Genomic DNA, 57671 nt, shown 5'->3' on the forward strand with positions numbered 1-57671 from the left:
CATATTGGCGAGCTGTTGGTCATGTAACCCGAGGGTACGGTTCCAGTCCGAGCGCTTGTTAAACGCCGCCAAGCGCTGCTCGCGACTGAGTGATGCATCCATCACTTGCTGGTAATTTTCCTCGCTCAATACCTGATTGGGCACCCGCGCAGGCCAGAAGGTGGGCAGATACGGGTCATATTGCCGGTCGTAACCCGAGCGACAACTGGCGGTATCTGTCTGCCAGGGCACGGCCATCCAGCGGGTGATGGAACCCGGAAATTGGGCATAGAGCGGGCCGTTGTAAGACAGGGCTTCTGCGGAGGTCAGGGTACTGCCATAGTCTGGCTCGGGGTCTGCCTGTGGGCGATGGCGCCAGCGATAGGGTTCCTGGTACATGGTGCTGTGGCGAACAGGCCAGGTCATCTCGCAGCCGGGATGGAATGCATCCGCCAGGCAGAACTCCAGCGCGGCCTTATCCAGGCTGGCGGGCTGCTCCGGCACCGATACCTCATCCAGTGACCCCGGCGGCACATAAGCTGGATCATAGTCCGCCATAAATTGCCCACGCGCCCAGTATTCGAGTTGGGCTAGTTGGGTAGTGGTCAGAGCATTCATGGCATTGGTGACGGGCGGCATGGGGATATCCATCGCATCGCCATATACCCAGGGCCAGGGCTTCATGGAAATATCACCGCGATTCGGATTGCGGAAAGCATTAGCCACTGTGCGGCGCAACTCGGCATAGGTATCACCGGGCATCGCCAACTTTTGCAGATACCCAGGGTCAAGGAAATATTGCGGCATGCCATAGCCAAAACCCGCCGCAAAACCCGCGTTCATCCACTGCAAATCACACATGGCTTTGAGGATGGGATAAATGTCGTCCCTGAAGGATGGGCAAGTCGGGGCCGGCAACTGACCTGCCGCTACCGCGACATCCGTCATAAGCGCGTACATAGTGCGCACAGATTTTTGTTGTGGGCCGTAATTGGGAGGCGCCACAACAACCCAGGCCGGCAGCACCTCCAGTGGCTTACCCTGTAAGGTTACGCGGGCGGTAACCGGGCCATCGCCCGTGTCATCGTACCAACCATCGTTGTTGGCAAAGGTGGTGGGCGGTTTGCCATCTATCGAGGCAGATTTTCCCAAACCGCCAAATACATGCAGCCGCCCTTCCTTATCGGTGCGCAACTCCCCAGAGGAACCTCGATATCAAAAAACTGCCCGCCAGTGAAATGATAAGCCGGCCCTTGCGCCGCCGGTTTCGCAATGGTTTTTGCGCCGGGAGTAATCGATAGTTTATGGCGCTCGGTTTTGATATTGGCATTGCGCCGGGTTGATGCTGGCGCTGTCACTGCCTCGGGAATATCCAATGCCAATTCAAAGTTGTACCACGCCGCTTTGTGGTTGGCCAACTCCACCGTCCATTCAATGTGAGTGGCATCATCCATCAACAATTCACGCACCACCTTCCCCTGCGCGTTGTAGCCGTAAATACGAAACTCAGCGACCTCACGCTTTAATGCACCAATCGAATCACGATAAAAACCCGGCGGTTGTGGATAGGGGTTTGGCACTTGCGGGCCAATGTAAAAACCATCTTCCTTTTTTGAATTTCCCACACGGGCAATGCCGATAGAGGGATGGATCTTGGCATATACAATATCCTGATCGTCCGGCAATTTCTGGGGCATTATCATTCTCCTTATTTGTGTCCTATGAATAGTTTTTTATTTCGCCGTAGCAGGTTTATTCGCAAAGCCAAAAATAAAACTGTAATCCGTCGCGTAAGGTTTTCCACCCAATTGCGATTTTGCATCGCGCGCAACACTGGCGTAGGCGTGGCAAGAAAGACAATTGAATCCCTGCGCATAGGTTTCCAGCATAGTGTTCGCTACGGGCACAGTATTCAGTGATGGGGTTTCACCGCTGATGGACAAAGGCGCCAGTGGCGGATTGCCCGGTGGACTATTGTCGTTAACTGCGGCCGACGACCAGAGCACGTTAACCAACAGATAATTTGCAAAAACAGAATCAGCATTAGCGTTGGTAATCATTTGCTGCACGGCGCTATTTAATGAGGCGACATGATTGTCTGTTGTATCCTTGATAGGGAAATCGCGGCTCACCCTGATCGGATACGCGGAGCAATTTCCGCTGGTATCCAAATAATACGCAGGCGATACATTTGCTGCACAAGAAGTTTGTGTAACCGCAACGCCATTTGTCGTTTTGGGTTTACACGCTGCTGGTACTGCTTGCACTGAACAACTATTGTTGTAAAAGGTGTAATCGCCATCCACTGTGCCATCGGTTTTAATCATTGCCGTATCGGGCGCATTATCCTTATGTTCAAACGTGGCCCAAATCCATTGCGGTTGCGACGCCGTTTTATGAATGATGTGCATACCCACGAGTGCAATGGTACTGGTGTTACAAGTCAAGCTTGCAGGGTCATAAATAATCGCCGTACTGGTTTTGTATTTTTTCCATTTCGGATTTTCCGGATCGCTAACACTCAACCAAGCCGCTTTAATTTCCAAACCGCCTTGTACATCGTCATAGCCCACAGGCATCACAATATTTTTGTGCTGCTTGATGTGTGCCGCTTGCACATCGGCGTTATATAACCCGTTGGCATTGATGTAATCATATTCGCTTTTACCCACTAAAATTTCGTAGTAGACCAGGTTGCCATTGCTATCCGCCAACCAATTGGGATTATTACCAGGAAACGCCTGGGACGCCTCTTTACTCATATTAAAACTACCCGGCATCCGGCTGGCCTGCATCACGCGAAGACCCAGCTGCTGCGCCATTTTTTGACAGCTGGATGGCGCATCCGGCTGTTGCCCCAAGGTAAAGGGGGCTGCGCATTTGCGCGAAAAATACTTTTGGTATTGGCATAGGTTTCCCACACGGATGTTTGCGCTATACCCGGCTCACCAAAACTGGCGGCAGATATATTTTTGTCCGGCTCTCCGGGCTGGGATGGATCAACCTGCCAGTTCAAACCGATAAACGTTTGCCACGCAAAACAGTTAACACCATCCTGTGATGTAATAGGCGTATCACCTGGTGTGTTGTAATTGACTGCTGGCGCATTTAAACAAGGAAATTTCACAGGAGCATTACTACTTGCCATTGCCGAAGCCGGAGCGGCCACTGTTGTCGGGGAAGGTTTTATGACTGATTCCTGACACCCGGTCAGCAACACAAATAGAGCAGGTACGAGCGCTAATAATGTAGGATTCATGGCTTAATTTCCTTTTGCATTCACATACAACACACCCGGTAAAGGTACGGGCATATCACAATTTGGATTACGTAGGGTGACACCTTTTAAACCGGGGCTGACATTAGCTGCAACACTAATAGTGACAATGTAATTAAACTGACCATCACTACCAGTACTTTTTCCCGCTGGAACACCTGCCGTCGTATTGATCGCCGTAACCGTCACACTAATTCCGGTTTCGCTATTGCCCTGGTCATCCCAAAATGCAATTTCTGCATCCTTGAAATTGTCATTTGCGTAACTGGCTTGTAATGCGAGATCCGTCAGTGTTTGTCCCTGATTTATTTGAACGGGTAATTGCACAAACGGCGGATAAGGATTAACGCTTAACATCGCAAGCAAAACCGGATTGGCCAACAACATGCTTACTTGACCATTGGTATCCCCGGTTTTGTCACGCACAGGCGGCAAGAAACTTTGCGTAGGTTCACCTGTTGCCGGCGTCACTGCAGTTCCTGCAAGACAGACATGAAACGTATCTGCAATTTGTCCAGCGTAAAGAATAGGAACCGGCACCTGTGAACTACCTTGCACGGCATTACCCAGCAAAATATCGCTGACGGTGTAACCCAATGCTTCAGGCACCGCAAATTCTGCATGGAGAATTTGGTCATAGGTTGTACCTGCCTGTTCAGCCGTACGCCCGCGAATCACTTTATAAAATTGACTAGCATCCATGCCATCCGGTGTTTTGTAACTGCTGAAATCCGGCCGTTGTAAATACAAACCCACCGGATCGGTAAGCGTCACTTTGACTTTTAAATTTTTTACCAATTGATTCACTTGCAAACCAATATGCGGATCGCTATTTCGATAGGCACGACCATAAGCACCTGCGCAAACCATGCGCTGCATGTTGTATTGATCGGGTGGTAACTGACGCAAAAGTGTCGCTTGTGCAGCGAGCATAATTTCTGCACCAATAGTATTGGGCGGGCTAGTCAAATGTACCGCGCCACCATAGGTTTCTGTCGCGACAGTACCTGAATTCCATTTGTTTAAGGGATTGTATGCAGCGCGTCCTGTTGTTGGATCTATCGCAAAACCTTTACCGTCTGTCGACAGCAACATTAAATCCTCAAGTACGACATTCGGGCTGACCAATTGTTGGTAAAGCGCAAGCACTTTTTCGGGCGATACTTGCCACAGGCTGTACCAATATTCCGGGTTCTCACAGGTGAATGCGATCTTGGTAATTTTTCCTTCTGCATTACGCGTTACTGCCCACTCACAATATTCATCCAACCAACCACGCGGCCCTTGCGGATCATACTGTGCCCACTCATCAATCGGCTGCTGCCAATTTAAATTCGGGCAACGTTTGCTTGGAATAATAAAAGGCAAGCCGGTTGGAAAGGCTTTCGATTGTGGAATATTGCCAAAATCTGCCAGCGCATAAACCTGCGCATTATTCATTTGATAAGGACTTTTTTCAGCCGACGAAAAATAAATCTTTAATCGATTTGGAAAAGCAGTCCAAAAAATAGGTTCGACAGGATTAGCAGCCGTAATATCTGCATTTTTGGGGTTCACATACCAATCGCAAGGCGCCTGATAATCAACTGTCCAAGGGTTACTCACCAGAGCGGCTTGAGTATAGGCATCAATCGCCAAATCCCAAGTTTGATTGAGCTTCTGTTGCAGGGAAGGGTTATCACTGAAATCCTGAATTAACGCAGGCGTGGAGAAAGTAAAATTTGGCATATAAAATTCCTTGTACATCAGCATGCAATTGGATGGAAAAATCCGTAAATAGCAGAAGAGTCAACAACCTAATTAAAAAATTAGTTACTTCTATCCCGTGAAGTAAAGCAGCTGGATTGAACTATTCCACTAAAAAATATTACACGTGATTACATGGAAATCATTAATAAGAGGGTTTATACGCCAAAGACAATAAAAAAAACGGCAAGCTAAATAGCTGGCCGTTTTTTACTTAGTCCGGAAATTAGGGTTTTATATAGAATTTTTCTACGCTTGCACCAAGCTTCTCTATAACCCACCATTTTTACATCAATCTCACATCTCCGATTTGTAATGCTGTAGCTCTATCGATCCTTTACTGTTATACAACCGGACTTTTGTCAGGTTCTTTGGTAGAAAAGGTTCTATTTCAATATTCACTAACTCTTCAGTACCACCCAATTTATCAAATGCTGCATAGAGTTCTTTTTCATCAAAGCGCACTGTGAAAAAATATTGCTTCTCAGTTCCTTCAATGTAGCAACCAAACGAAATAAGCAATGGTAGAGGTCTCTCTTTTCTTAGAAGCTCTTTATCCAAGGGATAATCAAAACGGTAGTTTTCACCATTAAAAAATGATAGTGAGAGATAGGTAGACATTTTTTCTGCTTTAAATATAGGCGACCATTTATAGGGAGTACGGTATTTTTCCCACAAGCCGAACGGAAGGCCGTTTTTTTCAATATCAGTAAGTTTTTCTATTCCTATCATTTCAATGATGTTGCGACGAACATAATCGTCTCTGTCATTAATCTTCCGTTGTGTTATATCAAATAAATCATCCTCATAAGGTTCAGCCTGCCCAAAAAACACTTCCTGTGTTTCACGCCCTGTAAGCCAAACCGAAACAATACCACCAGGCGCAACACCTGCCATGATAGTATTAAAAGTTGGGCGGTCTTTATCTCTAGCAACTCCTTCTTTAAACAAAGCAAGTATTTTTTCGTAAGGAAGATCAAAACTACCTTGGTAAAGTTTATTTTCCGTAAAGGAAAAAAAACGAATATCCAAACGATCGGGCAAAGGTTTAAGGTCTTCACCGACAACGTGGGTTGATCTGCCTGTTCCCCAATGTGGATTGATAGCCGCTGCGGTGGGAACGTATAAACCACCTTTTTCATTATGGAAATAGAAAGTACCGCTGATAATACGCATAGGGTAATTTTTTGGGGCGCTTTCTGTCGCTAGCCAGTGAAACTTGGTTTTATTTTTGGTGAACATATTTCCGCACCCAACTAAAGAAAGAATAAATATAAAAGCCAGTTTATACACAATGACTTTAACCATCATACGCTTACCTCCAGCGTTGCCCTTTGTCATTAAAGCGGGGATGCAATCCTAATGAGTCTTTGAATGACATATGCAGATGATCGTGACGGATGCGTTTTAGCGGTGGATATTAGGGCTGACACAATATTGCGGGGTATGTCTTGTAAATAAAAAATGGCGGAACCTATGGTCCGCCATTTTTACATTCATCTTACAATTCTGATTTGTAATGCTTTAACTCTATTGATCCTTTACTGTTATACAGCCTTACTTTTGTGAGGTTCTTGGGTAGGAAGGGTTCTATTTCAATATTCACTAACTCTTCAGTGCCGCCCAATTTATCAAATGCTGCATAAAGTTCTTTTTCATCAAAGCGCACGACAAAAAAGTATTGTTTCGATGTACCCTCAATATAACAACCAAAACCGATCAACAACGGGAGAGGACGGGGTGCCTTCAACACTTCTTCGCTAAAAGGATAATCCAAGCGATAACTCTCACCATTAAAAAAACTATACTTGGTATCATTTGATAATTTCTTTTCCGTGCGCAAAACCGTTGCCCATTTATAGGGAGTACGGTATTTTTCCCACAACCCAAAGGGAACACCATTTTTTTCAATATCCGTCAGCTTTTCTATACCAATCATTTCAATTATGTTGCGGCGAACATAATCGTCCCTATCATTGATTTTCCGTTGAGTTATATCAAATAAATCATCCTCGTAAGGTTTAGCTTGTCCGAAAAAAACTTCCCGTGTTTCACGCCCTGTAAGCCAAACCGAAACAACACCTCCAGGCGCAACACCGACCATAATAGTATTAAAAGTTGGGCGGTCTTTATCTCTCGCTACCCCGTCTTTAAACAAAGAAAGTATTTTTTCATAAGGAAGATCAAAACTACCTTGGTATAGTTTATTTTCAGTGAAAGAAAAAAAACGGATGTCCAAACGATCTGGCAAAGGTTTAAAGTCTTCACCGACAACATGGGTTGATTCACCTGTGCCCCAATAATAACCAATACTGGCAGCAGTTGGCACATAAAGCCCCCCTTTTTCATTATGGTAATAAAAAGTACCGCTAATAATACGCATAGGGTAATGCCTTGGGGCGCTTTCTGTCGCCAGCCAGTGAAACTTGGTTTTGTTTTTGGTGAACATATTTCCGCACCCGACTAAAGAAAGAATAAATATAAAAGCCAGTTTGTAAACGATTAATTTAGCCATCATAAGCTTGCCTCCAGCGTTGCCCTTTGTCGTTAAAGCGGGGATGTAATCCTAATGAGTCTTTGGATGACATGTGTAAGTGGTCGTGCCGGATACGTTTTAATAAAGGATCATGAATTGGAAATGCAGACACGCTAGTGGCTTTGTATTTCGCAATGTTATTATCGAGTGTCTTCAAATCTGAAAATTCACTAATGGTTAAGTCAGCACGTGATTCGAGATCGGCTTTAATAGGTATACCTTGCTCACGCGCTGCCTTTGCCATGATTTTTAAAGGGATTTGACAGTAAGCATTACGAATACCCTTGCGGTTTGCTTTAGTGCGGGCATACACAGCTTGGTCGAACTCGTTAAATTCTTCTTCATACAGAATTTCATCATCCCTATACCAGCCTTCCGCTATTAGTGTCGCACGGTCTGCTTTTACTTTTGCAGGCGAACCACTGTAGAGATAAAAGTTTTCAGACGTATTGTCATGATAACTACCGCCCACATCCGAGTGTACACCCGGTAAAAAATACTCTTCACCCTTACCACAAGCACTTTTTATATTGGTTAAAGAAAAGTTTTTTCGATACTCCTCCGCCGCCACTAAGTGCAACACTTTTTTTGCGTGTTTTACAGCATCCAATTCCAGTTTACGCACATCGTTACTGAAGCGGATTCCGTGCGAAGATACGGTATCAAATAGACCCGTAAAGCATACCTCCACTTTTGTGGTGTCATAACCATGATCTTGCAAGCGTTTTTTTATGGGTCTTTTTTCATCTTTTAATAAACGATGGATAGCGTAACGTGCAGTTGTAGCGCCTCGGCTAAAACCAAAGACATCAATAGTTAGTAATTTAATATAGTACTCTTCGGAATTTATCTCCTCATTTCCTAGCTTGCCGTTTATAATCTTAGTAACCGCTTCTGTAATTCCTTTTTCACATTTATTTTTTACACCCGCTTCACCCATGCCTATTCCATAGCCGACAGTTTTATCGCCCGCATTATTTATTGTGCCCGCGCCTTCGGTATATATTTTCACTGTGATGTCATAGCCCTTAGCTGGCTCCTTATCCATATAACCATCAAGTGAAGCAATATTGGTAAAACCATTTTCATAGCTTTCTGCTCCCTCACCCACCCTCTCACCAAAAAGTTTGTATTTTTTTGACCGCGTAGCTTCATAAAATTCATTTTTTGAAATGCGGCTCTCAATATTGGTTTTATTATTCATGGTGCCATCGAATAACATAATGCAACGGATGGTGACGGGTTTTTTATCGTCATTGCGTTTTTCTTCTGGTTCAGTAGCCGGTGGCTGAACACCTTCGCACAGTTCTGTCACGATTTTCCCTCTGATAAATGACTAGTGAACATTTGAATTACTATACTGCTACTTTTTCTACAACCAGTGCGGCACGCATGGCAGTGTCGGACGAGCTGTATACAAGATGCTTGTAAACATTTTTATGGCTATGCAAATGTTCGGCGGCTAATGCAATTAACGTGGTTGCTGTTGCTGCGCCCAAATCACCATAACAATCGGCAGGGTGTTCAACTCTCACCGGATCAGCAAATGCCGCTTTATTACGCAAATAAGCTACGCCATATTCTTTTGTCCAATGGTTTTCACCATTCATACTCGAATAAATGCTGTGAAGTCTGTTTTCGGTGTGGAGAGCAATCGCTTTTTTAAACGCTTGGTCAAGGCCCTCACCACGGTATGTTTCTTTGCTGAATAAATGACCTGGTTCTTCAGCAATCCCCGGTTGATGCAATTTAATTATGTGACCGTTACGCACCTGCGCTAGCTCTGGATGGCGGGTGAGGAGTAAAAAACTCGCGGCTTCCCCCGGTGCAAAACTATCGGCACTACCGATTGTTAATAAACGCCCCATGTCATCAAGTAGTGTTAAGCGCGCATAATCGCTGTGTGAATCGCTACCGCCAACCAATATCCTGTCGTATTTATCGCAAAGATATTTAAACGCAAACTCTATGCATTCCATTCCCGCCGCGCGGCCTGAATGACACACTCTGGTCAGCACAGGGCTAATCCAGTGTGCGCAATTCTTTGCTAAATTACGAACCAGTAATGAGTGTTTAATTGCAGGACTGATATTTAATTCCGGCATAGCCAATACTAACGGAATTGGCTGCTCAATGGACTGATTACAACAGGTCTCTTCCAACGCCACTATAGCCATCTTGATCATGTGGTCATATTGTTCGTTGTAGGATTCACCTTCATCGATTTCTGCATCAAAATCATCAAAAATTGCCGTGGGTACTTCTGCCATTGTGATTGTGTCACCTGCGGCTGTAGTGTAACGGGATTGTTGGTAGGCACTAATCCCTGCATTAACCGCAGCTACTGTCGTCGCAACGCTGGGGCCGAGTGGTGTGATCATACCCATACCAGCAATATATAGGAGGGGAGATGACATTATTCAAAAGATCCTTTCGCAGCGTGGTTCAATAAAAAATGAGCTGGCTCTAATAACGCCAATTCGAGTGCCGCTATCTGCCGTTGGCGCTGCTGCCCATTAGCAAATACATGGCGCAAGTGCTCACTGACACTGAGATCGGTGCTGATGATTTTTCCCATGAAATAACGCTGTGCCGGAGCATAACGTTGTTGATATTTTTGCCAGATGGCAGCAATTTTATTGGCATCAGGAAATGGAAGATATTCATCGTCACTCAGTGCTATATCTTCGTTCTGAGCACCATCGTCTGGTAAGTGCGCATCCAAATCTGGTAACTCTTCCAATACTAATTTGTGTTCTTGTAAGTCGATACCCGTAATCGTCGTGAAGGCTTCGCCTGCCAAGCGCGTTACCGTAGGAATACGCATTTGCGCAATAAGCCAGTTAATGGCTTGAGGATCGCCAAGAGAAGCCGTGGCAGTAATAACCAAACGGTTATTTGCCGGATCTTTAGCGAGCAAAGTGATCCAACTACGCGCGGTTTCCAACGGTAGAATACGAAAACACAACGCCATCGCACGGATTTGATGAGGATTGGTATTCAGTGCATAGCTTTGCAGATTAACCGCAAGTGATTTTTCGCCCAGTAGTACGGCTGACCAGATTGCCCAAAACACAATATCTTTGTCCTCGGATATCATTCCCTTGCGCAGTGTGGGTAGCAAATCAAAGCGTTTTAATTCACCAATCAGCCGCAACGCTCGTGCATAGAGTAGGGGATGCGCAAGGCAATCGTCGCGCTCCAGTATATTCGTCAAAAACTCGCGAGGATCCTCGCGTCTTGCACTACAGGCAGCCAGCGCTAAATATTTATGGTTGAGATCTTTACTGGTGAGGAATTTTTTTATCCAGGAGTGCACCAACCTGCCAGGCAACCAAGCCATAGCTGCAACCAACCCACGCAGGGTGTGTTTACTACCCAAACCCGCCTCAACAACATGTTGTATATAACGCGTATCCAAACTGCGAAACGCCAATACTCCGGCGGTAAATAGATTGTCAGGTTGTTGTAGTTCCAGCGCGCGGGCGCAGAGTGCCCAGGATTCTTCCGGGGCAGTCATCAAACCATTAAGCTGTGCATCGATGCGCGCATCAAGCTCGGCAAGATCTGTGGTGTTGTAATGTGGCTGATTGACGGCGAGACTACGGAGAAGCCATAAAAAAGTGGCGTCATCGACATAGCGCTCATGAATGTGGCCATAAATACTAAAAAGGTTACGGGATGAAACTGCCTCTATAGTCATGAGTAGAGATCAACCCATGATATTTTTTTTATTGTGAAACAGCGGGTCACCTAAACGACAAACATTTTTCCCCTCAAATTTCACATCAAAGGAATACATCATAAATTCACACTCCGCTTTATTTTGGTTGCTGATAAGCCCATTAAGCGTTCCCGCCTCATCACCGGTACTGGTAGAGTAAACCGCGCCTTTCACCATAGGCATTTGACCGTCAATCACTACTGTTTTCGGCCCTTTACTGGTATCAGAAGATTTCCCAATGCTCGGATAGGGAATAGGTACGACCGCTGAGCCGACTGGTGTTTTACACACGTCGGGAAATACCGTACTCATGCCACCACTGCCTTTATGGGCAATGCCTCTGGTATTGGAAAACGTAGTTTGTGCCATAAGTTGCTCCTTGAATTCTTCAGCGAGATAAACTTATCGATATGTTCTTAATCTTTGTTAATTGTTTATCGCAAGCTAATGCTGCTCGCCACACCATGGATAGCTGGCGATGGTTGGGATCTAATAACAGTGTTTCCATATGAAAGGGGGAAGAAAAAACTTTTTCGGCAATAACAACTTTATTCGATAAATTCACATAAGGCAGCTGAAATCCTAACTCGCCTGCAGGGTGCATACCAATAATCCGCACAGGTTCGCCGCCCTGTAAATAATCAGGATAAATCAGGTCCGGTGGCGCTACATTCATAAAGCGCGGATTGTAATCGTCAGGTAAATAAGGTGCGCGATGCTGCTGCCAGTGTTTATCGTAAGTACCAGCTAAACTTGCGCGAGGCTGCCAATGTGGTGCAATAGGTGCAAAACAAGTCGGTTCAGGATTGTCGCGATAATCGCGAATTAAATAATCAGGGCACTCAAGGTTAGGAAGGGGAAAACCATTCAACTCAGATTGATGTTTATGCCCGGTAAAACCACGGCCAGCAGGATTTTTGGTTTCTGAACTGCGCAACATTTCTCCATCTATTAAATCCTGCCCACCAAAAGCACGTTCATAAACCAACGGCATTGTTACAAAAGGTTCGGGAGGGGAGATCATCTGTTCGCGATTCCAATATCTGTCGCCAAAGACACGCACCACTTTGCTCACTGAGCCCACTTGTAAACCAACATCCATTTGTCGCACTGGCCGTTGATCCGGTGCACAGGCTGAGCCGATCATAAGGATGTCCGTCGACAGTTTGCCAATGTGATAATCCGAACTGAAACGCAAGCTGGATTTGGCCGGTTCCCCCCAGTATTCATCCGCTTGATACAAAGGAATTTGCGATTGAGCTAATGTCCATTGCTCCCCAATCAAAAACGTTGCTTTCACCATGATGTAAAGCGTATCTACTGCTATTTCGTTGGGGAAAATCGTAAATCCAGCAGCAAAGGGAGTATTGTTATTAAGTTGAAGCATAGTGGAATTCACTGGAAACGAACGACTGACAAAGACCGCACGCAGCGGCCATCCCTGTTAGTTTACTTGTACTGATCCACCCAGTATTCGATTAACACCACTAGAACGGCTGAGGAGATATTTCCCGCGAATAACTACCTTACCGTTACGTGTAAGTGTAATGCTCGCTTCACCGCACTTGAGCACTACCTCTTCCTGTCCCTCAAGTACAACTCTTTTACCATCAATATGCACTGTATCAGTTTGGAGACTGGCACTCATTACATCGCGGGCTACTACGCTGGCCGTATCAAAAGCCGTTTGATCATCATGAGCACTACCAGCCGTTGACAGTTCAAGTGAATTATCCAGTATTTGTTGCAGAGGCGAGTAAAGAAAGCCAATCACAATGGGGCGCGGATCGGCTCCTTGCGTAAAAAGTAATGCAACCTGACGACCAATGTGCTGGGGTAATACCGGGATAGTAGCCAAAGCAGCAACCGGTTCACATTGTGGGAACTGTGGAAATCCAATAACAGGGCTACCATCGACATTGATTGCAGAAAGTACGCCAAGTAATACCTCACCCGGCGCTACCACTGGAACAGTAGGTTCTGACTCTGTTTGCAGCTCAATGCCTTCTGACTCTTCAAACAAGCTAACACTCATAGATCACGCTAATTATTAGTAATTTTACTGCCTTTGATAACAACATTCCCCGAGCCTTTCACATTAATATTGGCACCGGAAATAGTGATATCGCCATTACTCTTCATGACAATAGAAGCTGAACCTGCTTTTAATATAATTTGATCATCCGCCGTCAGAGTGATCGCTTTTGCTTTCAACGCATACTCTTTAGTAACATTTTCAGTGTACGTCCCCTCTACCGTTTCACGCAGGTCCTTAGTGATACCGATAGTCATATTTTTACCGATAGTCTCGGTATGGTTTTCACTAATATCAATAGTGATATTTTTACCCACACTCAGCGACATATTTTTGCCGATAGTTTCAGTGTGATCATCACCTACATCGATGGTTTTATTTTTCGCGATAGATTCAGTTTGGTTATTGCCTACCGTTTTATTGCGATCATTGCCAATGGATGAGTTTTCATCATGCTTAATGCTCTTAGTACGATCATGGTCAACCGTTAATGTCTGATCATTCTCCACCTGGGTGTCGTAGTTTTTTTCCGCATGAACATAAATTTGCTCCTCACCCTTTTTATCTTCAAAACGGAGTTCATTATAGTTTTGTGGTGTCCCGCCTTTTGTAGAGCGAGTTTTGATCCCACTTTGTGTTTTAGAAGGGTAGGTAGGCTTATTCCAGGCGTTATAGACGGAGCCAGTCACTAAGGGGCGGTCAGGGTCACCATCCAGGAAATTAACAATAACCTCATGGCCAATACGCGGAATAAATGACGAGCCCCATTGATTGCCGGCCCAGCTTTGGACAACGCGAACAAAACACGAGCTGTTCTCGTCTTTTTTGCCATCTCGGTCCCAAATAAACTGCACTTTAATTCGGCAATGTTCATCAATATAAACTTCTTCGCCTGCCGGACCTACTACCACTGCCGATTGAGGTCCTTTCATAACTGGTTTGATATGAAAGCGTTTAGGACGGAAAGGTGTTTCAGCAGGAATGCAAACAAATTGATTATTATAAGTAGCATTACCTTCATGACCGGAAAAATAGCTTTTATCGACAGCTTGGTGAGTTACTGCCGTTAAAATATAACTACCTTTTTGTGATGCGGTAGCATGCTTGGCCAGCTTAAACTTACCGCCAGCATAAAAACTGGCGCAATTGCTTCTCCCAAATACAGTATCGCGATCAGCCTCTTCCGATTCAAGGCAGATCTTTGCATGTTCTGCACCTAAGTTTGGTTCATAAAATGCAGGATATTCATAATGCTCATAGATTGCATTTTTAGCGTACTGGCTTTTGGTTTTGATGGTTGCAGTTAAATCTTTTTGTGGCTCTTTGAAATTGTAATCATTCAGAGTCCACATTCCCTTTCTGAATAAGTATTTATGCTCCCATGCATTAATTTGTGCATGCGGTGCATTACCTTTGGAATATTCCAGATCCGTTTCGGATACGTCGCTATACGCATTGGGTTTATCAACCAGAATCAACTGGTGTTTTCCGTCGGAATGCTCAAAATAGTAGGCAATACCATCTTCTTCCAGCAGTCGAGATACAAAATGCAAGTCACTTTCATTATGCTGCACACAGTATTCACGTTTTTTGCCACCCTCAGCCCTGAATTCAAAGTCAGAGAAACCAAGGTCACTAAAAACCTGACTAACAATATCTTTGGTATTTTTTTCCTGAAATATACGGTGGTCATTGGTCTGTGACAAAAACCACAACCAGGGAACCATAACCATTCTATATTCGCGCAGGTTATCTGCTGTTATCTCACCGGCACTAAACTCTCTGATAAAACCGTTAAATTTACGACCAGCATCGGTTTTTATGGTTATTGTGGCCGTTTTGCCTACAATTTTATTAGGGTCTATATCCAGATTTTCCGATATCACATCAATATTAAATGCGAATAAGTCAGAAATACTTTCAGTGCCCTGAAAGCCAGTGAGTAAAAATGTATCTTTACCGAGAGAAAAATCAGAAATTGAGATAAATCGATTATCTTGAGAAAGCTGAGTCATGCTATAGCAACCTTAATAAACCCTTCGCACAGAAGTGTTATTACATCCTTGCCCCGCAGCCGGGAATTGCGAGCTCAGAAAAAGTACCCCTCCAGGGGGTACTTTTTGTAGCAGTATTACAGAGGCTTAGCAGTAGCCAAGTCATAACCAACGCGCTGTGGCGTTGCAGACTTATTGCTCTTGTCGTAATCGCTGTAATTCACCATGATTTTTGCAAAGCTCAGTGAAATAGATTCCACTGGATCACTTTCACCGTCAGCAGACACTGAATAGCCACTAACCAGGCAGTTTTCCAAGGTGTAGGTCATAAATTCTACTAACTTGTCGGCGCCAGTTTGTACAAACTTGATAACTACTTTTTTACCCGCCGAACCAGTTACTGCTTCCTTGAAAAGTGAGGTTGATGCTATATCAGCCAACTTAGTGAAGGTAATTTCACTAATAGAAGGACGAGTAGCTTCACGGTTAGCAAGATTGCCAGCTTCCATAGAAATACCACGACCAACACCAAACTGTAGTGAGCTGGCACCGATATGGTCTTTGTAACCGTTAGCGGTAATATTTCCTTTGATACCTTCATACTCGATATAAATCGCCATCTTTATTACTCCTTAAGTTTTTAAGCACTACACATGAAAGCAACTAATACATTAATCATTTAACGCATCAATCACAGGGAAAGCAAAAAACAACAAAAATCGACGGATCTTAACCCAGTTTATTTTCACAGACAACTGACATGACTATTCTTAATTTCATATGTGATCTATTGCACATTATTTGTATTCTTATGATGCATAAAAATATATTGCTACATTGAAAATGCGATTTTTCTATGATCAAAAACTGTATTGCAAGTCAAAATAAAACTTCGCTCCATCACCAGGGATATAGTCACTGCGTCGTAACGCCTCATTATCTTCCTCTTCTTGATCAAGTTTTTTCTGTTGCTCAAGGGCAGAGTTTTTAGCATCAATAGGAAATGCCAGAGAAAGATTGCCGCGCAAGCCATCGGTAAATACGATTTTTATACCCAGGCCTATATCAATTAAATGTGTTGTTACATCTTCATCATCTTCGATAAAGGCATTGTTACGTCCATATGCCATATCAATAAATACAAATGGCTGTATGACATTTTCAAATTTTTCACCTGCAATTGTAAAACCCCCTAAACTGGGACCACTAAAAACCAAGTCAGTCCCGAGAAAAAGCGCATCATCAGCATAAAATTCATTAATAGCATAACCCCTTGTACGCGTGGGTCCAGCCAAACCGAATTGAAGGACCTCAGGCAGAGCAGCATCAGAAAACTGTGCCGCACTGCGAATAATTAATTTACTGTCTTTTTCAGTAAGAGGTACTTTGACAAAAGAGAGTCGTGAATAATCAAATGAGAATATCCCCAAAGATTCTTTCTGTCCCTCTTCAGCGCCTTTTACAAAATCCGAAGCCGTAAAAGTTATTCCACCTTGATGCAAGATGCGCTTCTGCTCATTCAGCACATCAAACTCATAGGTAACATCTACTTTTCTCACCGTTTTTTCTGTACCTGCATTTAATAAAGTACCATATTGAATTTCAGATTTAATATCTGAAAACCCAAGTACTAGGCTGCGATTTTCTTTGCGAGTACGATCCAATTTATACCTGAAAGCACCATCAACTACTGTAGATTTTCCAGTAATCTCAAAGTCCGAGTCAGATGCAACACCAGCTGTTGCGGAGACAAAATCGTTATTGGATACACCGAGTGAAAAGCCTAGTCGGGATGTATAAATTGGAAGGGAATAGCGTAAAGAACCATATAAGGAGTTTTCGGGATTAAATGAACCCAATACACCAAGTTGTAATTGATCACCAATACCGAGAGGGTTATTTAAATAGAAGTCTGTATATGCCCTGAATTCACCGGTTTTTTCTGAACCATGGTTATCCACGCGAACGTTTGCTGCATATTTTCTTTCTGCATTCACGTTCACATTAAGTTTAGTGTCCCCTACTTGTGACCCTGCTTCAAAATATCCGCTGACAGATAATCCAGGTAAATCATTAACAAGGTATAAACTTTCTTCAACAGAACTGTTACTTACAGGTTTGGCAAGTAAATTTCTAAACGAACGTTGGATAATTTTTTCTGAATAATCTTTATTATTTTTAACCTCGACCTCACCTAAATGACCAAGCAACAAAGTTATTGTCACTATGCCATCGCGGACATGCTGTTTGGGAATATAGGCTTTGGCTAGTATGAAACCGCGCTCACGGTAATAGCGGGTTATTGTATCGGCAACTACTTCAATCATGCCCACGGTCACGCCGCGCTGCCGACGCTGCTCGCGAATAAGAAATACTAATTTCTGTACTTCAACAGGACCCACATGACGACCGTCGGTCTCTTTTTCAATTTCAGCAATTAAATCGGAAACCTCTTCCAGTTCACTAATAGTGTATCCCGATTGCAGCTGCTTTCCTTCCTCCATCATATCAAAACGAATCTTTTCGACTTGCTTGATGATTTTTTCTCGTGTGATATCCAAATCCGGATATTCAACTAATCCTTGAACTCTAAACTCTTTTATATTGAGCCGAGGGCCAGCTTCAGGATTTGGATCGCGATCCCGCATAGCGGGAATATCCATGTCCAGCAATAGACTTTCACGTTCGAACTCAGGAACCTGGGTTGTATCAGGCATTTCAAGGAACCCTGCATAGGCAGGATTAAAAACTAACAATAATATAAATGACAGTAAGCAACGGCTATATTTACAAAACAAATCAATGATCACTTTATCGATCCCGGATAATTTAAAAAATAGTGAATTTATTCTGCGTATTCATCTTCATCAAAACGCTGATCGGCTGGCATTAAAATAGCAACCTCATCATGAATATAGTTGCTTACATTCGTGAAAATAGCCGGATCAATTTCACTCAGTCCTTCAATTTGAATTAACTGGTCATTACTCATGAGATTTTTTATCGGTGTAGATGAATCCGCGGTATCAAGTGGCTTTTTCAAGTACCAAATAATAGAACTGGTTCTGGCAGTCTGTTTATAGAAGCTCGGAATATGCATAACAATTTTCCGATCCCGCTCACCAAAACTAAATTTCGTATTCTCTGAATAATCAAAAGTAGCTATATCAGCAATAATGTCAGGATTGGATTTAACGGCTTTGTTTTCAGCGCGAACCATTCCGTTGGGTATAGATAGGGTTAAAATGCCGCCGTTTGTCCCGGCATTAATAACACCGCCTTGTGTACGCGCATCGCTGTCATTAATGTTAAATGGTTCATTATTAGTATTATCAAGGATGATGTCGCCAGTGAGATTGGCTATAGAAATATCACCATTATTTCTCAACTGCTCAATGATGAGTGAATCTGTGTTTAAGATATTAATTTTTGTATCGCCCTGAAGCTTACCGGCGTTTCTCACAGACAGTATATTCACATCTGTTTCTATAGCATCCTGCCCCAAGGAGCCGAAACGGCCCACTCCTATACCGGCTATTGCATCTGCATTCCAACGGTTTGCCTCTATATTGATGTCATCACCATTATTGTCACTTATGGCTCCGTTTGCGGTCAGATTAACAGAACCATTAACAGCTTTAATGCTGCCAAGTGCAATATTTTTACCGCGATAAGTTACATTGCCAGACAGGGATTCCGTCAAAGAACCATTAGCCATTTGAATATCATCGGCTGCAACAAAACTGATATCTCCATTACCCTTAATAACCGACCGCTGCTCAATTCTATTGCCACTAAGCGCAATAGAATTTCCCGCTAGTCCATTTAGATTGCCACGCTCACTTAATAATAAAGTGTCTGCGCCAGCATTCAGATTGATATTTTTTGCGGAGAGTGCATCATTTACAGTTATACCATTGGCTCTAAATGTAAGATTATCAATAACATCAATATTCTTACCGACCGTGATAGCTCCGGCACCAGTATTTATTTCCAGATTTTTTGCGCGCACGCCATAATTTTCAGCGCAATCATTTACACATGCTGAAGCAATATTTACTGTCTCTTTTGCGCTGAGAGAGACATCACCAGATGCAGAAACGCCAGTTAATGTAAGGCTATTTTTATCCTTAAGGAAAACATTATTCGCTTTAACAATTGCAAGCGAATTAAGATCATTGTCAGCATGCATGAAAGTAACATTAGCACCGGACGATATGCTGGTTAGACCATTCACAATAATGGAGCCAATGCCTGTTACCGTTCCATCGGCTTCAACACTCAGGTTTTGAGCACGAACTTCTTCAAAGTTTACAGCAGCACTGTTTTTTATCGCAATATTCCCAGCTGCTTTTAAATTCAAATTACCGGTAAAAGTATTCGTGTTATTCAGTAGGATATTGCCGTATTGTGAATTGGCATTAAATTGACCGGCATAATTAATACTTGTAGAAGAAAGTAAATCTCCCCCTATGAGCAGATCGAATAAGGCAGTAGTTGATGTAGAGAATTCTTTTATCGTAAGGGAGTCTTGCTCATCGATATATACATTACCTTTGGTTGATTTTAAATAGATGTTATCAACCGCTAGTTTTAATCGATCAGAATTACTGCCAACGTCTTGAGTGGCAATCAGCTCAAGGTTTTGAGCAATTATTTTTCCAGCATTTTCACCTATTAGAGAGGCATTATTAACCGTAAAGGTTTTAGCAATAGACACAGCTCCATCTATCTTTACCTGATCATCTGCCGCACCATTAATAATGAGATTTTGCTTTTGCAGATAATTTACAGATAGTGTTGGATTTAACCAGTATTTATTGTTTTGCAGCGTGAAGATATCACTCGCCGATGTACCTGATACCGCAAGGCTATCCGCAATTACGCTATCAGTAATTTCCATTATGTCGGAATAATTCGCTGTATAAACGAGATTAGCCGGACTTGTATATTGCAAAACCCCTTGCTGATGCGTAGCTTTGTAATTTGCATCACCACCAGATATAAACAGGCGATCATCGCCTTGCCCACCACGAATATCCAATGTACCGGAAAAACCGTTTGCTACGGTTATATTAAATACATCATCGCCAGCGCCACCGCTAATACCGCCCGCGACGCTACTTTGCGCAAGGGTGAAAGTATCGTTACCACCGGAGCCATCGATATACCCAGATAGAGCAGCGTTCTCCAACAGAAAGGTATCTTGATTATTACCACCAATCAGGTTAACGAATCCCTCAAACATAATCGAGCTATTAATGGTACCGCTATTATTGTGAACAACCCAGTTATTCACACGGTTATCACCCGTAATACTACTGGTGATGTTATTGCCAATAAATTTTTCGATATTGGCATAACCACTCTCTGCACCTACAGCAGTGATAACAATATTCGGATTGACCGATTTACTCACATCGACAACATCTTGCTCACGCTGGCCAGCGCCATCGATAAAACCGGTAATATTTCCTGTTGATTCAAAGTTAAAGGTGTCGTTTTGATTGCCGCCAGTCAGATGTTTAAAGTTCGAAAATACTATAGTCGATGAAGAGGTAACATCACTTAATCGCCCTGCATCAGTTGCAGTGATGGTCCATAAATTATCCAGATCACTGGCAATCAGTTGATTATTTTTCCTTGCATCCGCTGCGATCTCTTCGATGTTTTTAATTCTGATATTGTTATTGTTTGCCGTTGTATCATCAGAGACTATACGGACAACCGCATCACGGTTACTGATACTCAGATCCAGACTATCATGCCCCTTATTGCCATCAATAAAACCACTGATATCAGACAGTTCATTAATAAAGCTAAACACATCCGTCTTTTCACCACCGATCAGATTAGCAAAGCCGGAAAAAGACAGTGTGCCATTCAGTTTTCCCGCATTGCGGGCAGATATTTCCCAAGTATTATCATTCGATTTTTCAGCAATAAGCGCATTATTTCTATTGGTATTTGCTTCAACTAGCTCAATGTTCGCTATTTTTAAATCAGCAACGGCAGTAGCACCAATACCCAAGCTTATATCTGAATTGATACCAGTAAGATTTACACGATCAACACCACCACTACCATCAATTAATCCCTTCAATGATGCAATATTGTCAATATTAAAAACGTCTACATAATTTCCACCCATAAGGTTGGTTATTCCTGAAAAACGCAATGAATCATTTAGTCGCCCAATCCCTTGATTATTAATATTCCATATATTTGATGAAGACTGGCTAACTAATACACTATTGGTTGATAGGTTCCCTGTGAGTTCTTTTATTCTTACGATATTAGTCGCACCTGGCTCATTACCACTGACATGAAATTGTTGTGCTTTTGTAGATTGCGAGGCATTTACAATATTATCACCAGCACCTCCATCAATCAGTCCTATCAATTGACCAAGGGCGGAATAATTAAAGGTATCATTTCCGGAGCCACCAATAAGTCGATTAAAATTTTCAAAGGAAATAATTTTTCCATTGATATTAATAGTTCCATCATTAATTCCGTCAGAAAAGCTATCGAAAGCGCCAATTGTCCAGGTATTATTGCCATCGGTAACATTAATCGTGCTGTTATAAGCACTGTTTACACCACTATTACCAATAATGCCTTCAATGCCATTAATACCGGTAACACCTAATGAGCCATTGCCACCAATGGTTATTGCAACATCTTCTGTTCTATTAGAATAATCAACCAGATCGATACCTTCACCTTCACCACCACTAATACTTTTGCTCACTTGTGCTTGAACATTAAATCTATCGCTGTTTGTGCCGCCGCGCAGTTCACCAAAATTATTGAAGTTGACGCTGGTTTCCAAAGAAGGGGAGGTGATACGCTCTATGGAGCCAGCATTCAAGCTAGTGATATTCCAACGGTATGCGCTATCGCTTGCGCCAATGATGACATTGTTATTTGGATTTCCTGTATATGCCGTAATAGATTCAATATTAACGACATTGAGATGATTGGATGAACTATTACCTAACTCAACCGTCACGCCACTGGTTACTGCTGTAAGATCCAATGAATCCTGAATCGATGCTAATGTTGCTGAACTACCACCATCAATTAAACCAGTGATGTAGCTTTGATTGCTGGTAAAGGTAAATCTATCAAGTGCCTGGCGACCAATTAGATTCTCTATATTGGTAAATGTGATGAAAGATGTTGAGCCTGATGCGCCAAGGTTCCCTCTATTAACCCCGGTGATGTTCCAATCATTATCCTGGTTAATCGCAACAAGACTATCTACCGCGTTTCCACCTTCCAGCTGCTGGATTGCAGAAAAATTCGCAACATAGTTAGTACCATTAGTAGTTGATAATGTTCCATTATTAGCGCCAAGCATTGTCCAGGTATTTTCCGCATTGCGCCCGATAAGGATATTATTATCTGCACCACCATCAATCAGTGCGGCGCTACCTGCATTATTATTACTATTAAATACAAACTGATCGTTGCCCGCATTTCCAAACACACTTCCCGCAATAGCATTGATATTGAAAATATCTATGCTATTGCCACCTTGCAGATTTTGAATGTTTGAAAAATTGGTTACATATAAACCTGCACCTGTAACACCCAAATTACCTGCATGAGCACCCGTAATATTCCATGTATTGTTAGCATTACGTCCTGTTAAGCTATTTACACCGCCGGCACCAATAATAGATTGTGCTGAACCTGCTGCACCAAAGATAAAGTGATCATTATCGGCACCACCTTGCAGGTGTCCGACAGCGGTATTGACATAAAACGTATTATTTCCAGCACCGGATTGGATAGTGCCAATACTGGCATTGATAATAAAGTCGTCTGCTGCTGCACCACCATTCAGTGTTTGAATATTATTAAAGCTGGCAATATAAGTTGTACCCGATGTCACACTTACACTACCGGTATTCGTCGAGGTAATCTCCCAGGTATTGATCGTTTCACGGCCGCTAATATCGTTATTACCATCACCACCATGAATTACATTTGCGCTACCGATATTAGAATCACTATTAAATCGGAAACTATCATTACCGTCTTCTCCATCAAGGATATTAGTTTCCGCATTCACATTAAAAATGTCGGCTCCTGCACCACCTTTCACTGTTCCTGAAAAGGCAAAGTCCAGATTGAATATGTCAACAGCATTGCCGCCTTGCAGTACTTGTATATTAGAGAAATTATTAATGTAGGTTGTGTTACCCGTAGATAAGCTACCTGTATTATCTGCAGTTAAGGTCCAGACATTGTTATTATTTCGGCCAGTCAGTGTATTGGTTCCCAATCCACCATTGAGTGTTGTGACAGAGCCAGAATTACCCAACACAAAAGAATCATTTTCGTCGCCGCCATAAATAGTATTTACATTAGCATTGACATTAAAAACGTTGTTACCAGCAACACCATAAATTGTCCCCTTGAAGTTGGTATCTATCGTAAAGGTATCAATACCCGATCCTCCTTTCAGGATTTTAAAATCCACAAACTGAATACCATTTACCACACCGTCATTAGTACCGTCGGCTACCGTGCCCGAATCATCAAAATCATAAATGCGCCAGATGTTATTGCCAGAAGTGGCTTCCAAAGTGAAGTCATAAGTGCTATTGGCAATTACACGGGAAACACTGTCGACATTATTTATGCTGGTGCCGTTTAGGGTGATAATGCGGGCTGCCGTGAGATTGCTGAAGTCCACGATATCGTAGCCATCATCACCGCTTGCCGTAGTAACACTTCCTCCTTCGAAGAAAACAAAACGGTCATCGCCATTGCCGCCAAAAATGTTTTCTACCTGGGCTTTGATATTAAAAGTGTCTGCTCCATCTTCACCGTGCAACTCATTTACTTTGGCATTGATATTGAAAATATCATTTCCGTCACCACCATAAATTGAGCCGTCGAAGTTGGTATCTATCGTAAAGGTATCAATGCCCGATCCGCCTTGCAGGATTTTAAAATCCACAAACTGAATACCATTTACCACACCGTCATTAGTACCGTCGGCTGTCGTGCCCGAACCATCAAAATCATAAATGCGCCAAGTGTTATTACCAGAGGTAGCGGCCAAGGTGAAGTCATAAGCGCTATTGGCAATCACACGGGAAACACTGTCGACATTATTAATGCGGGTGCCGTTTAGGGTAATTGTGCGGGCTGCCGTGAGATTGCTGAAGTCCACTATATCATCGCCATCATTACCGCTTGCCGTGGTAACGCTTCCCACTTCGAAGAAAACAAAACGGTCATCGCCATTGCCACCAGAAATATTGTTTACCAGTGCATTAATATTAAAGGTGTCTGCACCATCACCGCCGAAAATGCTACCTGCCTGGGCATTGATATTAAAAATATCATTACCGACACCACCATCAATTGTCCCCATGAAATTGGTATCAATCGTAAAGGTATCAATGCCCGATCCACCTTGCAGGATTTTAAAGTCCACAAACTGAATGCCATTTACCACACCGTCATTTGTACCGTCGGCTGCTGTGCCCGAACCATCAAAATCATAAACGCGCCAAGTGTTATTACCAGAAGTGGCAGCCAAGGTGAATTCATAAGCGCCATTTGCGATCACACGCGAGACACTGGCAATATTGTTAATAGTAGAGCCGTTTAAGGTAATAGTATAATTTGCGTTGAGATTACTAAAGTCTACAAGATCACTACCTGCATCACCATTTGCTGTGGTTACATCGCCTCCCGCGTAAAAAATAAAACTGTCATTACCACTTCCGCCAGAAATATTATTTACTAGCGCATGGATATTAAAGATGTCTGCTCCATTTTCACCGTGCAACTCATTTACTTTGGCATTGATATTGAAAATATCATTTCCGTCACCACCATAAATTGAGCCGTCGAAGTTGGTATCTATCGTAAAGGTATCAATGCCCGATCCACCTTGCAGAATTTTAAAGTCCACAAACTGAATGCCATTTACGACACCGTCATTGGTACTGTCGGCTGCCGTGCCCGAATCATCAAAATCATAAATGCGCCAGATGTTATTGCCAGAAGTGGCCTCCAAAGTGAAGTCATAAGCGCTATTGGCAATTACACGGGAAACACTGTCTACATTATTTATGCTGGTGCCGTTTAGGGTGATAATGCGAGCTGCCGTGAGATTGCTGAGGTCCACAATATCATCACCATCATTACCGCTTGCCGTGGTAACGCTTCCCACTTCGAAGAAAACAAAACGGTCATCGCCATTGCCGCCGAAAATGCTGCCTACTTGGGCGTTGATATTAAAAATATCATTTCCAGCCCCGCCATAAATTGAACCGGCGAAGTTGGTATCAATCGTAAAGGTATCAATGTCTGACCCACCTTGCAGGATTTTAAAATCCACAAACTGAATTCCATTTACCTGACCAGCATTACTGCTATCAATACTCCAATTGTTATTGCCAGAGGTGGCAGCCAAAGTGAAGTTAGCGTTTTCGTTTGCAATAATTTTCTCTACACTCGTAAAACCGTATTCTGAGGTTTCATCTATAGTAACTGTAATATCGGTTGTAATTTGTGATAAATCTGCCGTGTCAAAACCATCTTTACCATCGGCTAACTCGACTTTAGCGTCATTAGTAAAAATAAACGTATCATTCGCTTCAGTACCGATTAAATGCTGAACATTACTGAAACTTTCCAGATAGCGTGTTCCTACTTCACTGGCCAAGCCCAAGGAGCCGGAATTTTCACCATTAATCATCCATAAGGTGTCTGCTTCGCGTGCAGTGATACTGTTATTACCTGATCCACCATTAATGGACCCCGTAATCTGTCCGGCAGCTCCAAATTTAAAACTGTCGTTGCCTTCACCACCCATTAAATTTTTGATTTGCTCAAAGGATACTAAGCTAACCATTCCTTTATCGATACCGTCAATAATCCACTCATTATTTCCGGAAGCGATTATCAAAGAGGTATCGTTATGGTTATTGCCAACAATGGTTGTAATGCCTTTAACAGTAAGGGATGCGTTTTCATCGTAGATATTGGCGACGGCTATCGCATAAGCATCCGTGTTAGATTCATCGGCAATATTGAGTGAATTTGCACCGGCGCCGCCATCAATTAAGCCAGTAAATTTACTATTATTTTTAACTATAAAGGCATCACCTTCAGAACCACCATTAATATTTTCAAAACCGGAAAAGGTGATTTTTTTTGAATTTGTATTTCCGGTAATAGTGCCCGCATTATCTGCCGTCAGCTCCCAGGTATTATCAACATCCAAAGCATTGAGCGTGTTTTTTTCGCCTAAGCCTGTGAGAGTAACATCTGAAGAAAAGAAACTAGTATGATTGAGGTTTATGGCACCTGCTGCCGAAGTATCCTTCAGGGTTAACACAACGTCGTTTTGACTACCGTCTGTGTTTTGTGCATTCAAATCACCATTTATGGTAATGCTCTTTTCGTCACCATTACCATTCACCGTCAGCGCAATTTTTCCTGCCGTATCGGCAGAAGTATTTATTGACTGAACTATGATGCTATCAGAAGCCGTAATATCAACATCGCCACCAGCGGTAGTTATGTTGCCTGAAATGAAAGATTTTGCAGCAGTTACACTCAATGATTTGGCACTGATGTCTTGAGCAACAGCAGGTGTAGCATCAATACTCTGGAATTTAACCTCGCCAGTAGAGGTAATTGTAAATTCGCCCAAACGCTTGATGCCGCCCACTGCATTAGCGAAACTGATGTCTCCGCCTATGAGCGTCAAATTGGCTTCCGTTGATTCCGTTGATTCCGTTGAATTGACAGAGCCATTAAATACAATATTTTTTGTACCGGAATTTAAGGATGTATCGCCGCCAATGATTAATTTTTTTCCTTCATCCTGTGAAATTCCATCACTAACCAGAACGAAGGTGCTCGTAATTTCTGAATCATCAAGCACCGTTGCTTTGGTATTTTTCACTTCCACATTATTTGCGCTAACAAATGACAAGCTACCCGCGAACCTATTGTCATCGTCTAATAACGTAATATTTCCACCGGTGCCAAGGTTAAAGGTGCTAGTGCCCGCAATATCCAGTGAACCGCTTTGCGTCACCGTAAGGCTATCCGTTGAAATACCGTCTGTTTGATTAATGCCTTGAATTATTAAATTTCCCTGCCTTTCTCCTTTTTCAGCAACGGCATCCGTTACTAATGATCCAAGAGTGACTGTAGAAGCTGCATTAATGGTTATATTGCCGCGGTTAGACCATTGCGCGTTGCCATTTTGGATGCCATTGCCGTTAACATCGGTAATTGTGTCACTAGGATTTGAATTTGCCCGATCTGTATTTATTAACCGACCCGATGAATTAAATGTTTGACTTGAAGTGGTAAAGTTCCCACCAGCCGTATATATGTTGGCATTAATTGTTATGGCATTACCTGCAGTTAAGTCAATATCCAATGCATCGCGGGCGTCGCCATATCCAGCATCACTAATTAACGCACCAATAGTTATATTGCCGAGAGCATTAATTTTTAAAAGGGTATCTTCTCCATCCAGAGTATTACCAATATATCCTTTTTCTCCATTATTCTTTCTTTTCCCGGTATTATTAAAATCGATTGCACCGCCGAGCGTAACATCTCCACCTGCATTAACACTGACTGAACCGACTCGAACCAAGTTTGCTACATTTGTACTGTTATCTTGCTTTTTATACGCATTTAAATAATCGTATCCAAATTTTAATACACCTAATGAAACGTTATTCGTTGCATTAATAACAATATCACCACCACCGAATGCACCACTGGTGTTTATGGTTGCACCAATTGAAGTGAAATCAACAATCTTATTCGTGTAGTCATCATCTAAACGACCATCAATTTCTGCTGCGCTTTTCCCCGCATAAAAATACCCACCATTGGTTGCTATGTTTACACCGTTGGTGATAGTTATATTTCCCCCACCCACATTATCTTTATTAGCAATAAGCTCAATATTTAAAATTCCTTTTCCTGTATTACTAGCGTTATTTTGCCCATTATTCGTCGAGTCATTGTCGTTATCACGCTCTATCGTTGCGCCGATATTAATGTTGCCATGAGCCAGCAACCTTAGTGTTGCTGTACCATCTTCATTTGAACCATTGTTGATATCAAATGTAATTCTACCGGATACTGTAATATTTCCATTACCATTGCCATCTCCGGCACTTCCTCCCGTCTGAACAATAACAGTGGAACCATTTTCTAATGCACTCTTTATGTTACTAGCACCTAATCTCGCTGAGTCAACAGATGTAAATTTTTTCTCATCAGTATCTATTTTATAATTATCATTATCATTATCATTTATAACAATATCATACGGATCAATCAACCAAGTCCCACCAGATCCCGCCGCTGCAGTAATATCCGGCGTATTTAAAATTTCAAACCCCTTTAATCCCGATGTTTCAATAAAACCACCGTTACCGCCTTCACTACCACCGCGCGAATAAAGGTTGCCGTAAATACGAGCGGTATCGCTGGCGAAGGTAATTAATTTTCCGCCATTGCCATTGATTAATGCATCGGTTTTTACAGAAGAATCCTTACCCAAATAAATAAAATCTGCATTGCGGATTTGCAGATTTTGTCCGGTTTTATCACCGCCAATTAATACCTGCCCACCGCCATTTGCACCGGAGGCATTCACTTGTGCGTTATCAAGTAAGCCCACTTTATTGCCGAGTACTTTAATATCGCCGCCATGCCCTTGTGTGGTTGCTTGCGCAGAAATAGCACCCGATTCTGTAACCAGAGTGGTATCAGTACTGTGGAGCTCAATCGCACCCGCCGTACCAGAGCCGGTGTTCGCGGTGATAGTGCCACTAGTGGTGACGTTATTGCCTACAACAACGACTTTACCGGCGGCACCATTAGCAACAGAGGTGTCTATGTGGCCGGTATTGATAACATCGGCGCCGGCGCCCAGGGTAAAACTGCCATCCTCATGCATTACGACACTACTGGTTTTATTCATTCCGCCGTTATTGACAGCATCGGAAAAAATATCTTCGCTCACACTGGCGCTGAGTAAAACACGACCGCCATCAGCGTTGATTGTGCCGTTGTTGATTACAGCAGCATCAACACCTAACGCCTGTTGTAAAACCGCTTCAGTAACCTTTACGCCCACCAAACCAGACGGGTCAAATGTGAGCACCGCTTCATTACCGGCAGCTAAATTCACTGCACCGAGCTTGGCGGAAATCAAACCATTGTTCTGTACTTGTTGGCCCACCAGCGTAACGGAACCACCTGTAGCCGCATTGATAATGCCGTAATTGATGACCTTACCGTCTGTGCCTTCCAAACTGTTCAACGTAAAGTCGCCATTAATAAAACTGGCGGGGTCAATGCTCATACCACTGGCGATCATTCCCCCCACATTAATGATGGCGTCTTTGCCAAATACCACGCCATTGGGATTCACCAACATCACTTGGCCATTGGAATCGATGCGCCCCAAAATATGACTGGCACTGTTGCTAAGCACACGGTTCAGCGCAATAGAGGAGGAACTGGGCTGAATAAACTCCACGCGCTCATTCGCCGCCACATCAAAGCTCCGCCAATCAATTGCCAATCGGTCGCTAGCTTGATGGATCAAGGTATCCACACCATTCTGCGTAATAACACCTTCACCGCCCACCACCTCACCCCCTTCAGGCGCCGCCCACAAGGGGCTCGCCGACATCCATTGCGAGGCAATCAGCATGGCTGCATAAAGTTTTTGGCGAGAGAGCTGTGGTTGACGAGAAATAGAGGCAAAGCGCTTGGGAAGGGTGGTGCTACTCATATGTCATTCCTAAACATGTCGTTTTTCATCAAATGTGATGCAGTGCACAAAGGCAATGAATCGCACAAAATAAAGCGATTCCAAGGGCGCGGATTTTACCCGCTGACAATAATGCTTGGCTGTAGGAAATTGACTATGCGTGACGCTTATTTAGACATTTTGTGATCAGGTTTTATTTTTATTTTTATCGATAAAAAATCTAATAGATTGATGTTTTTGACGACAATTTTGTGCAGTTAATTGGTATTGATAGAAGTGATTTTTGAATACAGCCACATATTCAGAACGGCCAGATTTTGCTTGCTAGTAATAAGCCTTGGTAGACGGGAATTAATCTATGGCGTGTTTCCCTAAGAGCACGCTGTATGCTCTCAGGAAAGGCTTAACATAAATCAAAGGAGAAATATTGGCTCTATTGCCATGTTGAAAATATTTTACGGAAAACTATTCTCAGACTTATTAAGAATCAATTTTTCACCAGTTTCGCGGTCAACTATTATCAACGCTTGGCGCATATCATCGGTGATTAATAGAAACTCATTTTGCTCATCAAGCTTCATATCTCTAGAGAGCACAGTCTTATCACTCGCACCAGCATAAGACATATCCTTAAACAAACTGCGCTCACCTGTCGTTAAATCGATAGCCAGTAATTTATTAGAAATACTCTCCATCACAATAAGCCGATTATATTTTTTATCCTTTACAATACCTCTCAACGCCGCAGTTTCGCCATCTGGTAACCGAGCGCTAAAAAGCTCACCACTGCCGATTGTGTTATCCGAGAACACTTCACGCTTACCTGTTATTGCGTTCACCTTAATAACTTGATGTTGTGTTACATCCGCAAGCTGCCCCCCCGAAGTTACCCAGTAGTTATCACCATCTATTGCTATATTTCTTGAATTTTTAATTAATGGCTGTTCACTGGCGGCGGAGATCAAGGAGAATTCTTTTGAATCTAACGAAAACCCAAGTACTCGACCACCACCCTCTGCAGAGGCAGATGTGTTTTCTACTAGCACCAATCTATTTCTACCATTTTCTCTATCTAAAGACATACCAAATGCAGCGCCGCCAAAAGACATGTAGTCTTCGATAAAGCTACCATCCAGTAAATCAAATACCATCATTTTATAACCACCGCAACGACCATAGAATCGTGCGTTTTGATAGTCAATAATCAGTCCATACAAGGGATCATTACAGATACTTTCATGATCTATAAATGCACTACGCTGTCCAGTAGCAATATCCACTACCGTTACTTTTCTATTTTCAGTCATAAGTATGCGATTGCGTTCAATGTCCAATACACTGTTTCCTATGTTATAAATCTGATCCCCCTCAACCGGAAACGCACTCCTTACATTTGCCTGCCGAATAACAACCTTATTCGCTTCCTCCAGCGCTGTGGTATTACCATGCTCATCCGTCGCAATGACTTTGATTTCATTTTCTGCGTTTGCGGTTAATGTGATATTTGCGGTCCAACTGGAAAAATCTTTTACGCCATCGGTATCGGTGATAGGAGTTACCTCAAACTCGTCTGAGCTAATCGTGGTATCCGGTGTCGCCAGGTCATAGGATCTCACCACCACTTTTACACTGGTAATGGTGTTGTTATCTGTGGCTGTTCCACGCACTTTGACACTATTGGCTTCGCTCATGGTGTAAGGCGTGGGGAATTTGAATTCAGCAACCGGTGGGATGGTGTCGGGCAGGGTGGTGATGGTATAGGTGGCACTCACACCACCGATAGTCACAACCACATCGACACTGACCTTATTGTTATTCGCCGATACGCCTTTCAATCGCACTGTGTTGTTCACTGATACAGTGCCAGTGGCGGAGGTAAATTCGCCTCCATTAATTGAATACTCACCACCGGTGATGCTGATAGGCACTGCTGCATCTATACCGCTGACTGTGATGCTATTGGAGGTGTAGGCAGTATCTAATTCAGCGTTGATTGCTGGCTCAAATGTGAAAGCATCTGGTGTGGTATCTGCTTTGGTTGTGACACTGAAGGTGGCTGCAACATCACCCAGGGTCAGTTGTGCAGTAACCGTTGTACTGTGAGATGCCGACGCGGTTACGCGCACGACGATGCTCTGGCCGTTGCTAATACTGCCTGCGGATGCAGTAAAGGCACTGCCATTAATCGAATACTCACCACCGGTGATACTCACTGTGGTTGCGGTATTGATCCCTGAAATAGTAACCGGCGCGGATTCAATCACTGCGGAGAGCTCGGCATCGACAATTGCGGTAAAGCTATAGGGATTGGGGGTTGTATCTACGACAGGAGTAGAGGATGTACTGCTACTGGTTCCAATCTGACTGAGGTTACTACTATTGCTACTCACAGCAACAGTACTACTGGTGTTTGGTGCTGGATTACTGCCACTGCCACCTCCACCGCCGCCACAGGCAACAAGTGAGGCAAGGCCTAGAATTAGAACCGTTCGGGAAAATACGCGGTGCAGTGTTGCTATCGTCATGATAGTAATGACTCCTTTTGCGATGAAGTAGGGATCTGCTTGGAGAGCAGAGCGTAAAAAGGCGGGGATTCTACTTGCTAGCAATCATGCTTGGCTGTAGGAAATTGACTATGCGTGACACTTTTATAGACATTTTGTGACCGGGTTTTATTTTTATTATTTGCCAGCAACAATGAAAGATTATGATGTTTTTGGCGCCAAGCTTGTGACGCACAACCGGGAGGGTAATTGTGTTGAGGTTTCATTCATTAACAGCGCATTACTGCGATTCCCAGTCAGAAGCTAACTGTGGTTCATATAAGTCACCCATTAAGTCATGCAACACTAATTTAGGATTGGTTACTTTTTTATCTTTTCCATCTTTCCAGGGAACTACATACAAAATGTTAGGTAGTCCTTGACTAGCATCTACAGCTTCCGGATTATTTTCATTGCTAGCAAATACTGACAAGGAAATACCGAGCCCAAGAATAATAAATTTATGCAGCTTCATAATGATTACTCCCTTTTCAATGTTTGTTTTAATTCTTGTACCCAAGCCTCAGTTTCTTCATCTTTTTGGCCTGCAAGCAAAAGATAACTTTCGTAATATGGAATAGCCTTCGCGATATTCTGATAGTAAAGATCGTAAAGCAGAGCCATGTTGTAGTGAATATTAGGATTTTTAGCATCAAGCTTTAACGCATTTAGGTAGTTTTTTTCTGCATTTTTATATTGACCGCTCTCGACACAAATGAGCCCTTTGATATTATTAATATCGGCTGAGGCCGGCTGTAATTTATCGGCATGCTCAATCGATCGCTGAGCATCAGCTATATTTTTTACGGTGTAATTGGCAATAGCAAGGTTAACCCATACGTCAAGATAACCGGGATTTTTTTCTGCAATTTTTCCCAGCGATATAGCTGCTACTTTGGCATTTCCTTTTTCAAGATCAGCAACTGCCTGAACGTAATCCAATAAGTCTTTTTCGGAAATAGAAACAGATTTTTTAATTATTTGAGATGTAGGGGACGGCGATTTTGATACCGTTGCACATGCGCTCAACAATATAGATATGGCCAATAATAGGATAAGCCTGGGAAAGTATAATGTTAACAAAACTTTCATTATATATCCGTTTACTTGCATAGCTAAAAAAACAGGTATCCTTTTCATAATCAATTTACTGTGCTTCTGAAAATACTAAACTTACCCTGACGTCCATAACGTGACGGGAAGAGTGCCTGTAACTCTGTATGACTTTTCTTAATCCAAGGGCTTTGTATGCCATCGGCAGTTCTTGCCATGTTTATTTCATAAAACTCTATTGCCTTCTCTTCAAAAGGGAAAGCCTGATCTTCAATTAGTATGTTGTATTGTTCAAGCTCATCACCTGCAAGGTTTTTAGGTCGCTCAGAATCAAGTAAGGACTTGGCAAATACTTGGTATATATTTGCTATTGAATAAGTTGCCTCCGTCGTTACTTCTGCAATGTTATATGATGAAGCTTGCCCAAACAGGGAAATCGCATCCTGCATGAATTTTTTCTTATCCCTTAAGCTCTGTGCAAGAGGCTCAACCAGTCTTTTATTATCAAACTTATTTTTTTGTATATTAGCAAGCGCCAAAGCGGAACTAGCGGCAATATAATTTGTACGATCTGTTTTATTATTTTGTAAAGCTTGGCTATCGCTAGCAATAATCTGTTGCTGCCAAAAATTGGATTTTTCAGTCTGATTTTGTTTTAAATAGAGGGCAGAGAGTTTATTCATTGCCTCTATGTATTGAGCATAAGGTGTTTTATAAGTGTCGACATAACGTGTATATGCGCGAATTGCATCCGGCACATTATTTTTTATTTCATACAGGGCAGCTGCCTGCCATAAGGCAGACATTTTTATATTTTCATCGCTGTCTTTTGCTGATATTTCTTCAAACACAATAGCTGCACGATCATCTTTACCTAGTTTGATATATGCACTTGAAAGCTGTCGAGTTGCATCTTGATAAAATTTATGCTTAGGGAATTGCCGCTGGAATAATTCAATATTGGCAACAGCTTGGTTCCAGCGCTCATGCTTCACAGCAAGACTAATAGCTTCATAAAGCGAGTCAGGTGCTATATCAGAGCTACCCGCTTGTTTGGCTACACGAGCATAATGAGTAATAGCGCTGTCGACCTTGTTGTTCATTAAATCAGCTTTACCTTGCTGATATATTGCCAAGGCCAAACTATTACTGAAACGATTTTTATCATTAGTATTCTTTGCTGTTGTAAGTAAATAAGAAAATATCGTTTCAGCTTCTGTTGCATTATTGGTTTTTAAATAGGATAAACCTTTAATATAGTTTGATTCATTGCGAGTAGCGTTTTCTGTTACCCCGGCAATACTATTGGAAAATCTAATCGCATCAGCATAACGTTGATTATTATAAGCAAGCTCTACAGCATGTAAGCTGACCTGTTGATAACGCGGCTCTTTTTGATACAACTGCACTGACCGCAATGCATAGGTCAAATGAAGATCAAGCCAATGTGAATTTTCAGGCTGTGCTTTATATAACTTATCTGTTAATTCAATAGTGGCATAAGCTGCTTCTTTATCTAATACTATGTTTCCGTCGTATGCTGCCTTTTCAAAATAAGTAAGTGCTTCTGTATTCATATTTTTTATGGCAAGCAATTCAGCATAAGCTGTATATACCTTGTCTGTTCTTGCGTAGGACTCGTATTGGTTTAGGTAGCGCCGATACCATTCGTTGGCAGCCGTAAAATATTTGGAATCATGCGTAGTTCTATATGCTTGCTGTTGAGCATCAGCAACCAACAATATATTGTCACGCATGGATTTTTTTATCATATTGTAAGCTTGGGTATTTTTTTTACCCTTCCAATAATTACTCTTTGCATTAAAACGGGTATAAAAATTTTCCATTGCCGTTTCAAATTGCTTATTGAGATCAGCACTTTTAAATATTGTTATTTGATCTAAATAGGCTTCCGGTAGATTTTCAGAGTCAGGATTACTGCTAATAAATTTATCCAAAGTGCTTGTTGCATCTGCATAGCGCTGCTGTGCCACATAAATCAAACTGATAAATTTATAGGAATAATATAAATACTCAGATTGGGTAGGGTCACTAAAATAGTTTTTAAGGTCATCTATATCATGGGTATTGATAACTGCAAGGGAAAGTGCCCTAAAATACTCGTCAAAGTCACTTTTATCGTTACCTGTTAAACTGTGGTATGCAGAAAATTTTCGATATTTTATTGCCTCTACATAGTCTTCTATCGCTTCTGTGAATAAATTCTGTTTATAACGTGACCATCCACGCTTTACTAGCGATCGCTCATAAAATTCATTTCCGTTTGAACTAAATATAACTTCTGAATATGCACTTTCAGCAGTTAAATAATCCCCCGAAATAAATGCATTTTCAGCCAAACGAAACTGAGATTCTGCGTAGTAAATTGATTGGGGGAATCGCATGGTTAGTTGCGTTAGTGTATCCAGTGATTTCTCCTGGAAATTTAATTTTTCATAATTTTGTGCTAATTGATAAAGAATTCTATCGTTATCTTTTGCTTCAGGATATTCAGCTAAAGAGGCTGATAACAAATCTATCGTACGTTGTATAGATGCTCTATATGTTTTACTCTGTTCAATATCTATTTGATTATTGACAGTACTTTCATCCAGCTTGTTTAATTCCGCTATTTCCAACTCGGCTAAACGGCTCATGGCCATACGTCGCCCTTTCTCAGCAGAGGAGGCTGAGGCCAAGTAATCATTGTATGCTTGTTTAATGTCCGCTTCTGTCTTAGCTTTTACGAATACAGGTGCAACATCTTTGTCTGATGATTGGACATCCAGGTCTCGCAAAGTGCTTTCTTGCGGTTCTGTAGTACTGCAACCAACTAACATAAGAAAGACCAATAAATATACGTATCGAATAGGCAATTGCATTTCTCTATTTTCCATCATAAATTGTTGCCAAACCAAATTTTGATTGGCTCAAATAACTGGCAATCGATTCCTGTTCTGTATCCAATAATTCTTGTGCAATACCTATATATTCTTTTTCAAGAAATTGTTTAGCCGCAGCTAATTCATTGATGCGATTACTTGATAGAGAATATTTTTGAAGATTGGAAATTATGGTGATTTTTTCAGCTATTTCATTTAGCTGTTTATTATTTCGTGTTTCGGGGCGGAGGAAAATTTTACTCATTAATAAATCTTCAGTTGGATTGGGCGTAATACTTGAAATCGCTTCTTTTTGTTTTGAAAGCAATGTCGAATAATAGTCAATAGCCTCTTGGTAGGCTTTTAATGCAGCTTCAGACTGACCAAGCTGTCGAAGAGTAAAGGCCACTAACAAATTAGATTCTGCGACGGAAATATCATTCTCATTTTTTTCGCGCAAAAGATTAAACGCATTCAAAGCGCCAATAAAATCTTCTTGGTGCAAAGCCGCCATTCCCAACCCAAGTAAAGCCCGGTTTATATAATCGCTATTGAGTGAGATATTACGAAAACTTTCTCTTGCATCCCGATAAAATCCAAATTGAAGTTGTGAGAAACCTAACACCGTATACAACCGATAATACAGCTCATCGCGCTCTGAACCACTTGCTTTTAATGCACGTTGGATAGCCAGATGTGCATCTGTCCACCAATCCTGGCGGATATTCGCAGTAGCAAGATTTAATTGTGCCAAACGATAGTGAATTGATTCAGGTTTAATTTTTTCATAGTAAACCATGGCTTCACGATGCTTTTTCTGTTGCTGTAGTGCAGAACCAATTAACAAATTAGCCTCGGCAGCATCGTCCTTGGTAAGGTTTTCGATAACCCCAGAATCTTTAAACATTGTGATTACATTGGACCACTGGCCTTGATCTGCATGATATTTGGCAAGTTCAAAAGTGATGCGTGCTTCACTAAATGTGGCACCTTGATTTTTTGCTGTTTTTAGCAAAGTTTCAGCAATTGCGATGTTGTGAAGTGACAAAGCCAGGGCGGATATTTTCTGTATTTGCGGCAAATGTATTTGCTGGGTAATTGCTGGCATATTGCTCAGGATTGTCGCAATTGCAGTTATAGAATCCTTTGATTTTATTGCAGCTTCAGATATTTTTATGATTTCTTCGAGATCTGTTATCGACGAACCTATTTTTGGGTTATTCAGAAGATCTTGGTAAGCAGCGGCAGTTGCCGTAGAAAATCGTGTATCACTAGATGGTGATGGCAAATCACTGCTATAAGAAGACTGGGCGAAAAATAGTATGAGTAGCAACAACTGCTTATACTTGACAGTCATCGTTAATACAATAGTTAGAAAATATTGGGCAATTTTATAAAAAGCAGTCATTGGTGATCACAAATGGTGGTGATATTAAGCAAATATAAGCTGGGATTTAATTTTTATTAATTAAATCACGGACCACACGCATAGCTTCATCAGCCATCCGAGCCAACAAGCGCTGTAGAACCTGCCGCATAAAGGCTTGTGTCAGCTCCTTTGCTGTTTTAGCCAAGCGCATTCCCAGCGCTTGCATAATCTTGCGCATTAAGCACACTACCCACTCACCAGCAGCAACAGACAAGCCTATGCCCTTGCGTAGGAGCCAGGCAATTTTATCGGCAAGGGTTAATGCACCTATGAACGGAGATTGTAACGAGATAATTGCTTCTCCAACAAATTTGCGCAGCACCAGCATAAGGCCCGCGTTAATCCATTCCCAGGTTTTGGCGCTCATTGGATTGACTGATTTTTCTGACTTCAGCCAACGTTCTACCGAGCGGTCATCGATATCCTTTTTAGCAATAACTCCCAAGCTCTCCCAGCTGTTAGTGCTTATGGAGTTGATATAGTTTTGCATTTTATGTGCGGCAAGTGAAATCAGGGAGCTACTAGGTAATTGATAACCGATATCCCAAAATGGTGGGTGCGCAAACGGGAATACCGGGATCATAGGGACTACATCAGTAGCGTGGTAGACGCGGTAAATATTGTGGGCTTTTATTTTAGTAGTAAGTCGGTCAGCAAAGAACTCCAAACCGGCTTTAGGCGCGGCTATGGTATAGAGTTTTACATTGCGACCTTTTGAACTGACCCAGTCGGCGGCGAGTGTAGCAATGGCACCACCCAGACTATGACCAATGCAATGAACTGTACCTTGGGCATCCTGGTGATTAGCCAAAAATTCTTCGATGCTGCTTTTCATGCTGCAAAAAATAGAATTAAACCCGATATGCACAGGTAATCCGGTCTGCGACCTTGCTACACCAATACGCGCATTACTAATCCAATCCGCACCTATATTGGCAGTGGTGGAACCGCGGAAGATTAAGAAGATATCCTTTTCATAATCTTTTCCGCCACGCACACACATTCCAAAACCGTCTTTGGTGTTGATAAGACGGGAACCGACTTCGGCTTTTAAATGTTTTGCGTCAGCCGATTTCTGAGAGAATTCGGGACGATTGAGAAAACCTCGAATTAAAAAAGTAGCTCCGGTTTGTACTTGATAAATATCTTTCGCCAATAAAGAGACGCTTTGTGGTGATAAAAGGCTCATTATTTATTCCCTTTTTTATCAATTAAATCCCATTTACAAGAGGTTATAAATAAGCCCTCTTTGTCATTTAAAGAAACTGGCTCATCGGTTAATTCACAGCGAAAATTTTTTGGTATGCCACCAAGCTCTCCATATTCAACAATATTGCCCCTTGCTCGTCCCCATATCGGAATTTCTTGATCGTCATAATATACCCATATTTCTTGCAGTATATTAAACTCTCCCAAGAGTGGAATCCGAACCTTATCTGTTTTTATAGGTAAACTAAATTCTCCATTTTCGTTTGCATAATATGTTTCTTTCTCACCAACGTCGTCTTTCCATATTACATGACGCACAATTTTTGCTTTGGCAGCTGGCTTTCCTTGGTAAGTCAACTTGCCTTGCATCGGGGAGAATAAAACAACTTCTGTTCCAAAAAGAGACATAGCAACTCCGCTTATCGAATAAAATAAAGAAAAAACTATAAACAAATAAATGACTATGCTTCTCTTAAAATAAAAAAATTTACTGGTGTTTAACATTTATTTTCCTGATTGTAAGAACCATAATCACGCCGTCAGCAGAAATAGCTGACGGTGTTATGGTTTATAAAATCTTGTAATTAAATTGACCTTCCTCGGTGACACCCACATGAATGCTATTAATAATTTCACCGTTAGCCATTTTTCCGAGGCACTCAGCGGCCAACGCAGGTAATAAGGTGCGGGTGAGAATATTTTCAATATTACGTGCCCCTGTATCGACTTCCTGACTACGTGCAAGTATGTGTAATAGAACATCTTCGTCGTAACTGAAAGCCGCGTTGTAATGATCTTTAACACGCTTCTCTATTCGCTTCATGTTGATCACACAAATCTTCATCAGGTCATCATCACCGAGTGGGTAGTAAGGAATGACGGTCGTGCGCCCAAGGAAGGCGGGTTTGAAATAGCGCAGCAGCTGCGGGCGGAAGTTATCCAATAACACTTCTGGATCCGGGCGCTCCTCCTGCGCGGCACACATTGCGCGAATATGTTCTTCACCCGCGTTTGAGGTCATGATGATGACGGTGTTGCGAAAATCGATATCGCGCCCTTCTCCATCTTTGATAGTACCTTTATCAAAAAGATTATAAAAAATATCCTGTACGCCTGGATGGGCTTTTTCCATTTCATCTAGCAATACAACACTGTAAGGTTTGCGTCTAACCGCTTCAGTTAATACGCCACCTTCGCCGTAGCCGACATAACCAGGTGGTGATCCTAAGAGCATAGAAACTTTATGTTCTTCTTTAAACTCGGACATATTGATGACGGTGATATTTTGTTCGCCACCGTATAGAATATCTGTCAATGCCAATGCGGTTTCCGTTTTACCTACACCACTTGAGCCAACCATAAAAAATACGCCGATTGGCTTACGTGGATCAGTTAAACCGGCACGCGAGGTGCGAATACTTTGTGCAATCGCTTCCAAGGCGTGAGGCTGGCCGATGACTCGTTCGCCCAGTGCAGTCTGTAATTCCAAAATTGCTTTTATCTCATTGGACACCATTTTACCCACGGGTATGCCGGTCCAGTTAGCAACAACTTCAGCGATAGCCTGACTATCTACATTTACTTTAATAAGTGGTGTTTCGCCTTGCAGTGCAGCAAGTTCTTCGCGCAAAGCATCTAATTGTTTACGCAATGCGAATAATTCGGTTTCATTCAGAATAGGTTTGACCGCATCTTTGTTATCTCTGCGTGCATGAAAATTATCTTCTATTTTATTTTGCAAATCTCGAATAGCATTTACTTTTTCCAACTCTAAATGCCATTGGGCTTCCTGGTCATGCAATTGCATTTGTAATTGTTGTTTTTCTCCCTCTAATTGCGACAGGTGTTCAGCATAGTTCCCATGTGACGCATTCTCACGACCAAGAGAATCTATTGTTGCTGTGCACTGGATAATTTGACGGCGCGTGTCTTCAATAGCAGCAGGTGTTGAACTTTGGCTAAGTGCAACACGCGCACAGGCCGTATCCAGTAAACTGACGGATTTATCAGGTAGTTGGCGTGCGGTGATATACCTGCTGGAAAGACGTACTGAATCGACAATCGCTTCGTCCAGAATTCTTACACCATGGTGATTTTGTAGCATTTCAGAAATAGCCCGCATCATATTGATAGCCTTTTCTTCGTCTGGCTCCTCAATTTTGACTACCTGAAAACGGCGAGTCAGGGCTGGGTCCCGCTCAAAGTATTTTTTATACTCAGCCCATGTAGTTGCAGCGATAGTTCGCAGCTCACCCCTTGCCAGTGCGGGCTTGAGAAGATTAGCTGCATCGCCCTGACCCTCTTTCCCACCCGCACCGATCAATGTATGTGCTTCATCAATAAACATAATGATAGGTTCAGGGGATGCTTTCACTTCAGCAATGACAGATTTTAAACGGTTTTCAAATTCACCTTTTACACTTGCACCTGCTTGTAATAGGCCTAGATCCAGGCTGCGAATAGTGACATTTTTTAATTGCTCTGGAACATCACCTGATGCAATACGTAAAGCAAAACCTTCTACAACAGCCGTTTTACCTACTCCCGCTTCGCCGGTAAGAATTGGATTGTTTTGGCGACGACGAATAAGGATATCAATAATTTGCCGAACCTCTTCATCACGTCCCAGCACAGCATCAATCTTGCCATTTTTAGCAGCCTCAGTCAGATTGACTGTAAATTTATCAAGTGAGGGCGTTTTACTCGGTGTAGAAAATGTTGAATTTTCCTCATGTATGCTATCTGCCTTTCCTGTCTCTTTTGATTCACCCGTCGTACCGATAATGCCACGTACAACATCGCGCAATGATTCAGGCATGATCTTTTTTAATTCGCCATTGGCTGCTTCCGTTGTGCGGCGCAGTCCCTCATCTAACAATAAAGCGGCAAGAATATGTGCTGAAGTAATTTTATTGTGGCCATACTCTACGGATGCCAGTATCCAGGCATTTTTTGCCAAATCCACGATAGCCGGAGAAAGTGCTGGAGCTCGTGAATTACCCGTTTTAATATGATCCAATTCACGGTTGAGGTGGCGAACAAGGTTTTCTATATTGATATCAAACTTTTCTAAAACCAATAAAATGTCGCTGTTGGAGATTTCCAATAATTTAAGTAGCCAGTGCTCTATTTCTACATTGTAATGCGTTCTGGATAAACATAACCCTGCTGCACCTTCGAGTGCATTACGACAAGGCTCATTGAGTTTTACTACTAGGGATTTTAAATCGATATTAATCATGGTTCTATCCTTAAAAACTATTAAAATTTAATCTAAATAATTAAGCTGAACGCTTTGCGGAAACAGTAATTTTGTGTGTTTCGTTATTATCAATAACTTTATTTTTCTCACTGGTTGATAACCAGGTATTCCAACCTAGAATAAGAGGAGATTCTTTAGTGAATTTGATTTTGTTGGGAAGATCTGCTCGCTTAACTTCAATAGTAAACTCATAATCATGTTCCAGACCCAAGTACATTTGCACCATGTCGTGCATGGCAGCAAGCGCCGTTGTCCCCGGTGCGAAACGGTAAAATTGTTCTTTATTTAAAGGGCCAATTAATATCTTTATTTTTCCTTGGCCGATCCAACCTCTACCTCCCAGCATAGCTGATTGTGCCAATGCGGCATTTTGCCCTTTTGGTTCAAGCTTGGATGCAATGCGGGTACGAATATCCGGGAGAAGATCTTGCCATTGACCCACAAATTCCTGAATTTTAATTGGCAGATTAAAATAATCCGCCAATATTTGTTTAAGCCCTGCTGAGGTTCTTATTTTTTGTGTTAACAATCCACTATAAAACAAAAGTGATTCATCTCGTATTTTCTGCCTGTTCATAACGCCTGCTGTACCTAATCCAATCATAGATAGCAGTGCTTGTGTTGCTGTTGATTGACTTTTTTTACTATGGCTATTTAATTTTCTGCGTTCATATTCGATAGGTAATGAATATTTTGTACCCGCCTGATAAAAAAGCGATAGCGTCCTATGATTGAACATATCAAGAAATTGAATCAGTGATTCATCTTTTTGTTTCAAGCGTTGCAATATGAGTTCTGTATAGTGGTAGGGCAATACCCCCATGCTTCCAGCCAAACTCAAAAAATTAACTTGCATCTCCCAAGGATTTTTTGAAGTTTCATGCTCTGTCCGCGTGATAGAAAAAATCTCATTCTTTGGAAAACTCAATGAGGTACGCGTTTTGAAACGTAAAACCTCTGTAGAGGGCGGCACAAATAGTCCGATAGGGTTACACGTAGCTACTGTAGAATTACTAGAAATAGCCGATGAGCCGTCAAAAAGCACAGCACGCTCCAACAAGCGCACCGCTTGAAAAAAGCGGTATTCATGCGGTTTTTTTAATAAAAGCTCAGTTATAACAGCGTTTTTTCGCCGGCTCTGGGGGGACATTTTTTTAGATATCCTTCTTTATTTTTACGTTTAACCAATAACCGTGTGAACGAATTAATGGAACAATAGAGTCCAAAGAAATGCTCTAGAACGGTGGCAAATAAAAAACTACTACTACCGGTAAAATTCGCATCATCAATTTCAATTTCAATTTCAGTACCACGGCACAGCGTTGTCCTACCATCAATATTCAGGGGGGCATTTACATTCCTTGCCTTTAATGACTGAATAGAATCAATCAGTGCTCTTGTTGCGGAAGAGTCTTTAAAATTATACAGGCGAAGAATTTCCTTTAACGCTTCTGTAGCATTATGTGATCCAGTAATGGATAAATAATTCAGATTTAAATGAGACAATAGCCGCCAGCGAGCACCATCCCTTAGTGGGGGACGAATAGCCGCTGTAGGTTGCGAAAGGCAACGAATTTTTTCACAGGGCGGGGCCGCGTTAACGCATTGCAGTTTTGGCTGATCAAGATTAAACGGTAACTTTGCAGGCAAATCACGGTTACTACAGGTTGCCTCAATCAGTAATGTGCGGTCTTCGGGTAGATTTGGATTGAAGTTTAAATCAACCAAGCTGAGAAATAAGTCGGTCCCTTCATCCCGCTGCGAATAGCCAAGTTTTGCGTGCCTACGCGCCGCGAACCAAAATGACTGCGTTTTTAGATCGAGGTGCTCATGTTTCAGCCCATAAAAGGGTAAGAATGTTTCTTGTATGCCTGCAGCACTGCTTGCGACAACATTATCGATAGAATAGATTTCATAACCTTTTGGTCGACGCGCATCTGGAATAATTTGGTATTCAAGCTCGGTGTGTTCAATTTTGATAGGGTCTGCTTTGTGACTAAATAAATTCACAATAGGAGTACAACCAAGGGAAAATGTATTTTTATTTACATTGTGCTCAAGCTCTACTTCTGATCGATTTAAATAAAAATACAGATTTAGCTCTGTGGTCGCTCGGGCAGGGATATGATTAGCAATTCCTTCAATATCAATAAACATGAATTTTTCCGGGAAAATGAAAAATTCATTTAGTAGACGATAACCTGAAAAAGAAGATGCAGGATAAGGCAGCAAACTTTGTGTATCACAAAATCCTACAGCTTTGATGGCATTTTTTCCTATAAAAATAGGATTAGTATCACTCTCTGAAGTAGCTATCACCAATTGTTGGCATTCATTTAGGATCATCTCATACAGAGGATGAATATGTTGAGGCTGGCCTTTTAAATAAAAACGTAATCGATTTGGGCGTAATTTATGGATATTAATCGCATCATTAAAAGTTTGGAGGCGCAGACGTAAAACTCCCCCTGCACCGCGAACCGCATTTGCACCAGGTGTTGCAAAGGGTCGACCAACTAAACTTGCGTCTGTCACCGACAAGGGCAGAAGCTCAGTATCATATACCGTGGTGAAACGACAATTTTCGCCTTGAAACTGCTCCGTTTCTAATACTGTCTGTGCTGGTAATGTATAACTCGCTTGCAACTGATCCTGGTTTGGCACCAACTGTACTATTGCCATGGATGGGATTGGCCGCTGATAGTGTGGGAACAAAGTAGCAAGCAATGCGTCGCTGATTTCAGGAAAATCATCATCCAATTTATGTTGAATTCGCGCATTTAAATACGCAAAACTTTCAATGAGGCGCGAAACATGAGGGTCTTCAATTGTATCGGTACTAATCCCTAAACGGCCTGCAATTTTTGGATGTTCTTTTGCAAATTCGGCACCCATTTGCCGAATATAGGCAAGCTCCTTCTCATAGTAAGGAAGTAATTCATCAGCCATGTTTTGATTCTTCTACTTTTACGGTTCTAAATACCGGGTCCAAAACAGAATCGAATACAATCACTTCTGGTGCTGGATCAGCATGAAGTGTTGCATCAATACGAAATTTAAGCGTTCGATCAGTAGTGTCTTTATTGTCAATATGAATGACTTTTACCGATTTAAAACGCGGTTCAAAACGGCGTAAGGTTTTTTCAAGGTTTTTTGTGAAAATCTTTTTCTTTTCTGTATCTGCAATATTGACCGTAGCCAAATCAGGTAACCCGTAATTAAGTAGCGAAAACTCCACTTCTTTCAAGTCCTCCGGGGGTGACTGCATTCTAAATCGAGTGTTTAGCAGATTTTCCAGATCGCGTTTAACGCTATTGCGGAGCTCTCGTAAATACTGGGTTCGGCTTTTATCTTGCTCAATATTGAGGTGAGGTTCGTCATCGATCAACCGATCCAAAATGGATGGGCGCAACTCCTGTTTCTTTCCAATCCGCATAGTCGAGCTACTCCCTGTCTTTAACTTGTTTGCATTAATTCAGTCACCAACTCTAATTCAGAAACCATTTGATCCAGTTGGTAATGTGGCACCAGATGAATAACACATAAATACTGCCCCGGCTTGTTGGGGTGCTCAGTGACATTGACGGCAGCTTGACGAAGGGGATAACGGGCTTGTTCTTCCCATTCTAAATCTTCACGCCCTGTTGTGTATTTGAATAGCCATTCCGTTAAAAAACGTTCACATTCTTCGGCCGTAATAAAAGAGCCGACCTTGTCGCGGATCATAACTTTTAGATAGTGTGCTACACGTGAAGCACACAATACATGCTGCAACATAGCTGACAACTTTGCATTTATATCGTCTGCACGCGACAAGCGATGACGCGGCTGTTGAACAGACTGGTTACTGTAGAATGCGCAGAACGGCGTATCATAACAATGGCACAATGGCATGAGTCCAAGGTCACTCAACTCACGCTCCATAGTGTCAGTAATCACAACATCAACCGATGGCTTACACGCTATATTGTCATCATCAGTATCAAAATTAACTGATGGCAGATTAGTTAAAAGTCCGCCACCAATTTGATCACGAGGCACGCCGCGAATATGGCCAAACCAACCAACGCTTGCAAATTCCCGAATAAGTACACCGCCAAAAGCATAAGCGGCATTTCCCCATAGCTGGCTAGAAGATTGATTTTCATGCCTCGGTTTTTCGTAAAAGAAGATGCCTTTATAGCTGCCAGGCGATGTGCGATAGGGCTCACGCATTAAGATGCGCGGTAAGGTAAGACCGAGAAAGCGACTGTCTTGTTTCTCCCGCAGGGCTCGCCATTTAATATATTCTGTTTGCGCAAAAATACTCTGCAGATTTATTGGCATACCTAAGGTAGAAAAATCATCCAGACCAAAAAACTCACTGGATGTAGAAGCGATAAATGGAGCAAATGCGGCAGCGGCTATTTGGCTAAGGCCATTGAGAGTTGCTATATCATCCAGGGGATGCCTTGATGATCGCTTGTGGCTTATTTCATAGTCACCAATAATAACGCCATAAGGTTCACCGCCGGGTGTGCCATATTCTTCGCTATAAATTTTTTGAAATAGTTGGCTTTGATCAACGTCTAATGCACGCTCTATGTCTTTGGTAACTTCTGACCAAGTGATATCCAGATAACGTATCTTAATATTTCGATTACCATCAGCCTGCGCCACGAGATACCAAAGGCCACGCCAGGATGCTTCCAATTTTTGCAACGCAGGATGGTGAATGAGCTCGTTAAGCTGATCGTTAATCAGATGATCAATATGCGCAATCGCTTTATTGATAATGCAATAGATATCGTTTGTTGTTGTATCAGCGGTTATGCTTTCGAAATGGGTGAGCCAATAACCGAGTGCCCGGAAAGAATCAGCCTCATCAAGAAACCCGGATAAAGACGTGATGCAAGGTTTCTGCACACACACTGACGCCAACAAATCAATGTTCACATCGTGTGATTTATCGATTGATATACCTTGATGCTTAGGAGCTGACACAACAATAATCCATTTATTGAATAAGGAAGAGGGGGGATCCGCATCCCCCCCTCTTTACTCGGTTAGCCCGTAATAGTTAACCTGCTTTTGGAATATTTGCTACCAAACGCAGCGAAGCAGTTAGCTCTTCCATTTGTAACCATGGGCGCATCAGTACAACGGCATTATAAACGCCTGGCTGTCCTGGTACTTCTTTTACTTCCACGCGAGCTTCGCGTAATGGGTATTGCGCTTTGGCTTCTGCACTCGCACCTTCGCTGCCATTCACATAGTTGCTAATCCAGCGATTCAACCATACTTCTGCTTCACCCGGCTCCATAAAAGAACCGATTTTGTCGCGTGCCATGGTTTTGAGAAAATGTGCGATACGCGACGTTGCCATAATGTAAGGCAACCTTGCTGAAATTGCCGCATTTGCGGTTGCATCGGGATCATCAAACTTTTTGGGGCGCTGGGTTGTTTGTGCACCAAAGAAAACCGCGTAATCCGTGTTTTTATAATGGCACATAGGCAAGAAGCCTAATTTGCTCAACTCTGCCTCGCGGCGATCGGTAATACCGATTTCCGTTGGGCACTTCTGGTCTGTGTCACCATCGTCACTTACGAATATATGGCTGGGTAAACCTTCAACTTTACCGCCACCTTCAGCGCCGCGAATTGCGGTACACCAGCCGTTCTCTGCGAAGGATTTTGTTAAGGTTGTACCCAATGCATAGGCTGCATTCATCCAGCAGTAATCATCATGATCTGTTTCGATATGGCGGCCATCATTACTTCTAGGTAATTCTTCGTAGTTAAACGCCTCTACCGGTTTGGTTGATTGGCCATAAGGCAAACGGGCCAAAACACGGGGCATCGCCAAGGTAACAAAACGGGAATCTTCTGTATCACGGAAACTGCGCCACTGAATATATTCAGCAGAGTCGAAGATTTTTTCGAGATCACGCGGTTTTGATAATTCGGTAAAACTGTCAAAGCCGAACATTTTTGGCGAAGCGGCCGATAAGAAGGGACAAAAACCGGCAGCCGCTACATTAGACATTTTAGATAACAATGAAATGTCATCCGGATGAGTTGAAAACTCGTAGTCACCGACTAAAGCCGCATAAGGCTGCCCACCGGCAGTCCCAAATTCGCTTTCATAGATTTTTTTGAAAATTTGACTTTGATCAAATTCAACAGCTTTTTCCAAGTCCTTGCCCAACTCTTTTTTAGTGATATTGAGCATGCGGATTTTTAGTTGTGTACTGGTTTCCGAATTACTGACCAAATAATTTAGCCCGCGCCATGATCCTTCCAATTTTTGGAATTTTTCGCTGTGCATAACTGCTGCCAATTGCTTGGACATCGCCTCGTCAATCGCTTTAATGGCTGCATTGATCGTAACCGATAAATTTTTGTCCCACTTAACCGTGCCTTTCATTGCTTCGCTGGTTAAGGTTCTGAGTAATTCTTCGGTTTCATCGCGAGAGGTTTGTTTTGTCGCGCTGATTGCCTGCTCCAAAAAACTCAGCTCAGCAATCTGGGCCTCTGCCTGCAAGCCTTCCAATTGTTCTTTATTAGACATGATTAATCCTCTTTTTTGTCTACACCAAGCTCATTGGACAGCGACGATAATGCGTTGGTATTACTCAACACGTCCTCAAGAATAGCTTCCAGATCTTCTGAACGATCCGCTTTGGTCAGCAGATCCCTGAGTTTATTGCGTGTATCCATGAGTTTTTTCAACGGCTCAAGCTGCTCCACAATTCGGTGTGGTTCAAAATCTTCCATGGTTTTAAAATCCAGATTGGCAGTCATTTCACTGCCATCATTTTCAAGAAGATTTTCCACTTTTAGTCGTAACTGAGGGTTAACCTTGGTCATAATATCGTTAAAGTTATCGCGATCAATTTGTGAAAATTTGCGATCTTTAAGCGCTTTTTTGCCTTCGGTATTATCGCCTGAATAGTCGCCCATCACGCCCATCACGAAAGGAATCTCCTTTTCTACGATAGAGCCGTTTGTTTCGAGGTCATATGTGATATGAACACGGGGCTTTCTGACGCGTTTAAGTTTATCGTGGATGCTATCGGACATAATCCCTAATCCTCTTGGCTAGGTGGTTTGGTTAATCTTCATTAGTCTTAACACCAGTGAGCTCACTGAAATGTTTTCGTGACGAAGAGTCAGGAATAAGCTCAACAATCAATTCGTCAAGCGGCATATTGCCCCACTTTACCGCTTTTTCAAGCGCGTAGGACACAGGGGAGTGTGGTTCAGTGGTTCGGAAAAATTTTGCAATATCCAATAACTGTTTAAATGCAGACTCTCGTGATAAAAGCGCATTTGATGTATTGGTAGCAACAGGTTTAACAGTATTTACATGTGCAGATGTAGAGGCTTCTTCCGTAACAGATTCAGGTTCGATAGCAATCGGAAGTTTATGTTTAGCGATATGATTGAGCGCGGAGCGACACTCTTCCAGTGCGCTGATAATAGCGCGCATAGAGGGCGCATATTCTGAACCACAGAGTTGGTCGAGCTTCTGCTCTACTCTTTTGGCGCAATCCATAGCATCTTGTATGTCATCAAATTGATCGACAATAAAATCCTGTGTTGTCTCTTCAACAGCACTCTCTATATCAGCAAGCGTGAAACCAAGTTTTTCAGCTTTGCCAAGGCGCGTCTCTTCGTTGGTAATTCTTTCCAACTCAACCGCTTGCTGGTATTGCCAGTAAGCAAAAGGACCGGGCGCGTAGCCTTCGGTAAAAGGTACTCGTCTGATAGGTGCAATCAGTACGCCTTCATTGGTACTGCCATTGAGTCCAGCAAGGGGAGAAATGCGCGTCTCAATGCCATCCTCTTCGTCAGGCAATGGATAGAGAGTGTCCCAGAAGTTGTCAATCAGTCCTTCTATTAATGAAAATGCATCTCTCAACCCTTGAAAACCATTGCGGCGAATAAGGGCCTCAGTTAACCAGGTGGCAACTTCAAGATCCTTACTTTCACGCGTCAACAGCCCTGGAGCCAATGAAATAATTTTCCGCCAGTGCTCGTCTGCCTCGCCATTGGATTCTTTATACAGATTATTTTTTTCAGCATCACGAGCGGCATAGCGTGCGGTTTTTATTGTCTGATAACTCGACATGGGCGATGCATCAAGTCGCAGATCTATTCCCGTAGGCTGCTCGCTTGTGATGGGTGCCAACAGGCTGGAAAAATCTAAAATAGGCGAGGATGCCATTAAGTTCATATCCCTTTTCAGTTACAAAACGAACCTCATGTGGCAGCTTTATAAACTCCCACTTTTTAAAAACTATCATTTATTTGATGACATGACGACAGTTTTCTAGTGTATGTTCAAGGTCGATCACGCTAGCACAATCACGACCATAAATTAAGAAGTGTCATCAAAAGTTATACTCCATAGAGCGAATTGCGTCACAAATCTAGCGGTAGTATGTGGTTTTGATGCCATGATACCATCTGCACCTTTGATAAATGTGCTGCTGATGGCATAGATGCACTGTTATTAATTTATCAGAACCTATTGAAATTGAAGCATTACTCCTGATGGATCGTTAAGGGTGAAAGTCAAATGGCGTTACAGGTTACGTTAGTGAAAACACCGGGAGGCGTTTCCCTATCCAGAACTAGTCATTTATTTGATGAGCAGGGAGGCACCTTTGGCAGGGCCGACACGAATAGTTGGAAGCTACCAGACCCTGATAAATTCTTATCCTCTTGTCACTGTGAAATTTTGTGGCTATCAGACGCTTATTATTTGCTGGATAGAAGTACGAATGGCACATTTCTCAACGGTTCACCTGAACCTATTGGTCGCGGAGTAAAATCCCGTATAGGTCACGGCGATATTTTTGACATCGGCGATTATAGTTTTTCTGTATCCATCACTGAAAAGGCAAGTGCGACGTCACCTTTTGAAGATCAAGCACTTTTTTCCAGTCACCCTGCGACTACTATTTTTGATAATGCAATTGGCCATCGACCAATTCCAGAACAGTCTCCGATTTTTGAACAACCACTTGATCCGTTGTCCATGTGGGATAAAGCAGCAAATGCCCGCAAGCCTCACATGCCATTTCCCGACCATACTCCAGCGATTGTCAGTACATCAATAGATGATATTTTTGGTGGCGGGCCCAAGTATTCATCACCACACTTTGCATCCATCGATATGTCGCAGAATATGGATCAAGCTGTTACCTGGCCTGATGCAACACGGGAAAATTTAATACCCGAAGACTGGGAAGATGACTTTTCCGGCTTGGGCACAAGATTAAATGGGCAACCTGCAGAGCCTTCAATAAATACAGGTTCTTTTCAAACTCCACCGACTAAACCCTTAACAGAGGTGGTCATACCAACGCCACGTCGCGATCGCCAGCCACTTGCAGAACGCTTGACTGAACTGGAATCCGTATCTCCCATCGCACCGTCACCCTTGCCTGCAGCCAATCCATTTGTTGCACCACCGGCTCCAGTGTCAACAGATCTTGTCAAAGCATCCTCTGCAATGACCACCGTACACCATACGGCAACCACGCAACCAGACTGTGCGTTTATTCAGGCAATAGGACTGGATTCCTCGCGCCTCACAGAGGCTGAAATTACTGAAATTGCAACAATGAGCGGCCAGTTAATGCGCGAAATTGTCGAGGGAATGATGGGTGTTCTGCGCTCGCGTACCAGTATTAAAAATGAATTTCGTATGAATGTGACGACAATTCAGCCCGTGGAAAATAACCCACTCAAGTTTTCAGTCAGTGTTGACGATGCCTTGGAAAATATGTTTTTAAAAAAATCCAATGCTTACAAAAAACCTGTTGACGCCTTTAAGGAAGGGTTTCAAGAAATTGCAGAACATCAGGTTGCCATGATTGGCGGTATACGTCAGGGATTTGAACGGATGATGGAGCGGTTTAATCCGGAAAATTTGGAGAAAAGCTTTACCAAGCAAGGTCGCGGCGGCGTTATTCCCGGCATGCAAAAAGCAAAATATTGGAGCAGTTACACCGATTATTACGCTGGATTCACCGACAACATGGAATCCTCATTTCAACACTTATTTGGCAGTGACTTTGTCAGTGCCTATGAAGACCAGCTGCGTCGCCTTGCCGCTGCCCGAAAAAAGGATAAACAATAATGCACCACTCACTTAGGTTATTTAGTTCCCTTGTGATTAGCTTATCACGGGTGATGGCACTGATAGCTCTTTTAGGCATGTCTGTTTTTATAGCTGGATGTAGTTCGTCCAAAAGCCGGGTAGGGGGCGTGCTGAATCTTGATACCGATTTAAAACTGATGTTTGAGACAGCCTCTGATATTAACCCCGATGAAAACTCCCGTCCGTCACCGGTGTTTGTGCGCTTTTACCAACTAAAGTCTGCAACTGCTTTTGATAAAGCCGATTTTATTGATATTTATGAGCGAGATGCTGAGATTTTTGGCGGTGACATCGTGAGTAAACAGGTATTAAAACCACTACTGCCCGATGTTGGTCGCACAGAAAGGTTCGTACTTGAACCCGGCACAAAAATTATTGCTCTCTATGCAGAGTTTTCCCAATATCCAGGATCAACCTATAAGGTAACATTCCCGGTTACAGAAAATAATATTATTAAAAATAAAGTGACTGTAAAAATTACAGATAGAACTATTGCTTTAGTAAAAAAATAATTTCTTTAGGCATTATGCCTCATGATTCGGTGGGATTCGTATGTCGTTAGATAGTAAGGTTGTATGGTCAGAGGGAATGTTTCTGAACCCCCAGCATTTTCAACAGCAAGATCGGTACATTGAGCGCTACATTGATCGCAAATGTATTGCTTACGGCAGTAATGCATGGGGCTTACAGGAATGTGAAGTAGATCATCAATTATTAAAGCTGGGAAAAATTTCTTTGCTCAAAGCAAGCGGGATATTTCCTGATGGAACACCTTTCAGTTTTCCCACAATAGATGAGCCACCTCCGGTTATTGATGTGCCGACCGGGTTACACAATAGCATTGTATATTTGGCGGTCCCTGTCAGAAGACCCGGTGCGGTCGATGTGCTATCCAAAGATAACCATCAAGGTTTAGCACGCTATTATCCAACAGAGCTAGCCATTCGCGATGTGACGCAAGAAGGTGGTGAAGATCATACTATCGATATTGCCAAACTACGCTTGCGCTTGATGCTGGATACTGAGGATTTAAGCGGATACGCCTGCATCGCTGTTATGCGAATTGCCGAAGCACGTGACGATAAAAATATAATGTTGGACGATCAGTTTCTAGCAACCAGTCTGGATTGTCGGGCCGCCCCCAAACTCACCAGCTTTATTACCGAGTTGGGTGGCTTATTACATCACCGGGGCGAATCTATTGCTGGACGCTTGGCTGATGCGCGCCGTGGAGGTACTGCAGAAATCGCAGACTATATGTTATTGCAGCTTATCAACCGCGCAGAACCTTATATTAATCACTTGGCTTCTTTGCGCGGTTTGCACCCTGCGGATTTATTTGCCGCTTTATTGCAGCTCGCAGGGGAATTGGCAACATTTGTTACCAAAACCAAAAGACCACCTGAGTTTCCCATCTATTTGCATGACAATTTACAGCAAACGTTTACGCCAGTGCTTTCGGCATTGCGTGAATACCTATCCATGGTTTATGAGCAAACAGCCATATCGTTACAGCTGATTGAGAAAAAATACGGCATTCGCGTTTCTGAAATTACGGATCGAACACTGTTAAAGACGGCCAGTTTTGTATTAGCGGTGCGTGCTGATATGCAGGAAGAGATGGTTCGTTCACGCCTGCCTGCACAAATTAAAATTGGCCCTGTAGAACGTATTAGAGAGCTTGTAAATGCGGCGATGCCCGGCATTATGCTGCGACCATTACCCGTTGCACCACGACAAATTCCATTTCGCTCAGGCTACACCTATTTTGAGTTAGACAGGCACAGTGATTTCTGGAAAGAACTTAATCAATCCGGTGGTTTTGCATTGCACTTGGGCGGTGATTTTCCCGGAATTGAAATGGAGTTTTGGGCTATTCGCCAATAATTTATTACTCATGAACCTGTCGTTTCAGGGAGTGCTATATGTCTACGGACGATTCAGATAAAACCGTTTTTAAACAACCCATGCCCGGCGGTGATCGCACATCCATGCGTCCTGCACCCGGAGCGAGAAATGTCAGTAGTGGCATAGAGCCAACTCCTGTGCAGCCTCGTCCCCAAGCTGCTTATAATCCATCTTATGTGAGCGGCCATTCTCCTATTGAGCCTAATACTGCCAGCTTTAAAGCACATTATGGTTTAAATCCTATCGTTAATGCCGCCTCTACATTAATTGCTGTATTTGCGAAAACCCGTAGCGCAGTAAGCCATCCGGATGTGAGTGGCTTACATCAACGCCTCATCGGTGAAATTAAAACACTGGAAGCTGAACTACGTGACTTGGGACTTAAGCAGGAAGTTCAGCTGTCTGTGCGTTATTTGATGTGTTCTGTACTGGACGAAGCAGTATTGAATACGCCTTGGGGTACCGAAAGTGCATGGGCACAACGCACTTTACTCAGCGTATTCCATGGAGAAACATCGGGCGGCGAAAAATCGTTTTTGATACTCGATCGCCTTCGTCAATCACCGTCAGAAAATCTTGATGTTATTGAGCTTTTTTATATTTGTCTAAGCCTTGGTTTTGAGGGGCGTTACAGGCTGATGAACCGTGGTCGAGAAGCACTTGATCAAGTGCGCGACGAATTATTTTCTATTATTCGTCGTCAGCGTGGTGACTATGAGCGAACACTTTCACCAGCGTGGAGCGGTTTGGGCCGCACGCGTAATCCATTAACAGAATATATCCCACTGTGGGTTGTAGTTACGTTTATGGCCGCCATTCTATTTTTCAGTTATTCCGGTTTGCGTTATTGGCTCTATGCCTCATCCAGCCCGGTTGCAGATGATATTGCCGAACTGGTCAGTGACGAAAAATAAAATAGCACTTTTCATATGGCGTGGTTTTTCATCGCATGCCAATGCTCACGCAGATATAGATTGATAATGTGCTCAGGCACTACTGAATAATACTCAGGATTATATGAATAAGATTGGTCGTTTTTTTACCCACCCGGTAGTGATTTCATTAATCGGCCTGCTACTCGTCGCATTACTGATTTGGTTCGCCGGACCGCACATTAAATTTGGAGCTGATAATCAGGCTCCTCTGGCCGACCCAGTGACTCGCCTATTGTTGATCATGGCAGCAATTATTTTGTGGGGATTAAATAATTTACGCCTGCAGATGATGACAAATCGCAACAATAAGACTTTGGTTACTGAATTACAGAGTAATAATTCTTATGTACAGGCGGATGTGGCATCGGAGCAAGCAGCGGATGAGATTGCCCAGATTAATGATCGTTTTCGCCAGGCACTGGATACGCTAAATAAACTGAAATTTGCGGGAAAAGGAAAGAAGAAAGCGCTTTACCAATTGCCTTGGTACATTATTGTCGGTCCACCCGGATCGGGGAAAACAACAGCGTTAGTCAATTCAGGACTTGAGTTTCCACTTGCTGATCAATTTGGAAAGGGAGCATTGCAAGGCGTCGGTGGTACACGCAACTGCGATTGGTGGTTTACCAATGAAGCAGTATTGATCGATACAGCAGGCCGTTACACCACTCAAGATAGCCATAAGGTAGTTGACAGTTCCGCATGGGAAGGGTTTTTAGCCTTACTCAAACGCAACCGCCGTCGCCGTCCGGTCAATGGCGTTATTGTGGCCATCAGTCTTCAGGATCTATTACTGCAGACTGAGGAAGAACGTTTAATGCATGCCAAAACTATTAGAACACGTCTGGATGAATTGATGGAGAAGCTGGAAATTCGTTTTCCTGTTTATCTGCTATTTACCAAGTCGGATTTGGTTTCTGGTTTCAGCGAATTTTTTGAAGACTTGGGGAAAGAAGAGCGCGAACAGGTATGGGGTATTTCTCTGCCCAATGCCCCCAAACCCTCACAGAGTCCTGATTTTGATTTTCTGGGCCAAGAGCTGAGAAATCTATCGCGACGCTTGCATGATCGTGTTATTGGGCGGATGCAACAAGAGCGTGACGTTAGACGTTGTGCAGCTATCGAGAGTTTTCCATTACAAATGGAAAACCTGTATCAAATCGCAGAATTTTTTGTTAAACGCACTTTTGCACAAAATCGCTTTCAATTTCAGCCCTATCTGCGCGGAGTTTATTTCTCAAGTGGCACACAGGATGGAACACCAATTGATCGTTTAATGACATCAGTCTCTGCAAATTTTGGTTTTGCACGAGAGGCCACGCAAGCTGCTAATCAACGCGGAAAAAGTTTTTTCATTGCGCGATTGTTCCGTGAAGTTATTTTCCCCGAGTCTGAATTAGTTGGCACGAATATGCGTTATGAACGCGCCATTCGCTGGTCACAAAATGCTGCCTATGCGGGAATCGCTGCAGTAACATTGTTAATTGTGTTGCTATGGAGTGGTAGCGTTACGCGCAATAGCCTGTATATGAGCGAAGTGAGAGAGCAGATTGCGAGCTTTAAAGCTGAGGAGAAAAAAACCAGCGGTTGGAATACCGATGCAAGCGCCACATTACCCGCATTAAATGCGCTGGCCAGTGCAAGCAGTGTTTATGACAAAGAATCCCACCCTTGGTTAAGCGGTATGGGCTTGTACGATGATCGTGTTGACCGGGAGGCTGATCGTTTATATCAACAAAAATTGAAAACTCTATTCTTACCGCAACTGTTACGTACCTTGGAGCAAGTGATTCAACAGGGCGATCCTGAAGGCGATTTATATCAAACGTTTCGCATTTATATTATGTTCAATGCATTGGAGCATATGAACAAATCGCTTGTAAAAAGCTGGTTTGAAAATCAGTGGGATAAACACTATGGAGATAACAGTGTACAGCGTACTGAATTGCAAAATCACCTTGATGCATTATTACTGAATGATATTCCACCTTCTACATTAAATGCTTCTGTGGTTACACAAACACGGGCAACCTTATTGCGTATTCCGGTTGCGCAGCGAATTTATAGCCGCATTAAAGCAGATCCACAGTTCAACCAAACAGTGAATGTGCTTAATTTTTATGGGGAGTCTGTACGCTCCACGTTTAAAATGGACAGCGCAAACCAACTCGCATTTACTATCCCTGTATTATTTACTATACAAGGCTAT

The 57671-nt window shown here is 42.7% G+C and carries 36 protein-coding genes and 1 pseudogene (2 of these 37 only partly in view); 5 read left to right on the top strand and 32 right to left on the bottom strand.

Going from position 1 to position 57671, the window contains the following annotated elements; translation table 11 throughout:
- The 32 genes and pseudogenes from B0D95_RS14470 to tssA form a co-directional block, all read right to left on the bottom strand.
- Positions 1–939 carry the 5' portion of a LodA/GoxA family CTQ-dependent oxidase gene (locus B0D95_RS14470; protein WP_371453673.1) on the bottom strand. The gene continues 174 nt to the left of window position 1, outside the view, so 939 of the gene's 1113 nt are visible here — the first part of the coding sequence; its start codon is at positions 937–939; its stop codon lies beyond the left edge, outside the window.
- A 102-nt stretch (positions 940–1041) separates the two neighbouring features.
- Positions 1042–1682 (bottom strand): annotated as a pseudogene (locus B0D95_RS20670) (LodA/GoxA family CTQ-dependent oxidase); the annotation flags it as partial.
- A gap of 30 nt (positions 1683–1712) precedes the next feature.
- Positions 1713–2801: a hypothetical protein gene (locus tag B0D95_RS14475; protein ID WP_210403630.1), complete on the bottom strand. Its 1089-nt coding sequence runs from the start codon at positions 2799–2801 to the stop codon at positions 1713–1715.
- The gene (locus B0D95_RS20675; protein ID WP_210403631.1) at positions 2774–3238 is read right to left on the bottom strand and encodes a hypothetical protein; all 465 of its coding nucleotides are present in this window, start codon (positions 3236–3238) and stop codon (positions 2774–2776) included. Before B0D95_RS20675 ends, B0D95_RS14475 begins: the two co-directional genes overlap by 28 nt.
- Positions 3239–3241: 3 nt before the next feature.
- A complete protein-coding gene (locus B0D95_RS14480) occupies positions 3242–4984 on the bottom strand; it encodes a hypothetical protein (RefSeq protein WP_078044561.1) in 1743 nt (580 codons plus the stop codon).
- Positions 4985–5299: 315 nt separating this feature from the next.
- Positions 5300–6313: a DUF2931 family protein gene (locus tag B0D95_RS14485; protein WP_246841613.1), complete on the bottom strand. Its 1014-nt coding sequence runs from the start codon at positions 6311–6313 to the stop codon at positions 5300–5302.
- A 190-nt stretch (positions 6314–6503) separates the two neighbouring features.
- Positions 6504–7520 (bottom strand): DUF2931 family protein, encoded by a 1017-nt coding sequence (locus B0D95_RS14490; protein WP_246841614.1) that lies wholly within the window; start codon positions 7518–7520, stop codon positions 6504–6506.
- Complete coding sequence (locus tag B0D95_RS14495) at positions 7510–8853, bottom strand: DUF2235 domain-containing protein (RefSeq protein ID WP_078044562.1); 1344 nt, start codon at positions 8851–8853, stop codon at positions 7510–7512. The genes B0D95_RS14490 and B0D95_RS14495 overlap by 11 nt, the downstream gene beginning before the upstream one ends.
- A gap of 40 nt (positions 8854–8893) precedes the next feature.
- Entirely contained in the window at positions 8894–9955 is a 1062-nt protein-coding gene (locus B0D95_RS14500) for a hypothetical protein (RefSeq protein WP_078044563.1), read from the bottom strand.
- Positions 9955–11241, bottom strand: coding sequence for a TIGR02270 family protein (locus B0D95_RS14505; protein WP_078044564.1), 1287 nt, complete (start codon positions 11239–11241; stop codon positions 9955–9957). Before B0D95_RS14505 ends, B0D95_RS14500 begins: the two co-directional genes overlap by 1 nt.
- A gap of 9 nt (positions 11242–11250) precedes the next feature.
- Positions 11251–11631 carry a DUF4150 domain-containing protein gene (locus B0D95_RS14510; protein ID WP_078044565.1) on the bottom strand — a complete coding sequence of 127 codons (381 nt, stop codon included), beginning with the start codon at positions 11629–11631 and terminating at the stop codon, positions 11251–11253.
- Positions 11632–11650: 19 nt separating this feature from the next.
- Positions 11651–12649 carry a DUF2169 domain-containing protein gene (locus B0D95_RS14515; RefSeq protein WP_078044566.1) on the bottom strand — a complete coding sequence of 333 codons (999 nt, stop codon included), beginning with the start codon at positions 12647–12649 and terminating at the stop codon, positions 11651–11653.
- Between the two features lie 57 nt (positions 12650–12706).
- Complete coding sequence (locus tag B0D95_RS14520; RefSeq protein ID WP_078044567.1) at positions 12707–13297, bottom strand: DUF6484 domain-containing protein; 591 nt, start codon at positions 13295–13297, stop codon at positions 12707–12709.
- An 8-nt stretch (positions 13298–13305) separates the two neighbouring features.
- A complete protein-coding gene (locus B0D95_RS14525; RefSeq protein WP_078044568.1) occupies positions 13306–15312 on the bottom strand; it encodes a type VI secretion system Vgr family protein in 2007 nt (668 codons plus the stop codon).
- Between the two features lie 116 nt (positions 15313–15428).
- Positions 15429–15911, bottom strand: a complete 483-nt coding sequence (locus B0D95_RS14530; RefSeq protein ID WP_078044569.1) for a type VI secretion system tube protein Hcp — start codon at positions 15909–15911, stop codon at positions 15429–15431.
- Between the two features lie 240 nt (positions 15912–16151).
- On the bottom strand, positions 16152–18101 hold the full coding sequence (locus B0D95_RS14535; protein WP_149867922.1) for a ShlB/FhaC/HecB family hemolysin secretion/activation protein: 1950 nt from the start codon (positions 18099–18101) through the stop codon (positions 16152–16154).
- A 35-nt stretch (positions 18102–18136) separates the two neighbouring features.
- Entirely contained in the window at positions 18137–30109 is an 11973-nt protein-coding gene (locus tag B0D95_RS14540; protein ID WP_078044570.1) for a filamentous hemagglutinin N-terminal domain-containing protein, read from the bottom strand.
- 434 nt (positions 30110–30543) lie between these two features.
- On the bottom strand, positions 30544–32613 hold the full coding sequence (locus B0D95_RS14545) for a hypothetical protein (protein WP_078044571.1): 2070 nt from the start codon (positions 32611–32613) through the stop codon (positions 30544–30546).
- Between the two features lie 259 nt (positions 32614–32872).
- Positions 32873–33106, bottom strand: a complete 234-nt coding sequence (locus B0D95_RS14550) for a hypothetical protein (RefSeq protein WP_078044572.1) — start codon at positions 33104–33106, stop codon at positions 32873–32875.
- 5 nt (positions 33107–33111) lie between these two features.
- The gene (locus B0D95_RS14555; protein ID WP_168172460.1) at positions 33112–33723 is read right to left on the bottom strand and encodes a tetratricopeptide repeat protein; all 612 of its coding nucleotides are present in this window, start codon (positions 33721–33723) and stop codon (positions 33112–33114) included.
- A gap of 50 nt (positions 33724–33773) precedes the next feature.
- On the bottom strand, positions 33774–36584 hold the full coding sequence (locus B0D95_RS14560) for a hypothetical protein (protein WP_149867923.1): 2811 nt from the start codon (positions 36582–36584) through the stop codon (positions 33774–33776).
- Positions 36571–37974, bottom strand: coding sequence for a lipopolysaccharide assembly protein LapB (locus tag B0D95_RS14565; RefSeq protein WP_149867924.1), 1404 nt, complete (start codon positions 37972–37974; stop codon positions 36571–36573). Before B0D95_RS14565 ends, B0D95_RS14560 begins: the two co-directional genes overlap by 14 nt.
- A 46-nt stretch (positions 37975–38020) precedes the next feature.
- Positions 38021–39184 (bottom strand): lipase family protein, encoded by a 1164-nt coding sequence (locus B0D95_RS14570; protein WP_078044576.1) that lies wholly within the window; start codon positions 39182–39184, stop codon positions 38021–38023.
- Positions 39184–39708, bottom strand: coding sequence for a DUF6795 domain-containing protein (locus tag B0D95_RS14575; RefSeq protein ID WP_078044577.1), 525 nt, complete (start codon positions 39706–39708; stop codon positions 39184–39186). Before B0D95_RS14575 ends, B0D95_RS14570 begins: the two co-directional genes overlap by 1 nt.
- 64 nt (positions 39709–39772) lie before the next feature.
- Positions 39773–42445 carry a type VI secretion system ATPase TssH gene (tssH, locus tag B0D95_RS14580; RefSeq protein ID WP_078044578.1) on the bottom strand — a complete coding sequence of 891 codons (2673 nt, stop codon included), beginning with the start codon at positions 42443–42445 and terminating at the stop codon, positions 39773–39775.
- A gap of 40 nt (positions 42446–42485) precedes the next feature.
- Complete coding sequence (gene tssG / locus B0D95_RS14585) at positions 42486–43616, bottom strand: type VI secretion system baseplate subunit TssG (protein ID WP_078044579.1); 1131 nt, start codon at positions 43614–43616, stop codon at positions 42486–42488.
- Complete coding sequence (gene tssF, locus B0D95_RS14590) at positions 43580–45415, bottom strand: type VI secretion system baseplate subunit TssF (RefSeq protein WP_078044580.1); 1836 nt, start codon at positions 45413–45415, stop codon at positions 43580–43582. Before tssF ends, tssG begins: the two co-directional genes overlap by 37 nt.
- The gene (gene tssE / locus B0D95_RS14595) at positions 45408–45902 is read right to left on the bottom strand and encodes a type VI secretion system baseplate subunit TssE (protein WP_078044581.1); all 495 of its coding nucleotides are present in this window, start codon (positions 45900–45902) and stop codon (positions 45408–45410) included. The genes tssF and tssE overlap by 8 nt, the downstream gene beginning before the upstream one ends.
- Before the next feature lie 20 nt (positions 45903–45922).
- Entirely contained in the window at positions 45923–47401 is a 1479-nt protein-coding gene (gene tssC / locus B0D95_RS14600; protein WP_371453676.1) for a type VI secretion system contractile sheath large subunit, read from the bottom strand.
- A gap of 124 nt (positions 47402–47525) precedes the next feature.
- Entirely contained in the window at positions 47526–49016 is a 1491-nt protein-coding gene (tssC, locus tag B0D95_RS14605) for a type VI secretion system contractile sheath large subunit (protein ID WP_246841615.1), read from the bottom strand.
- A 2-nt stretch (positions 49017–49018) separates the two neighbouring features.
- Positions 49019–49528 carry a type VI secretion system contractile sheath small subunit gene (gene tssB, locus B0D95_RS14610; protein ID WP_078044584.1) on the bottom strand — a complete coding sequence of 170 codons (510 nt, stop codon included), beginning with the start codon at positions 49526–49528 and terminating at the stop codon, positions 49019–49021.
- A gap of 31 nt (positions 49529–49559) precedes the next feature.
- Complete coding sequence (gene tssA / locus B0D95_RS14615) at positions 49560–50684, bottom strand: type VI secretion system protein TssA (RefSeq protein WP_246841616.1); 1125 nt, start codon at positions 50682–50684, stop codon at positions 49560–49562.
- 345 nt (positions 50685–51029) lie between these two features.
- Between tssA and tagH the strand changes: the two genes are divergently transcribed.
- The 5 genes from tagH to tssM all read left to right on the top strand — a co-directional run.
- On the top strand, positions 51030–52598 hold the full coding sequence (gene tagH, locus B0D95_RS14620) for a type VI secretion system-associated FHA domain protein TagH (protein ID WP_078044586.1): 1569 nt from the start codon (positions 51030–51032) through the stop codon (positions 52596–52598).
- Positions 52598–53131, top strand: coding sequence for a type VI secretion system lipoprotein TssJ (tssJ, locus tag B0D95_RS14625; RefSeq protein ID WP_078044587.1), 534 nt, complete (start codon positions 52598–52600; stop codon positions 53129–53131). The genes tagH and tssJ overlap by 1 nt, the downstream gene beginning before the upstream one ends.
- A 40-nt stretch (positions 53132–53171) precedes the next feature.
- Complete coding sequence (tssK, locus tag B0D95_RS14630; RefSeq protein WP_078044588.1) at positions 53172–54506, top strand: type VI secretion system baseplate subunit TssK; 1335 nt, start codon at positions 53172–53174, stop codon at positions 54504–54506.
- A 38-nt stretch (positions 54507–54544) separates the two neighbouring features.
- The gene (icmH, locus tag B0D95_RS14635) at positions 54545–55441 is read left to right on the top strand and encodes a type IVB secretion system protein IcmH/DotU (RefSeq protein ID WP_210403632.1); all 897 of its coding nucleotides are present in this window, start codon (positions 54545–54547) and stop codon (positions 55439–55441) included.
- A gap of 103 nt (positions 55442–55544) precedes the next feature.
- On the top strand, positions 55545–57671 hold the 5' portion of the coding sequence (tssM, locus tag B0D95_RS14640) for a type VI secretion system membrane subunit TssM (protein WP_078044589.1). 1410 nt of this gene lie beyond the right edge of the window; only the first 2127 of its 3537 coding nucleotides appear in the window; its start codon is at positions 55545–55547; its stop codon lies off the right edge, out of view.

Origin of the sequence: Cellvibrio sp. PSBB023 (assembly GCF_002007605.1) — a bacterium.
GTDB lineage: Bacteria > Pseudomonadota > Gammaproteobacteria > Pseudomonadales > Cellvibrionaceae > Cellvibrio.

Coding starts and splice junctions, on each gene's coding strand:
- B0D95_RS14475 (WP_210403630.1), bottom strand. CDS start 2,801: ATGGCGCAGCAGCTGGGTCTTCGCGTGATGCAGGCCAGCCGGATGCCG.
- B0D95_RS20675 (WP_210403631.1), bottom strand. CDS start 3,238: ATGAATCCTACATTATTAGCGCTCGTACCTGCTCTATTTGTGTTGCTG.
- B0D95_RS14480 (WP_078044561.1), bottom strand. CDS start 4,984: ATGCCAAATTTTACTTTCTCCACGCCTGCGTTAATTCAGGATTTCAGT.
- B0D95_RS14485 (WP_246841613.1), bottom strand. CDS start 6,313: ATGATGGTTAAAGTCATTGTGTATAAACTGGCTTTTATATTTATTCTT.
- B0D95_RS14490 (WP_246841614.1), bottom strand. CDS start 7,520: ATGATGGCTAAATTAATCGTTTACAAACTGGCTTTTATATTTATTCTT.
- B0D95_RS14500 (WP_078044563.1), bottom strand. CDS start 9,955: ATGTCATCTCCCCTCCTATATATTGCTGGTATGGGTATGATCACACCA.
- B0D95_RS14505 (WP_078044564.1), bottom strand. CDS start 11,241: ATGACTATAGAGGCAGTTTCATCCCGTAACCTTTTTAGTATTTATGGC.
- B0D95_RS14510 (WP_078044565.1), bottom strand. CDS start 11,631: ATGGCACAAACTACGTTTTCCAATACCAGAGGCATTGCCCATAAAGGC.
- B0D95_RS14515 (WP_078044566.1), bottom strand. CDS start 12,649: ATGCTTCAACTTAATAACAATACTCCCTTTGCTGCTGGATTTACGATT.
- B0D95_RS14520 (WP_078044567.1), bottom strand. CDS start 13,297: ATGAGTGTTAGCTTGTTTGAAGAGTCAGAAGGCATTGAGCTGCAAACA.
- B0D95_RS14525 (WP_078044568.1), bottom strand. CDS start 15,312: ATGACTCAGCTTTCTCAAGATAATCGATTTATCTCAATTTCTGATTTT.
- B0D95_RS14530 (WP_078044569.1), bottom strand. CDS start 15,911: ATGGCGATTTATATCGAGTATGAAGGTATCAAAGGAAATATTACCGCT.
- B0D95_RS14540 (WP_078044570.1), bottom strand. CDS start 30,109: ATGAGTAGCACCACCCTTCCCAAGCGCTTTGCCTCTATTTCTCGTCAA.
- B0D95_RS14545 (WP_078044571.1), bottom strand. CDS start 32,613: ATGACGATAGCAACACTGCACCGCGTATTTTCCCGAACGGTTCTAATT.
- B0D95_RS14550 (WP_078044572.1), bottom strand. CDS start 33,106: ATGAAGCTGCATAAATTTATTATTCTTGGGCTCGGTATTTCCTTGTCA.
- B0D95_RS14555 (WP_168172460.1), bottom strand. CDS start 33,723: ATGAAAGTTTTGTTAACATTATACTTTCCCAGGCTTATCCTATTATTG.
- B0D95_RS14560 (WP_149867923.1), bottom strand. CDS start 36,584: ATGATGGAAAATAGAGAAATGCAATTGCCTATTCGATACGTATATTTA.
- B0D95_RS14565 (WP_149867924.1), bottom strand. CDS start 37,974: ATGACTGCTTTTTATAAAATTGCCCAATATTTTCTAACTATTGTATTA.
- B0D95_RS14570 (WP_078044576.1), bottom strand. CDS start 39,184: ATGAGCCTTTTATCACCACAAAGCGTCTCTTTATTGGCGAAAGATATT.
- B0D95_RS14575 (WP_078044577.1), bottom strand. CDS start 39,708: ATGTTAAACACCAGTAAATTTTTTTATTTTAAGAGAAGCATAGTCATT.
- tssH (WP_078044578.1), bottom strand. CDS start 42,445: ATGATTAATATCGATTTAAAATCCCTAGTAGTAAAACTCAATGAGCCT.
- tssG (WP_078044579.1), bottom strand. CDS start 43,616: ATGTCCCCCCAGAGCCGGCGAAAAAACGCTGTTATAACTGAGCTTTTA.
- tssF (WP_078044580.1), bottom strand. CDS start 45,415: ATGGCTGATGAATTACTTCCTTACTATGAGAAGGAGCTTGCCTATATT.
- tssE (WP_078044581.1), bottom strand. CDS start 45,902: ATGCGGATTGGAAAGAAACAGGAGTTGCGCCCATCCATTTTGGATCGG.
- tssC (WP_246841615.1), bottom strand. CDS start 49,016: ATGTCTAATAAAGAACAATTGGAAGGCTTGCAGGCAGAGGCCCAGATT.
- tssB (WP_078044584.1), bottom strand. CDS start 49,528: ATGTCCGATAGCATCCACGATAAACTTAAACGCGTCAGAAAGCCCCGT.
- tssA (WP_246841616.1), bottom strand. CDS start 50,684: ATGAACTTAATGGCATCCTCGCCTATTTTAGATTTTTCCAGCCTGTTG.
- tagH (WP_078044586.1), top strand. CDS start 51,030: ATGGCGTTACAGGTTACGTTAGTGAAAACACCGGGAGGCGTTTCCCTA.
- tssJ (WP_078044587.1), top strand. CDS start 52,598: ATGCACCACTCACTTAGGTTATTTAGTTCCCTTGTGATTAGCTTATCA.
- tssK (WP_078044588.1), top strand. CDS start 53,172: ATGTCGTTAGATAGTAAGGTTGTATGGTCAGAGGGAATGTTTCTGAAC.
- icmH (WP_210403632.1), top strand. CDS start 54,545: ATGTCTACGGACGATTCAGATAAAACCGTTTTTAAACAACCCATGCCC.